Annotated in this window: 57 protein-coding genes (1 of these 57 running past the window's edge); 23 read left to right on the forward strand and 34 right to left on the reverse strand. The window is 35.1% G+C overall.

Translation table 11 applies throughout. The features are described from left to right. Positions 1-134 precede the first annotated feature (134 nt). The 18 genes from ASC72_RS22780 to ASC72_RS22865 form a co-directional block, all read right to left on the reverse strand. Entirely contained in the window at positions 135-2,915 is a 2,781-nt protein-coding gene (locus tag ASC72_RS22780; RefSeq protein WP_056196476.1) for a M4 family metallopeptidase, read from the reverse strand. A 366-nt stretch (positions 2,916-3,281) separates the two neighbouring features. Continuing rightward, positions 3,282-3,935, reverse strand: coding sequence for a CoA transferase subunit B (locus ASC72_RS22785; RefSeq protein WP_056196479.1), 654 nt, complete (start codon positions 3,933-3,935; stop codon positions 3,282-3,284). A 101-nt stretch (positions 3,936-4,036) separates the two neighbouring features. Next, complete coding sequence (bla, locus tag ASC72_RS22790; protein ID WP_056196482.1) at positions 4,037-4,924, reverse strand: class A beta-lactamase, subclass A2; 888 nt, start codon at positions 4,922-4,924, stop codon at positions 4,037-4,039. Positions 4,925-5,145: 221 nt separating this feature from the next. Beyond that, positions 5,146-5,847 carry a CoA transferase subunit A gene (locus tag ASC72_RS22795; protein WP_056196485.1) on the reverse strand — a complete coding sequence of 234 codons (702 nt, stop codon included), beginning with the start codon at positions 5,845-5,847 and terminating at the stop codon, positions 5,146-5,148. Between the two features lie 171 nt (positions 5,848-6,018). Continuing rightward, a complete protein-coding gene (locus ASC72_RS22800; protein WP_056196488.1) occupies positions 6,019-8,325 on the reverse strand; it encodes a penicillin-binding protein 1A in 2,307 nt (768 codons plus the stop codon). 13 nt (positions 8,326-8,338) lie between these two features. After that, on the reverse strand, positions 8,339-8,818 hold the full coding sequence (locus ASC72_RS22805; RefSeq protein ID WP_056196491.1) for a gliding motility lipoprotein GldH: 480 nt from the start codon (positions 8,816-8,818) through the stop codon (positions 8,339-8,341). Continuing rightward, on the reverse strand, positions 8,802-10,142 hold the full coding sequence (locus ASC72_RS22810; RefSeq protein WP_056196493.1) for a regulatory iron-sulfur-containing complex subunit RicT: 1,341 nt from the start codon (positions 10,140-10,142) through the stop codon (positions 8,802-8,804). Before ASC72_RS22810 ends, ASC72_RS22805 begins: the two co-directional genes overlap by 17 nt. A 174-nt stretch (positions 10,143-10,316) precedes the next feature. Then, positions 10,317-10,547, reverse strand: a complete 231-nt coding sequence (locus ASC72_RS22815) for a ferredoxin (RefSeq protein ID WP_056196496.1) — start codon at positions 10,545-10,547, stop codon at positions 10,317-10,319. After that, the gene (locus tag ASC72_RS22820) at positions 10,547-11,788 is read right to left on the reverse strand and encodes a peptidase U32 family protein (RefSeq protein WP_056196498.1); all 1,242 of its coding nucleotides are present in this window, start codon (positions 11,786-11,788) and stop codon (positions 10,547-10,549) included. Before ASC72_RS22820 ends, ASC72_RS22815 begins: the two co-directional genes overlap by 1 nt. A 357-nt stretch (positions 11,789-12,145) precedes the next feature. Continuing rightward, entirely contained in the window at positions 12,146-12,580 is a 435-nt protein-coding gene (gene tnpA, locus ASC72_RS22825; RefSeq protein ID WP_056196501.1) for an IS200/IS605 family transposase, read from the reverse strand. Positions 12,581-12,603: 23 nt separating this feature from the next. Continuing rightward, positions 12,604-13,989 carry a rhodanese-related sulfurtransferase gene (locus tag ASC72_RS22830; RefSeq protein ID WP_056196502.1) on the reverse strand — a complete coding sequence of 462 codons (1,386 nt, stop codon included), beginning with the start codon at positions 13,987-13,989 and terminating at the stop codon, positions 12,604-12,606. A gap of 210 nt (positions 13,990-14,199) precedes the next feature. After that, positions 14,200-14,610, reverse strand: a complete 411-nt coding sequence (locus ASC72_RS22835) for a BrxA/BrxB family bacilliredoxin (RefSeq protein ID WP_026982321.1) — start codon at positions 14,608-14,610, stop codon at positions 14,200-14,202. 138 nt (positions 14,611-14,748) lie between these two features. Continuing rightward, on the reverse strand, positions 14,749-15,549 hold the full coding sequence (locus tag ASC72_RS22840) for a tetratricopeptide repeat protein (RefSeq protein WP_056196505.1): 801 nt from the start codon (positions 15,547-15,549) through the stop codon (positions 14,749-14,751). A gap of 20 nt (positions 15,550-15,569) precedes the next feature. Further along, complete coding sequence (locus ASC72_RS22845) at positions 15,570-16,739, reverse strand: lycopene cyclase family protein (RefSeq protein ID WP_056196509.1); 1,170 nt, start codon at positions 16,737-16,739, stop codon at positions 15,570-15,572. A gap of 18 nt (positions 16,740-16,757) precedes the next feature. Continuing rightward, entirely contained in the window at positions 16,758-17,222 is a 465-nt protein-coding gene (locus ASC72_RS22850; RefSeq protein WP_056196511.1) for a thioredoxin family protein, read from the reverse strand. A gap of 126 nt (positions 17,223-17,348) precedes the next feature. Beyond that, positions 17,349-19,610 carry a TonB-dependent receptor gene (locus ASC72_RS22855; protein ID WP_056196514.1) on the reverse strand — a complete coding sequence of 754 codons (2,262 nt, stop codon included), beginning with the start codon at positions 19,608-19,610 and terminating at the stop codon, positions 17,349-17,351. A 252-nt stretch (positions 19,611-19,862) separates the two neighbouring features. After that, positions 19,863-20,771, reverse strand: a complete 909-nt coding sequence (locus tag ASC72_RS22860) for an NAD(P)/FAD-dependent oxidoreductase (protein WP_056196516.1) — start codon at positions 20,769-20,771, stop codon at positions 19,863-19,865. A 12-nt stretch (positions 20,772-20,783) separates the two neighbouring features. Beyond that, positions 20,784-21,137 (reverse strand): MerC family mercury resistance protein, encoded by a 354-nt coding sequence (locus ASC72_RS22865; protein ID WP_056196518.1) that lies wholly within the window; start codon positions 21,135-21,137, stop codon positions 20,784-20,786. 94 nt (positions 21,138-21,231) lie between these two features. Here ASC72_RS22865 and ASC72_RS23825 point away from each other — a divergent pair, with 94 nt between their 5' ends. From ASC72_RS23825 to ASC72_RS22875, 3 genes are all read left to right on the forward strand, one after another. After that, complete coding sequence (locus ASC72_RS23825; RefSeq protein ID WP_082564384.1) at positions 21,232-21,624, forward strand: Fur family transcriptional regulator; 393 nt, start codon at positions 21,232-21,234, stop codon at positions 21,622-21,624. Positions 21,625-21,697: 73 nt separating this feature from the next. Continuing rightward, complete coding sequence (locus ASC72_RS22870; protein ID WP_056196520.1) at positions 21,698-23,566, forward strand: Nramp family divalent metal transporter; 1,869 nt, start codon at positions 21,698-21,700, stop codon at positions 23,564-23,566. A gap of 93 nt (positions 23,567-23,659) precedes the next feature. Further along, on the forward strand, positions 23,660-24,313 hold the full coding sequence (locus ASC72_RS22875) for a metal-dependent transcriptional regulator (protein WP_056196524.1): 654 nt from the start codon (positions 23,660-23,662) through the stop codon (positions 24,311-24,313). 220 nt (positions 24,314-24,533) lie between these two features. Here the strand turns inward: ASC72_RS22875 and ASC72_RS22885 are convergent, their stop codons facing one another. The 7 genes from ASC72_RS22885 to ASC72_RS22915 all read right to left on the reverse strand — a co-directional run bounded on the left by ASC72_RS22885 (position 24,534) and on the right by ASC72_RS22915 (position 30,457). Then, positions 24,534-24,932 (reverse strand): hypothetical protein, encoded by a 399-nt coding sequence (locus ASC72_RS22885; protein ID WP_056196530.1) that lies wholly within the window; start codon positions 24,930-24,932, stop codon positions 24,534-24,536. Positions 24,933-25,098: 166 nt separating this feature from the next. Continuing rightward, entirely contained in the window at positions 25,099-25,881 is a 783-nt protein-coding gene (locus ASC72_RS22890) for an enoyl-CoA hydratase/isomerase family protein (RefSeq protein ID WP_056196534.1), read from the reverse strand. A gap of 10 nt (positions 25,882-25,891) precedes the next feature. Further along, entirely contained in the window at positions 25,892-27,307 is a 1,416-nt protein-coding gene (locus ASC72_RS22895) for a PAS domain-containing sensor histidine kinase (protein ID WP_082564385.1), read from the reverse strand. 129 nt (positions 27,308-27,436) lie between these two features. Continuing rightward, positions 27,437-27,985 carry a CopD family protein gene (locus ASC72_RS22900; protein ID WP_056196540.1) on the reverse strand — a complete coding sequence of 183 codons (549 nt, stop codon included), beginning with the start codon at positions 27,983-27,985 and terminating at the stop codon, positions 27,437-27,439. A gap of 86 nt (positions 27,986-28,071) precedes the next feature. Continuing rightward, positions 28,072-29,088: a ferrochelatase gene (gene hemH / locus ASC72_RS22905; protein WP_056196543.1), complete on the reverse strand. Its 1,017-nt coding sequence runs from the start codon at positions 29,086-29,088 to the stop codon at positions 28,072-28,074. Positions 29,089-29,170: 82 nt separating this feature from the next. Next, complete coding sequence (locus ASC72_RS22910) at positions 29,171-29,581, reverse strand: hypothetical protein (RefSeq protein ID WP_056196545.1); 411 nt, start codon at positions 29,579-29,581, stop codon at positions 29,171-29,173. A 3-nt stretch (positions 29,582-29,584) separates the two neighbouring features. Next, positions 29,585-30,457, reverse strand: coding sequence for an AraC family transcriptional regulator (locus tag ASC72_RS22915; RefSeq protein WP_042563598.1), 873 nt, complete (start codon positions 30,455-30,457; stop codon positions 29,585-29,587). A 227-nt stretch (positions 30,458-30,684) separates the two neighbouring features. Here ASC72_RS22915 and hemA point away from each other — a divergent pair, with 227 nt between their 5' ends. From hemA to ASC72_RS22975, 11 genes are all read left to right on the forward strand, one after another. After that, complete coding sequence (gene hemA / locus ASC72_RS22920; RefSeq protein WP_056196848.1) at positions 30,685-31,935, forward strand: glutamyl-tRNA reductase; 1,251 nt, start codon at positions 30,685-30,687, stop codon at positions 31,933-31,935. Between the two features lie 107 nt (positions 31,936-32,042). After that, a complete protein-coding gene (gene hemC / locus ASC72_RS22925; protein WP_056196548.1) occupies positions 32,043-32,966 on the forward strand; it encodes a hydroxymethylbilane synthase in 924 nt (307 codons plus the stop codon). Beyond that, positions 32,966-33,640, forward strand: a complete 675-nt coding sequence (locus tag ASC72_RS22930) for a uroporphyrinogen-III synthase (protein ID WP_056196551.1) — start codon at positions 32,966-32,968, stop codon at positions 33,638-33,640. Before hemC ends, ASC72_RS22930 begins: the two co-directional genes overlap by 1 nt. Positions 33,641-33,762: 122 nt before the next feature. Next, positions 33,763-34,791, forward strand: a complete 1,029-nt coding sequence (gene hemE / locus ASC72_RS22935) for a uroporphyrinogen decarboxylase (RefSeq protein WP_056196554.1) — start codon at positions 33,763-33,765, stop codon at positions 34,789-34,791. A gap of 77 nt (positions 34,792-34,868) precedes the next feature. Beyond that, positions 34,869-35,246, forward strand: coding sequence for a hypothetical protein (locus ASC72_RS22940; RefSeq protein WP_056196556.1), 378 nt, complete (start codon positions 34,869-34,871; stop codon positions 35,244-35,246). Between the two features lies 1 nt (position 35,247). Next, positions 35,248-35,799 (forward strand): GNAT family N-acetyltransferase, encoded by a 552-nt coding sequence (locus ASC72_RS22945; RefSeq protein WP_056196851.1) that lies wholly within the window; start codon positions 35,248-35,250, stop codon positions 35,797-35,799. After that, complete coding sequence (hemF, locus tag ASC72_RS22950) at positions 35,789-36,691, forward strand: oxygen-dependent coproporphyrinogen oxidase (protein ID WP_056196559.1); 903 nt, start codon at positions 35,789-35,791, stop codon at positions 36,689-36,691. Before ASC72_RS22945 ends, hemF begins: the two co-directional genes overlap by 11 nt. A 107-nt stretch (positions 36,692-36,798) precedes the next feature. Beyond that, positions 36,799-37,686, forward strand: coding sequence for a fructose bisphosphate aldolase (locus ASC72_RS22955; RefSeq protein WP_056196854.1), 888 nt, complete (start codon positions 36,799-36,801; stop codon positions 37,684-37,686). A gap of 114 nt (positions 37,687-37,800) precedes the next feature. After that, positions 37,801-38,799, forward strand: coding sequence for a porphobilinogen synthase (gene hemB, locus ASC72_RS22960; protein ID WP_056196561.1), 999 nt, complete (start codon positions 37,801-37,803; stop codon positions 38,797-38,799). Between the two features lie 4 nt (positions 38,800-38,803). After that, positions 38,804-39,205 (forward strand): c-type cytochrome, encoded by a 402-nt coding sequence (locus ASC72_RS22965; RefSeq protein WP_056196565.1) that lies wholly within the window; start codon positions 38,804-38,806, stop codon positions 39,203-39,205. Between the two features lie 257 nt (positions 39,206-39,462). Then, on the forward strand, positions 39,463-39,912 hold the full coding sequence (locus ASC72_RS22975; protein ID WP_056196572.1) for a GyrI-like domain-containing protein: 450 nt from the start codon (positions 39,463-39,465) through the stop codon (positions 39,910-39,912). A gap of 52 nt (positions 39,913-39,964) precedes the next feature. On the opposite strand, the gene ASC72_RS22980 is transcribed toward ASC72_RS22975, so the two are convergent. Further along, the gene (locus ASC72_RS22980; RefSeq protein WP_056196574.1) at positions 39,965-42,025 is read right to left on the reverse strand and encodes a M13 family metallopeptidase; all 2,061 of its coding nucleotides are present in this window, start codon (positions 42,023-42,025) and stop codon (positions 39,965-39,967) included. Positions 42,026-42,226: 201 nt separating this feature from the next. On the opposite strand from ASC72_RS22980, the gene ASC72_RS22985 reads away from it, so the two are divergent. The 5 genes from ASC72_RS22985 to ASC72_RS23995 all read left to right on the forward strand — a co-directional run bounded on the left by ASC72_RS22985 (position 42,227) and on the right by ASC72_RS23995 (position 46,526). Beyond that, entirely contained in the window at positions 42,227-43,156 is a 930-nt protein-coding gene (locus ASC72_RS22985; RefSeq protein ID WP_056196857.1) for a DMT family transporter, read from the forward strand. Positions 43,157-43,291: 135 nt separating this feature from the next. After that, entirely contained in the window at positions 43,292-43,957 is a 666-nt protein-coding gene (locus tag ASC72_RS22990) for an SCO family protein (protein ID WP_056196577.1), read from the forward strand. 104 nt (positions 43,958-44,061) lie between these two features. Further along, on the forward strand, positions 44,062-44,301 hold the full coding sequence (locus ASC72_RS22995) for a FeoA family protein (RefSeq protein WP_056196581.1): 240 nt from the start codon (positions 44,062-44,064) through the stop codon (positions 44,299-44,301). Beyond that, positions 44,301-46,400: a ferrous iron transport protein B gene (feoB, locus tag ASC72_RS23000; RefSeq protein ID WP_056196583.1), complete on the forward strand. Its 2,100-nt coding sequence runs from the start codon at positions 44,301-44,303 to the stop codon at positions 46,398-46,400. The genes ASC72_RS22995 and feoB overlap by 1 nt, the downstream gene beginning before the upstream one ends. A gap of 6 nt (positions 46,401-46,406) precedes the next feature. Then, entirely contained in the window at positions 46,407-46,526 is a 120-nt protein-coding gene (locus tag ASC72_RS23995; protein WP_117595828.1) for a FeoB-associated Cys-rich membrane protein, read from the forward strand. Between the two features lie 155 nt (positions 46,527-46,681). On the opposite strand, the gene ASC72_RS23005 is transcribed toward ASC72_RS23995, so the two are convergent. The 3 genes from ASC72_RS23005 to ASC72_RS23015 form a co-directional block, all read right to left on the reverse strand. Then, the gene (locus tag ASC72_RS23005; RefSeq protein WP_056196587.1) at positions 46,682-47,335 is read right to left on the reverse strand and encodes an HD domain-containing protein; all 654 of its coding nucleotides are present in this window, start codon (positions 47,333-47,335) and stop codon (positions 46,682-46,684) included. A gap of 164 nt (positions 47,336-47,499) precedes the next feature. Continuing rightward, a complete protein-coding gene (locus tag ASC72_RS23010) occupies positions 47,500-48,492 on the reverse strand; it encodes an acyl-ACP desaturase (protein WP_056196589.1) in 993 nt (330 codons plus the stop codon). A gap of 54 nt (positions 48,493-48,546) precedes the next feature. Beyond that, positions 48,547-49,287, reverse strand: coding sequence for a 1-acyl-sn-glycerol-3-phosphate acyltransferase (locus ASC72_RS23015; RefSeq protein WP_056196591.1), 741 nt, complete (start codon positions 49,285-49,287; stop codon positions 48,547-48,549). A gap of 126 nt (positions 49,288-49,413) precedes the next feature. Here ASC72_RS23015 and rnpA point away from each other — a divergent pair, with 126 nt between their 5' ends. From rnpA to ASC72_RS23035, 4 genes are all read left to right on the forward strand, one after another. Next, positions 49,414-49,818 carry a ribonuclease P protein component gene (rnpA, locus tag ASC72_RS23020; RefSeq protein ID WP_056196593.1) on the forward strand — a complete coding sequence of 135 codons (405 nt, stop codon included), beginning with the start codon at positions 49,414-49,416 and terminating at the stop codon, positions 49,816-49,818. An 82-nt stretch (positions 49,819-49,900) separates the two neighbouring features. Next, complete coding sequence (locus ASC72_RS23025) at positions 49,901-50,731, forward strand: DUF4349 domain-containing protein (RefSeq protein ID WP_056196596.1); 831 nt, start codon at positions 49,901-49,903, stop codon at positions 50,729-50,731. A gap of 2 nt (positions 50,732-50,733) precedes the next feature. Further along, positions 50,734-52,371, forward strand: a complete 1,638-nt coding sequence (locus ASC72_RS23030) for a S41 family peptidase (RefSeq protein ID WP_056196599.1) — start codon at positions 50,734-50,736, stop codon at positions 52,369-52,371. Between the two features lie 7 nt (positions 52,372-52,378). Next, entirely contained in the window at positions 52,379-53,182 is an 804-nt protein-coding gene (locus ASC72_RS23035) for an OmpA family protein (protein WP_056196604.1), read from the forward strand. A gap of 164 nt (positions 53,183-53,346) precedes the next feature. Here ASC72_RS23035 and ASC72_RS23040 read toward each other — a convergent pair whose 3' ends face one another. The 5 genes from ASC72_RS23040 to pgk form a co-directional block, all read right to left on the reverse strand. Further along, a complete protein-coding gene (locus ASC72_RS23040) occupies positions 53,347-53,793 on the reverse strand; it encodes a GNAT family N-acetyltransferase (RefSeq protein ID WP_056196605.1) in 447 nt (148 codons plus the stop codon). A gap of 143 nt (positions 53,794-53,936) precedes the next feature. Beyond that, entirely contained in the window at positions 53,937-54,578 is a 642-nt protein-coding gene (locus ASC72_RS23045; protein ID WP_056196608.1) for a DUF1579 domain-containing protein, read from the reverse strand. A 51-nt stretch (positions 54,579-54,629) separates the two neighbouring features. Continuing rightward, the gene (locus tag ASC72_RS23050; RefSeq protein ID WP_056196611.1) at positions 54,630-55,598 is read right to left on the reverse strand and encodes a DUF4837 family protein; all 969 of its coding nucleotides are present in this window, start codon (positions 55,596-55,598) and stop codon (positions 54,630-54,632) included. Between the two features lie 46 nt (positions 55,599-55,644). Continuing rightward, a complete protein-coding gene (locus ASC72_RS23055) occupies positions 55,645-57,480 on the reverse strand; it encodes a LysM peptidoglycan-binding domain-containing protein (RefSeq protein WP_056196614.1) in 1,836 nt (611 codons plus the stop codon). 110 nt (positions 57,481-57,590) lie between these two features. After that, positions 57,591-57,671, reverse strand: the 3' portion of a protein-coding gene (gene pgk / locus ASC72_RS23060) for a phosphoglycerate kinase (RefSeq protein WP_056196615.1). The gene runs 1,107 nt beyond the window's last position; the window shows 81 of its 1,188 coding nt (coding positions 1,108-1,188); the start codon falls outside the window, past its right edge; its stop codon occupies positions 57,591-57,593.

A 57,671-nucleotide genomic window follows, 5' to 3' on the forward strand; every position in this document is an offset into this window, starting at 1 on the left:
CCTCATTTACACAATGAAGTTTAAATTCAATACTGTATTTTACTTTTCTTTCCATAAAAATGCCCCCAAATTGTGTCTAACATTTTGGGGGCAGTTCATTTGCGAGGCTTTTCATTTTTACTAAATTACAATTTTTATCTCTTAACGAATTTCTTAACAATTCTTTTTTCACCATTATTTAATTCAATAATATAAAATCCTGTAGTCAATTTACTTACATCGATAGCATTCCCTGAAATTTCTCCTGAAATAACTTGCTGACCTATTGTATTTGAAATTTTATAAGAATATCCGTTGCTATTTGAAAAAGAAACATTTAATTCATTTTCAACCGGATTAGGATATAAGGCAAAACTTGAAGTTTCAATAGTTTCAACTAGTCCTGCTGCAATTTCTTCGACAGCAACTGCACCAGAAGCCGTTATGTTTATAGAATAATCTTCTACTTGCCCATAAGAAAAAGATTCACAAGATGTTGGAATTCCGTTGTACTTCATAGAAACCCTTACTTTTGTTGTTCCAAGTGTTGCAGTTGATGGAATTGTAATGGAACCCGTTACCGGAGTTGTTGTTGATGAAGCTTTTGTCCAGGCTGTCTCTCCAGAATCTGCAAAATCACCATCCTGGTTGTAATCTATAAAAACAGCATATCCCTCGCTGTAAACAGAAGAAGTCCAGGTTGGCGTAATTGTAATTGTATACGCTGTTCCTCTTGTTGCATTTGTAGAAATAGCACTATAATTTTCATAACCCGTTGTTCCTGTAGAAGTATTATTGATTGTACCAAAAACTACTTTGCCAATTCTTTCATCTGCCGAGCTATTTCCTTTAGATGTACAATATGTTACCGTAGTTGCGGTGGTCGTAACATTTACAGCATTGCTTGCTGCTGAAACATTTCCTGCTGCATCTTTAGCTTTTACTGTAAAAGTATAGGCAGTCGAAGCACTTAGTCCGGTAACTGTATAAGTTGTCGTTGTAGACGAGCCTTTTAAAGTTGCCCCCTGATAAATATCGTATCCTGTTACTGCTACATTATCTGTAGAAGCAGTCCAAGATAAATTGGTAGTTGTACCTGTCGTGCCTGAAGCAGCAAGGGCTGTTGGAGCTGTAGGCGCAACAGTATCTGTAGATCCCGAGTAAGCTGCTCCAACACCAACGGCATAAAATGCATTTGTTGTAGCAATAACTTCAGCAGAACCAGCACCGTATAAATCAATAGCAGACTGTATGCCTGAAGTTCTGGCATTTGCGTAAGTCGAATTTGCAGTTAAATAAACGCTTTCAAGACGATAAGCGATTTTTGCTGCTTTATCAATTGTAATTCCAGTCACATTATACGCACTTCCGATGTCGTTGGTTCCTGATTTTCCAACAGATAGTATGTAAAACCAGTGGTTTAATACACCAGAATTTGTATGAACACCACAATAGTCATTATTGTTAGTTGGTGTACAGCTCACATTAACCCAATAAGTTCCTCCGTAAGTATCTGGCTGACCTTCAGAGTTTGGATCACTCATAGAGCGTAAAGCTAAATGCCCCGTTCTTCTTTCAATATCCTCACCAATCAACCAAGTTGATTTTGTAGGCGTTGCGCGATATTCGATACAAGCTCCCCAAATATCTGAGAAAGCTTCGTTCATCGCTCCAGACTCTTTTTGGTAAGCTAAATTAGCGGTATACGTACATACTGCATGACCTATTTCATGTCCCGCAACATCCATTGCAGTTAAAATATCAAAACCTCCGGTTCCGGTTCCGTCGCCGTAGGTCATAACACTTCCGTTCCAAAACGCATTGTTATTATTTGGGTATCCGGCGGCAACTAAATTATAGTGCACATAACTTTTGATTTTTGCTCCGGCATTGTCATAACTATTTCTGCCATGGACTGCTGACCAGTAATCATAAGTCATTTCAGCTCCCCAATGTGCATCGAGTGCACCATTGTCTTTATTTGTATTATTATATTCAGCAGCTGTCCAGTTATTATCTGCATCGGTAAAGTTTGTTGTTGGATATGTTGCCGTTCTTGCAGAATTGTAAGTTTGAACACCATTCCCACGGGTAACATCTGATAAAATATAAGAGGAACCGCTTAAACTTGTCTGAATAGTTTGAGTACCACTATAACGAGTTGCTGCGTTGGCCGCAACAACCGCAATTTTTGAAGCTGTATTTTTTTGTTCTTTAGCTCCTGAAACATTTGATCTTCCATGACTATGTTCACCAAGATGTTTAATTGTTGCATTATAAAATAATGCTTTTCCGGTTTCAGCATCGATATAAAGATCGCCACGGCTTAAAGGATTTGTTGCATAAATATCAAATTTATAAGCCAGTCGTACTTTATCGCTTTTTCTCAATTGTCCCTGATCTTCCATAGATGGCAATAAAACCAGTTCTCCAATTGGTTTTTCATAATCCATTGCAGCTGCATCTTCTGGGGTTTCCCATAAATATTGTTTTGCGCCTGTGTAAGCGATAGCTTTATCAAAAGCTGCCTGGTTTGATAATTTTGGGGTTGTATTTACATTTTCAAAAGCATAAAATTCCCCGTTCATCGAAACTAATTTTCCGCCTTTTGAATGTAAAGTATAGTTAGCAAACTCCACTTTAATTCCTTGTTCATATAATTGAAATTTTTCATGCGTAAAACCTTCTTTATCAGATTCTATTCTAATCTTTGAAAAAGACTGACTGTCTTTTAAACCCAATTGCTCTTTAAAAACCTTTTGCGAATCAGAACCTTTATAGGTTGATTTGTCATTAAAAGTAATTGAACTAGGCAGACCGTTTTCAGATAAATCTTTTTTACTAACTCTTTTGTCGGTTTGCTGTGCGGAAACAGTGAGCGAAAACGCAAGAAAAACAGTAGTTAATGCTAAAATTTTAGGTAATTTTCTTTCCATAATAAGTTTGGTTAAAGTTTGGTTAAATGGATTACAAATAAAATACTTAACGTAAGTAAATACTTTAATTTTTGTTAAAAGTATTTCAAATTTGTTATATAATCGATTAATTTTACCTTTAATCGATAAAATACAACATTTTTTATTTGAAATTCACTTTTATTTAACAAATTATAAGAATCTTACAATAAAATAGACTAAAAAACAATTATATCATTGACTAACATCCCTTTAACCAAAAAAAATACTTACAAATCCCATTTCGATTAAAAAGCCACCAATACTCTAGTCTCACCATTTATTAAAACAAAAAAGGCTAGCCTTTAAAAGCTAGCCTTCTATTTTTATTAATCTAAAAAAAATAAGCTAAATATTCATTTCAGGAATTTCTCCTTCAATTATCAAATCAGCCTCAGTTGAGGCAATGATATGTTCAACAGAAATACCTGGCGCGCGTTCTAAGAGCTTAAAACCTTTTTCTGTTACTTCGAGAACTGCCAATTCTGTTACAACCTTTTTAACGCAACCTACACCCGTTAATGGCAAAGTACATTTTTTAAGTATTTTTGATTCTCCTGCCTTATTAACGTGCATCATCGCAACGATGATATTTTCGGCGGAAGCCACCAAATCCATTGCACCTCCCATTCCTTTTACCATTTTACCCGGAATTTTCCAGTTGGCAATATCTCCGTTTTCTGAAACTTCCATCGCACCCAAAATCGTTAAATCCACTTTTTGACTGCGGATCATTCCGAAACTAAAAGCCGAATCAAAGAAACTAGCTCCCGGAAGTGTCGTAATGGTTTGTTTTCCTGCATTGATAATATCAGCATCTTCTTCTCCGGCAAACGGAAAAGGTCCCATTCCAAGAACTCCATTTTCACTTTGAAATTCAACCGCGATATCTTCCCTAACATAATTCGCCACCAAAGTTGGAATCCCGATTCCAAGATTAACGAAATAGCGGTCTTTTACCTCTTTTGCAATACGTTTTGCAATATCTTCTTTTGTTAACATAAGTTCAATGTGTCAATTTTATTAAATGTGCCAATTAGTCAATTTGATAATTAGATAATGCCGCTACCCGCTTACATAAATTATCTAATTTTCTCAATTATCTAATTCTTCTTGGTAAAATAATCCCAGGTTGCTTTTGCTATATCTGCAATTATTTTCTCTGTATCTTCTTTGGTTTCAGTAATCTCTTTTAAATAAACCGAAAGAATAAAATGTTTTCCATTTGGAAGTTTTACGATTCCAATGTCATTCATGGCAACTCTCAGGTTATTATCGTTTGTTCCTGATATTCCGGTTCTGTGTGCCAGTTCAGTTCCTTCGGGAAGTCCGGCCTTCATCCAGGTAAGTCCTCTTGAAGTTTCTACCATTATTTCATATAAATATTTGGTTGTTTCTTCTTTTAGAACTTCTCCTTTATAGAATTTTTCCAGCAATTCTGTTGTTGTCAATGGAGTTGTTGTATTTACATAAAGGTTTTTCCAGGTTTCCATTTGCTGTTCGTTGACCTTAATAACGAAATCCTTAATTCCTTGTTTATTTATGAATTTCTGAATGACTTTTGTACCTCCAACTAAATTGATCAATAAATCGCAACCGTTATTATCACTGTGAGAAACCGTATATCGCAACAATTTATCTAGCGTCAAGTCCATATTTCCTTCCGGATAATCCTCCCTCATTGGACTCCAGGTATTTTCATGTAAATCCTTCTTCTTAATAAAGATTTTTTGATCCAATGAAAGCTTTCCTTCATCAACTTGATTTAAAACAGTTAAAGCAATATGGAATTTAAAAACACTCATCATTGGTGCTTTCAAATTTCCATTAATACTTAGAGTATCTTTATCTTCAATACTTTTAATAGAAATTCCGACTGTTGCGTTCTTACTAGCAATAATCTGATTTAATTGTTGTCGCAGATCATTTGTCGTTTGCGAAAAGGCCTGAAACGAAAGAAAAGAAATTAGAATTACAGCAATTCGATTCATTATTTTATTTTTTACAAAGCCTTTTCTAAATGTGCCAATTAGAAAATTTGATAATTAGATAATGCTTGTTTTTTGCGCAATCTAATTCATTATCTAATTGACTAATTCTCTCAATTATCTAATTTATTAAATGTGCCAATTAGAAAATTTGATAATTAGATAATACGTCTTTTTACACAATCAAGGTAATTGTCTAATTGACAAATTCTCTCATTATCTAATTATGCTCTCTGTCTCACAGTTCGTTGTTCAATTCTTTTCTCAAATTTCTCTCCCTGAAAGATACGTTGTACCATAATTCCCGGAATGTGAATTTGATTTGGATCTAAAGTCCCAACCGGAACCAATTCTTCAACCTCGGCAATAGTGATTTTTGCAGCACCGGCCATACACGCATTGAAGTTTCTGGCAGTTCCTTTGAAGATAAGATTTCCGGCTTCGTCACCTTTCCATGCTTTTACAATGGCAAAGTCCGCTTTGAAAGCTTGTTCCATAATATGCCTTTTTCCGTTGAATTCCCGAACTTCCTTTCCTTCGGCAACTTCGGTTCCATAACCCGCAGGTGTAAAGAAAGCGGGGATTCCGGCTTGTGCTGCGCGACAACGTTCTGCCAAAGTTCCTTGGGGAGTCAGTTCCACTTCCAATTCTCCTGAAAGCATTTGGCGTTCGAACTCAGCATTTTCACCCACATAAGATGAAATCATTTTTTTTATTTGTTTCTTCTGCAAAAGCAATCCTAAACCAAAATCATCAACTCCTGCATTATTTGAAATACAAGTTAAGTCTGAAATTGTTGTGTTTACTAATGCTGCAATCGTATTTTCAGGAATTCCGCATAATCCGAAACCTCCAAACATGATGGTCATGCTATTTTCTATTCCTTTTATGGCTTCCTGAACGTTATTTACTTTTTTTGTTATCATAACAAACTGTCTTTATTGCTATATATTTTTGATAAAAATAAGATTTTTAGATTAAATTATAACGATTTCGTAAAAAATAAAACATACCCATTTCAAAAAAATATCCTTTTGTATCCTTCCGAATTTCAGAAGCTACAAAAGGATATTTTTTATTTAAAGAGAGAATCTAAACTATAGTTCGAATTCGTCTGTATTTTGCTCTGTTTGAGTAGTATCTTTCACAACTGCAGGTCTGCTGTAACAATCTACTTTTATTGAAAGATTAGCCGGACGTTCAAATTCAGATTTAGAAATCTGAAGGTTTTCATCTTTATAGCAAAGTTTCATAAAATAAGCCCAAACCGGCAATGCCGCTGTAGCTCCCTGACCATAAGTCAGACTTTTGAAACGTGCTGAACGATCTTCGCAACCCACCCAAACTCCGGTTACTAAGTTCGGAACCATTCCCATAAACCAACCGTCTGATTGATTTTGCGTTGTTCCTGTTTTACCGGCAATAGGGTTTCTGAACATATAGGGATATCCTGTCCAACGATTATCTCCGCTTCCTCCGCCTTCAGTGCGCAAACGTGCACCAGAACCGGTTTCAGTAACTCCTTCTAATAATTTAATAACTGCAAAGGCAATATCTTTGTTTAAAACATCATGAGATTCAGGAATTGGTTCGTAAATAACCTCTCCGCTTTTGTTTTCAATACGGCTTAAAAATTGAGGTTTTACATAAACTCCCTGATTTGCAAATGTACTGTAAGCGGCAACCATATCTTCAACCGTAATATCAACAGCGCCAAGAGCAATTGACGGCTGTACCGGAATTTCGGTTTTAACTCCTAATTTTTGTGTCAATTCAACAACAGCTTCAGGACCTGTTCTGTCAATTAATTTAGCCGAAACCGTATTGATAGAATTCGCCAAACCTTGTTTCAAAGTTACCATTCCACGGTATCTGTTATCTGAGTTTCTTGGCTCCCAATCTTCTGTTACGTGATGACGTCCTTTATGAATCATAAATGGACCATCTAAAATTGAATCACAAGGAGACATATTTAATTGTTCGATTGCTGTTGCATAAACGAATGGCTTGAAAGTCGAACCAACTTGTCTTGCTCCCTGCCCAACGTGATCGTATTGGAAATATTTGTAATTAATTCCACCAACCCACGCTTTGATATTTCCGGTTTGAGGCTCCATTGCCATTAAACCAGATTGTAAAAAGTGTTTGTAATAACGAATAGAATCCAGCGGAGTCATAATAGTATCGCGTTCCCCTTTCCACGTAAAAATGCGCATTTGTGTTTTTACTTTAAATGAGGCAATGATATCATCTTCACTTTTATCCATATCTTTCATGATGGCCCAACGTGTAGAATTTTTCATCGCCTGCATCATAAGCTTATCAGTTTCTGCCTGAGTAATATTTACGAAAGGTGCATTTTTATTGTTTTTCTGGTCGATGAAAAATTGTTGTTGTAAATTTTTCATATGTTCAGTAACCGCTTCTTCTGCATAAGACTGCATTCTTGAATCGATTGTTGTATAAATTTTCAAACCATCTTTGTAGATGTCATAATCAGAACCGTCTGGTTTTTTGTTCTCCGCTACCCATTTTTTCATGTAATCACGAAGATATTCCCTGAAATAAGTTGCAGTTCCTTCGCGGTGACTTTCCAATTTGAATTTTAAAGTAATTGGTAAAGCCTGTAATCTTAACTTCTCAGCAGTAGTGATCATTTTGGCTTTTTCCATTTGTCCAAGAACCACATTTCGACGATTTTTTACGCCTTGTGGATTACGAACCGGATTGTATAATCCCGAATTTTTAAACATTCCGACTAAAATAGCCGATTCGTCCATCGTTAGATCTTTTGGTTCTTTAGAGAAATAAGTTTGTGCAGCAGAACTAACTCCAACTGAATAATTTCCGAAATCATAAACGTTGCAATACATTGCCAGGATTTCATTTTTGGTATATTGTCTTTCCAGACGAATGGCAATAATCCATTCTTTTATTTTTTGTACAATCCTGAACGGAAGGAATTTAGATCCCTCTCCGTGGAATAATTGTTTTGCTAACTGTTGTGTTAATGTACTCGCTCCACCATTAGTTCCTAAAGTAAAAACAGCTCTTAGAGTACCGCGTCCGTCAATTCCTGAATGTTCATAAAAACGGGCATCTTCAGTAGCTACCAAGGCTTCAACCAAATTTTTTGGCAAATCTGAATATTTAAGTTGTGATCTATTGGTTTTAAAGTACTTACCAAGCACAACTCCATCAGAAGAAATGATTTCGGTAGCTAAGTTAGAATCCGGATTCTCCAAATCTTCAAAAGAAGGCATGGAACCGAATAATCCCCAAGAGGCAAATAAAAAGAAAGCTAAAATTCCAAGCAAAGTATAAGCAAAAACTCTCCAGAATTTCTTTTTATAATAGTTAATATCTTTATTACTATTAGGTTGATTGTTTTTTTTGGTGGCCATAAATAACTATTTTCTAATCTTTTTGTTCTATTCTAAAACCTACATCTGTAATACCATCTAACTCCTGAACCCCTGGAATTTTACCAGATTGTCTCACCGCTTGTTTGATGTGTACTTTATATTTTCCTCTAAACTTAACGCCTTCTTTATAATACAGTTTACTTTCTTTAATATCTGTAAAACCGTTTCCTAATAAAGTCCCGTCCGGATTTGCCATTTGATATTCTAACGTATCAACTTTTGTGAAACCATTCGGCATTTCAAGAGCAACTATTAAAAACAAATTATTGAACGGATAATCGTTATTGTCTCTCAAATTTACAAATAAATTGTATTTTTTGGTGGAATCTAAAACAGGTAAATCAAAAGTAACAACGCTGTCTTTGTGCCAGGCACTTCCAACAGATTTGTACTCGTCAAATACTCTTTTTTTATCACAAGAAAAAAGAAATATTGCTGTCAAAAGGAGAATTCCGCTATTTTTTATTCTCATTTTTAGTAATAATTATGGGTTTTCTAGGCTCAGCCAACTTGTTTTCATTCGAATTATTAGGCTTATTCGATTGATTTTGTTTGTTGTGCGGCTTATTCGATTTATTCGGATTTCCGCCAGTCGGTTTATTATTATTATTATTTCCTTGTTGCGGTTTATTTGGTGCTGGAGCAGCTACAACCGCGCCTTCCGCATTTGGTTTGCGTTTGCGATTTGGTTTTTTCTTTTTCTTCGGCTGATCAAAACGAGTTAAACTCTCCTGACCCATTGCATTGTTAAAGTCTTTTTCAGGCTCTAAAACAATTTCGATTGCAAAATCTTCTAATGAAGAGACTTTGTTTTTTTGTTTGTTTTCGGCAATAATTTCTTTTACCTGATCAATTTTCAGAACATGCCAGTTTGCAAAATTATTAGTGTAAGCAAACCACATTAATCCTTTAAAAATATCTTGTTTTTGACAGATTGCATCTCCTTTTTCGGTTACTAATTTAGTATCATAATCCGGGAAATCTTTCAAGGCATCCATGTAAGTGTCAAGCTCATAATTTAAGCAACACTTTAATTTACCGCATTGTCCGGCTAATTTTTGAGGATTCAGCGAAAGCTGTTGGTAACGTGCTGCCGAAGTATTTACACTTCTAAAATCAGTTAACCACGTCGAACAGCAAAGTTCACGTCCGCAAGAACCAATTCCGCCTAAACGTGCTGCTTCCTGACGGAAACCCACTTGTTTCATTTCGACTCTTGTACTGAATTCTTTAGCAAAATCTTTAATCAAAAGTCTAAAATCGACTCTGTCATTTGCGGTGTAATAAAACGTCGCTTTCGATCCGTCTCCCTGAAATTCAATATCAGAAATTTTCATTTCCAGTTTATGCTGAATCGCTAATTCACGCGCTCGAACCTTCATTGGCTCCTCGCGATCACGCGCAACAGACCAAATATCGATGTCTTTTTGAGATGCTTTTCTGTAAATTTTTGGAACTTCGTTACTTTCATGGTTTACACCCTTTTTCTTCATTTGAATTTTTACCAATTCGCCTGTCAAAGTAACGATCCCAATATCATGTCCTGGTGATGCAACAGTTGCTACAATATCACCAATACTTAAAGTTAATTTCTCTGAATTTCTAAAAAATTCCTTGCGGCCGTTTTTAAAACGAACCTCAACACAATCAAAAATACCCTCTCCATTAGACGGGCTCATGTTCGCGAGCCAGTCAAAAACCGTTAATTTATTGCAGCTATCGGTGCCGCAAGTCCCATTATTTTTACAACCCTTTGGTGCACCACCATCTGAGGTTGAACAACTTGTACATGCCATAATTATATATGTAGTGTTGCAAAAAGCAACTTAAGTTCATAAACGTTTAATCGGTAAAGATAGTATTTTTTTTAGTTTGCTTTTTATGCATTAAAACTAAATGCTTGTTAAATAAAAAATCCTATTTCACAGACTGCAAAATAGGATTATTAAAAACATTTTAAATCAAAAATTTTAAGTTTCCTTAACCGTAATAATCTTAACCGGACATGCCTTTGCCGCCAACTCACAGCTTTCGACAATAGTATGATTAAGAGATTTTAAAGTAAAAAATCCTTTTGCATTCTGCGAATGAAGCAAAACTGATTTTCCGTCTTTTTTTGACATTTGAAAATGTATCGGATCCATTTCGACACAATAATTACATCCGATGCATTTGTCTCTTTGTAATGTTATAATGACCATTATGCCTCAACAATTTTATATAATTTATCAGACATCCTGATTCGGAATGGCAATTTGAATGTACAATCATCTCCTTTTGTTGCTTTTTCAGCAGCAATATCATCCACAAACATTTCATCAATAATCATTTCCTGGGCTCCTGTACTTGGTCCGGTTACTAAAATTTTATCTCCAATTTTGATATCATACGCTTCAATTTTGAATTGCCCGACTTCTGCTTTTGGAAAATAATGCGTTCCTTTCCCTACATAAACTTTCTTTTGAGTCGCTGCAGATCCGGGAATAGCACTCCATTCTCCCAATTCCTGACCCAGATAATAGCCAGACCAAAAGCCACGATTGTAAACCGTATACAAAGCTTCCATCCAAACCTTGATTTTTTCTTTGGAGAAAGTTTGATCGTAATATGCATCAATAGCTTCTCTATATGTTTTGATTACAGTCGCCACATATTCAGGCGCACGGCCGCGGCCTTCAATTTTTAGCACCTGAATTCCGGAATCGATAACCTGATCCAGAAAATCTATCGTGCATAAATCTTTTGGCGACATCATATATTCATTGTCCAATTCAATTTCAAAACCTGTTTCCTGGTCGATAACGGTATATTTTTTTCGGCAATTTTGCTTACACGCTCCTCGATTTGCAGATGAATTATGCGAATGCAGACTCAAATAACATTTTCCGGAAACGGCCATACACAAAGCACCGTGGCCGAAAATTTCAATTTCAACTAAATTTCCACTAGGACCTTTAATCTGCTCTTTCTCTATTTGATCTGTGATTTTCTTTACCTGACGCAAACTCAATTCCCTGCTCAAAACCATGGTATCAGCAAACAAACTATAGAATTTTATGGTTTCGATATTCGTTACATTCAACTGCGTCGAAATATGAACTTCCATCGAAATGCTTCTTGCCATAGCAATAACGGCCTGATCAGAAGCAATTACTGCAGTAATATTAGCCTGTTTGGCTTTAGTCAAAAGTGTTTTTACGACAGATAAATCGTGATCGTAAATAATTGTGTTCAACGTAAGATAGCTTCGAACTTTTTTTACTTCACAGCGATTCGCAATTTCCTTCAAACCATCCATCGTGAAGTTTACCGTCGAACGCGCACGCATGTTGAGTTGTTCTACGCCAAAGTAGATAGAATCTGCGCCATTATCGAGCGCAGCCTGAAGTGACTCAAAGCTCCCTGCGGGAGCCATGAGTTCAATTTTATTTGTATGTGTCATTTTTGTAGATATTGTTTAAAATAGCCGAAACCGTTGGCAATGTTTTTTTATGTGTTTTTTTAAAATATAGCCCGTGGTTTAAACCGCGGTGAGCGTATTATTGTGGCGGATATCCATTGCGTCCCTGCGGTTGAAACCGCAGGCTATATTTTTCCCCTTGTGCATGGTTTTCAATATAGCCCGTGGTTTCAACCACGGGGAGCATATCAATGCCAAATCAACCTTTCAGAATGTACTATCCGTTGTAAATATCCATTGCGTCCCTACGGTTGAAACCGCAGGCTATGTTTTGACTTTTGTGTATGGTATTTCAATATAGCACGTGGTTTCAACCACGGGAGATGTATTAATGAGCAATCATTTTTTATCCAATCCATGCAATTTTACAAAATCATCAAATTCATCTTGCCCATTTTTCTTGAGATGATGTTCTTTTTGATTTTTAATATAATTGTAAGCGGCATCTAACTGGGACTCGCTGACTGAATAAGCTGCAAAGCCTTCTTGCCACGCAAATTTTTCAAGGATAAGTTCTTCTCTATTTATAAAATGAGAAGAACTTCCTTTTATTTGCTTTACAATGTCTGAAATAGTTTTTTGTGGATTTTGTAAAAATAAAACATGTACGTGATCAGGCATTCCATTAATGATTCTGACAGGACATCCAAGTTCTGTTAACTCTTGCCAAATGAAATCGTACATTTTTTTCTCAATTGAGAAATCAATTAATTCCTGACAAGATTTAGTTGCCCAAATGGCATGAATCCATAATTTGGTAAACGATTGTGACATAAATAAATTAGCATAAATTTTCGCTAATTTACAATTTTATACAATTTATCTGACAAACGAATACGAAATGGAACTTCAAAAGTAACAATATCACCAATTTTGGCAGTGGTGGTTTCGGCACCATTAACAACCATTTTTTCTAAAGTCAATTCCTGATTTCCTGTAGTGGGTCCGGAAATTAAGATTTTATCACCAATATTTAGTTCTAGATTTTCGATAGTAAATTGACCTACTTGTGCTTTCACGTAGTAGTGTTCCGCTTTTCCAAGAAGTACTTTCTTTACTTTGATTTTTTGACGAATATCTGCTGGCTTTTGTTTCGCCTGTTCGCTAACGCTCGAGTCACTTGCATCTAAAGCTACATTTGATAATTCTCCGGAATGTTTGAATTTTAGATTCTCCGATTTTCCTTTTCTGAAAACTTTATTTCCAACTTGTTTTCCAGTTCTCAAACGAACCTGATCGACCAAAGGCATGTGGATAATGTCAAGACATTCTGTCGAACAGCAGTTTTCCATTGCGGCTTTACATTCATCACATTGAATAAATAACAAATGGCAACCATCATTTTCACAATTGGTGTGATTATCACAAGGTTTTCCGCATTGGTGACATTGTGAGATAATATCATCCGTAATTCTTTCGCCCAGACGATTGTCAAATACAAAGTTTTTACCAATGAATTTACTTTCCAAACCTTCAGCTTCAATTTGTTTGGCGTAATTAATAATTCCGCCTTCTAATTGATAAACATTTTTAAAACCCTGATGTTTGAAATAAGCACTTGCTTTTTCACAACGAATTCCACCGGTGCAATACATTACCAGTTTTTTATCTTCCTTGTGATTTTGAAGCTGTTCGTTGATTATGGGTAAACTCTCTCTAAACGTTTCAACATCTGGAGTAATGGCCCCTTTGAAATGTCCTACTTCACTTTCGTAGTGATTTCTAAAATCAACCACAATAGTATTTGGGTCGTCAAGAATTTCATTGAATTCTTTGGCTTTCAAGTGAATGCCTATATTGGTTACATCAAAAGTCTCGTCATTCAAACCGTCAGCAACGATTTTATCACGAACTTTAATGGTCAATTTTAAAAACGAATGATCATCATGCTCTACAGCTTCATTCAATCGTATGCCTTTCATGAAATCGTAAACTTCAAGAGTTGCTCTAAAAGCCTCCAAATTTTCTTCAGGAATACTCATTTGAGCATTTATTCCTTCATTGGCAACATAAATTCGGCCTAAAGCATCAAGCTTATTCCAGGCTAAAAATAAATCGTCGCGAAATTTTTTGGGATCTTGAATTTTGGCGTACGCATAGAAAGACAACGTAAGTCGTTGTTTACCGGCATCATCGATCATGATGGCTCTTTCTTCTGCGCTTAAAGTGTTGTACAGTTGCATGCTATAAACAGTTATAAGTTTAGAAATTATTTTTGAGCTGCAAAAATAGGGAAAAAGGTTCAAAGTTGCAAAGGCTCAAAGAAGCAAAGGTTCTAAGCGAACTTAGTAAAAACAAAAAAGCACTAAATTAATAGTGCTTTTTAAAATCTTTGTACCTCTGAACCTAAAATCTTAGACCCTTAGCAACTTAGTACTTCAGCCTCTTAAAAATTAACAGAATTCGTTAAACGCATCTTGCAAATTCTCAGCGATTAATTCAGCTGGACGGCCTTCGATGTGGTGACGCTCTAACATGTGAACCAATTCTCCGTTTTTGAACAAAGCCATAGAAGGCGATGATGGAGGAAAAGGAAACATATGTTGTCTTGCAGCATCAACAGCTTCTTTGTCAACACCAGCGAAAACTGTAATTAAGTGATCTGGTTTTTTAGCACCTTCTAAACTCATTTTTGCTCCCGGACGTGCGTTTCTAGCAGCACAACCACAAACAGAGTTTACAACAACTAAAGTGGTACCTTCAGCTTTGATAGCATTATCTACAGCGTCAGCACTATGTAAATCTTGAAAACCTGCAGCAGTCAATTCAGCTTGCATTGGTTTTACCATTTCTTCTGGATACATATTTTTTATTTTTAAATTTTACTTTTGAACTGCAAAGTTACAAAGTTTACGCGCAACTACTTAATTTGAAGTATAAAGTTTTGTTATAGTTGAATTGATATAATAATTAGGAGCGGGATTGTACACAGATTTTACAGATTACTTTTTACTAAACTTCTTTTGATACGGATATGTTTCATAAATCGTATTGTCTTCGTTAATAGAAAATCCTTTTGCAGCGTCTTCCTTTGCAATGCCAATCAAAGCCCCAATTTCTTCTTTTGGCTTTCCTTGTTTAAACCAGCAAATTGCCTTATAATATTTTACATCCGAAAATTCTGGATAGATTTTGAGTGCTTTATCAAAAATGGCAATTGCTTCATCCCATTTTTTCAGTTCATACTTGGCAATTCCCTGATAAAAATAAGCTGTCGGATGTTCTAATTGCTGTCTGTTTTTATAAATATCGGATACATAATCATCAAAAAGTTTCTCCGCCTTTTCGTATTCATTCAATTGCAAATAACAGATTCCTATGTAAAAGCTAAAAGAATGATCCATTACATAGCTGTCTCCATAAAGTTTAATGCATTCTTCAAAGTCTTTAATGGCGTCTTTGTAAGTATGTGCAAAAATACATTTTATAAAAGCTCTGTAAGACAGCCAACGCTCTTTGTTATAAAATACCGCTTTGTCTAAATATTGCATTCCAGCTTCATACTTTTTACATTTAAAGTAAGGCATTGCTTTTTGTTGCCATAAATAGGCAACAGTACTGTCTTTTTTTAATCCCTGATCAAGACAAGCTTGCCATTCCGACATTTCAAATGCATAATTATGTTTCTCGGCACAATTGGTCAAAAATTCTTCAACAATTGCATCATGTGCTTTGTTTGTGGATACTTGCGCAAAAGAAAAAAGAGTAAAAAAGAGACTAATTCCTAAAGTAATATTTTTCAAAGGCTTTGTTTTTGGTTAATTCATTTTGAAAGAAAAATCACTCTAAATAACGCTTTTAAAAACGGAATAGTAGGGCACTTTAAAATAACTTTAACATCTTCAAACAAATTGGTTTCTTCATCTAAAAACTTAAAAACCAATTTGGGATTTCCTTTTCGGAATAAAGAAGAAAAAATGGCACTTCCCAATTCATTGTGACGATGCAAAATATCCAAAAGCAGTAAATCATAAAACCAGAATCGGTTTTTTTTATGGAATGTTGTCATCCTGAATGAAGTCGAAGTGTGAAGAAATCCCACTAAGTCTGAAGATTTTTTATCCGAATCTCTAAACGTATAACCCGTACTTGCTTTGGTCCATCCACCGGCAGTTCCAATATTCAACACTCTTTTGGTATTCTTCTTCCAAAAAGGATAAGAAGTCATCGGGATACTTCCCTGCTCCTTTTCTATAATTTGAAATTTATCTGTTCCGAGTTTCTCCAAATACAACTGAATCTCATTTTCATATTCTTCTTTTGGCAGAACCTTTTCAGAAAACAATGTATATTCAACTAAAGCTTCGTTTTTAGAAGTCGGCAAAACATACATAAATCTTGTATTTCCTTTTTGTTCCACCGAAAAGTCCATGAAAGTAGCTTGTTCCGGATTGAAAACGACAGCTTCAGTTTTTACGAACCAACCTACAAAATGCTGTTGCAAAACCGGATATTTCGTTTGCCTTTCGGCGAAAGCCTTAGTATAAATACTATTGAATAAATAATCACAAGTATATCTGTCTTCTTCGGTACCTACAAAAACATGAGTTTCGAGTTCATTGATATCTGTTACTTTTTCATTTAAAAAAGTAATATTTTGATGTTTTGAAAGTTCTACAAAAACAAAATTATAAAAATCAATTCCCCGAATTTGATTGTACTGATAAGGATTCAAGTCCAAATCTCTCTTAAAATCTTCATTGGCAAACAAAGCCGAATCCCATTTTTTGGCGATGATAGAATCCCAAACTGTTTCTTCCTTTGCCCAAAAACACCAGGTTCTGTCATTGGTTTTCTTTTGATTTTCATCTAAAAGCAAAATAGATTTATCAGCAAATCTCTCAGATAAAACCATTTTATAAACTGTCATAAAAGCTGATAAACCCGTTCCGGTAAAAATGTAGTTGAAATGTTTGATTTGTGAAGAATTCATTCTCAAAAATAAGAAATTTTATTCTTTCAATTTTTCTAAAAGTAGTTTAAAATCTTTTGGACTGAGGGAATTGTTGTATTGCAGAATGATTTCATTTTTATCATTCAAAACACATAAAACCGGATATACAATTTGGCTGTTCATTGTTCCGAGTTGCAACGCTAATTCATGAACGCCAACATTATTTCCGGTTGGCTGATATTTAAACAGCTGATTATTAAAAGAAATATCGCGTTTTTCCTCGGCATTAAAATCAATAAAATAGAAATCCGAATTTAAACTCTGAATAATTTCCTGATTTTTGAAAGTGGTAGCTTTCATTTTTTGGCAATACTGACACCAATCGGTATGAATAAAAACGATTATTTTCTTCTTTTGAATTTGCTGTAAACTATCAATTGCTTCAAAAGATCTGCTTTGAAGTTGACAGAATCCAGTTGAAGTAATTCCAAAAAAGAAGATCATTATCGCTAGCTTTTTCATTTGGTTAGTTTTTTGCCACAGATTTCACAGATTAAAAGGATTATTTAAAAAAGGTTTGCCGCTAATTACACCAATTTTCACGAATTTAATTTGTGCTAATTCGGGCAATTCGTGGCAAAAACATTTTTATTTCAAAGTATAACGCAATCCAAAAAAACCGCGAATCGATTGATTTTGCCCGTAAACATAAGTCGTATCAAAAGTCAAACCGTACGGATTATCTGGTGTTACCAATACTTTTCCAGCCGAATCGTATTGTACATTTTTATCAAAAGGATCATTCGTTCTCGAAATCAAAAACGGATTTTTCTGCATCGGCGTAAAATTCAATAGATTCTTAATACCACCATAAAGCTCAAAATTCTTCCATCCAAAATAGGTAAATTGAATATTCTGAATACTAAACCAAGGTGATTTCGGACTTCTCGGGTCATATTTGCTCAACAAAGGCAAGTTCATCGGACTGTAAACATTTCCCGTATAATCCAACAATAAATTTAAGGATTCTATTTTATAAGAAATGCTCCAGGTTGCGGTAAAATTTTCCGTTAAAAATGGTCTTTCTGAAATTCCGTTTTCTACATTTTTATTATCTAAAACCGTAGCTCCCAAAATCATTTTTAATCCCGAAGGAAAGTTAACATCTACATTCGTACTAATTCCCTGACTGATTGCGTAACCATTGATATTATCGTAAATGATTTTATTCGGATCCGTTTCATAATCAGAAATGATTTTATTGCTGAAACGGGTATAAAAAGCCGTGGTTTCAATTCCGATAAAAGTGCCGTTCGTGAAATTTATTTTTTGAATGTAATTCAGATTCGCGTTTACAGATTGCTCTGGTTTCAAATCATTCTTAATTACAACATCGCGTGAGCCGGTAAGCGCCGCGTGATCTTCGGTAAATAAATTCACAACACGAAATCCGGTTCCGGCATTCAATCTGAAAATAGTGTTTTCATTTTTCTTCCAACGATACGCTACTCTCGGCGTATAAATTGAACCATGAATCGAGTTGTAATCGTAACGCATTCCCAACAAAACCTGACTTTTCGGCGAAAGCGTAATTTCATCCTGAACAAAAATTCCCGGCAGCCAGGTATTTTCGGCTTCTTTTGTTGCGGTTGTATTGTCGTCGTAATAAGAATAACGATTGGCAATTCCGGCAAGCAAATCGTTTCTTCCCAACTTTTTATCCCACGTTAATTGTAAAAACCCAATTTTCTGATTTGCGATATAGGATGTTGTTCCATAACGACTATCCTGATAATGAACGTTTCCGGAAAACGAAAGCATTAATTTTTCTTCAAAAGGCAATTGATAACTTCCAATTAATTCGCCTCTTTTTGTGTATATGCTTTCCCCATAAATTTCGTCACCGCCACGGTATTTTTTCTCCCAGCGTACATCTCCGCCCCAACGATCTTCATACATACCGCGTGCTGCGATCGTAAAAAGCCGATTATTATTTCGCAGAAAATTCCATTTATTGAAAACTGAAATTCTCTCAGACAAAGTCACATCAGTAAAACCGTCTTTGTCTTTATCAATAACCTGATTATAATCGAAATAGTTGATTCCCAAAAGTGTAGTCGATTTTTTGGTTGGATTGAATTTCATGCCTAAATCGACATTGGTTTCTAAATAAGTTGTCGTAAAAACATCGGCAGCAAAAACCGGAGCATTCGTTGGGTTTTTAGTGATAATGTTGATTAGGCCACCAACTGCCTCACTTCCGTACAATGATGAAGCCGGACCTTTGACGATTTCAATTCGTTCCACCAAAGAATTCGGAATTCCGGATAAACCGTAAACCGTCGAAAGACTACTGACAATTGGCATTCCATCAATTAAAACCAAAGTATACGGCCCTTCCAAACCATTAATATGAATATCACCCGTATTACAAACACCACAATTTAGCTGTGGCCGAACACCATTGATGTTTTGAAGTGCTTCGTAAATACTTGGCGTTGGATTTTTCCTGAAGAAAACAGGCGAATAAACCTCAACCGGAACAGCACTTTCCAATCGTTTTACCGCCTTTAAAGTTCCTGAAACCACAACTTCATTAAGTTGATTTTCGTTATCTTCCAACTCAAAATCTTGATTAATATTTTGTCCTTCAACAACTGAGATTTTAAAGGTCATTGGTTTGAATCCAGTCGAGGTCACTTGAATCTTATAATTTCCAGTACCAAGGTTTCCAATAACATAATATCCCAAACTATCTGTAACTGTTTTTTGATTTGTACCCAATAAATGCACATTTGCGGCTTTTATTTTTTTTCCTTCGCCAGAAACAAAACCAGAAATACTGGAGGTTTCCTGGGCATAAGAAAGTTGTAAAGTAAACAGAATCAATATCACTATTGAATTTTTCATCGTTATAAAATTAAATTTAGGCAAAACTAAAAATTAAATTTGACAAACAATGATTTAAAAACTAAAAATTTTAATTCTATTTAAATCAATATGTTAGATTTTTGGTTAGTCACATAGAAACATAGTTTTTTACTTTGAGTTTAAAGATCAATTTAAAAAGCTAGCTTTCACACATAGCTATGTGTTTTAATGTAAGTGAAACGCCTTTTAACGTCTACAAAAGCTATGTTTCTATGTGTTTAAAGATATTTGTCAAACAAACGACTCTTCAATAAGTTCTTTATTAATTGAAGCACCCGCAAATGATCCCGAAGAAACCGCCATTGCCACAGATCTTGCCTGAATAACACAGTCCCCGCTTGCATAAACTCCCGGAATAGTTGTTTTCTGCATCATGTCAACTTTGATCAAGCCTTGTTCTGTCAATTCACAATCTAAAGATTCCGGCAAAGAACAATGTTGTTCAAACGGAGGCCTGAAATAAATGGCTTTAATGGCAGTTTTTGATTGGTTTTTAAAGACTACTTGTTTAATACTTCCGTTTTCATGTTCTAAAGATTCGATCTCCTCTTCAATGATTTCAATTTGATGTTTCTTTAAAATTTCCATTTGTTCGGATGTTAAAGTTGATTTTCCATTGGTCAATAATCTTAAATCTTTTGTCCAGTTTGAGATTAGTTTTGCATATTCAAAACCCATATCGCCGTTAGCAATAATTGCAGTCTTCTCCTTTTTTACTTCATAACCGTGGCAATATGGACAATGCAACACCGAAATTCCCCAACATCCAGCCAAACCTTTAATTTCCGGAAGCAGATCTTTTACCCCTGTTGCGAATAACACTTTTTTAGAAGTAAAAGCTTCTCCTGAATCTGTTTTGATTTCGAAACCTTCTTTTATTTTGATAGCCTGGACAGCGAGTCCGTTAAAAAACTGAACTGTTTTATAAAAGTCGACTTGTAGTTTGGCTTTCGCCGAAATGATGGCGGGAACTTCACCGTCTTGCGTAATGAAATTATGCGAATGCGACGTTTGTCTGTTGCATGGCAAACCACTGTCAATTACTAATACCTGACGCAAAGACCGCCCTAGACTCATCGCGGCCGAAAGTCCACTGTAACTTCCTCCGACAATAATCACTTCAAAATGTTTTTGTTCCATAACTTTATGTTTTTAATGATTCCTATTTTTATGCAACTTATAATTTAGCAAATGTCCAATGATCATCCCAATTCCACCAATGAAAATGAGATCAAGATGAATGTCCAGAATAATTTCACTTAAAACGCTGATCCAAATCAGGGCCATTGAAACAACAAGAATTGATGTTATCAATAGTCTCGATTTTTTTATAATTTTAATGATTACAAAAAGTCCTATAGTCGCGAAAAGCAAATCAATAAACGGATTGTGACTTAATCCCAAAGGGAGGATTGTTAAAAACGGAAAAACCAAACAATGAACCAAACAAATTGTCGCGCTTGAAATTCCTAAAATATCATAAAAAGGTGTTGTGGTTTTCTTCATTTGACGTACATTTGCTTAATGCAATTTTGTTGCAAATATATACATAATAAATTAAGCGCAACAATGTTGCGTTATTATTTTTTTATTTTAAAAAATGAAAACAACGAGAAACACCACAGCAAAGACGGCCGTTTTAGAGATTTTTGGAAAAACCAAAACCGCACTATCACACACCGAAATTTACAAACAAATAGAAAGCTTATGCGATCGCGTAACCGTTTACCGAATTTTAGATCGTCTAGTTAACGACGATATCGTCCACAAAATTGTTGATTTGGATGGCACTATAAAATACGCCAAATGCCATCATCATGCCCAGCGAGTGCATATTCATAATCATGCGCATTTCAGTTGTGAAAAATGTCTTGAGATCACTTGCCTTGAAAATGTGAAACCGAGCTACATTATTCCGCACAATTACAAGGTGAATGACATAAACTTTACATTGTCAGGAATATGCCCAAATTGTTTTAATTCTAACATATAAGATTTAGGCTCGTCTAAAAATATTGTTGCGCGAATGTAATTTTTATATACATTTGTTAAAACAACATTTTAAAATGACCAAATCTTTAGAAGAAGTTAACCAATCGGTTGCAACAGAACATAAAAAGACAGGATTCCGTAAAATATTGGCCTTTTTAGGTCCCGCATATCTGGTAAGCGTTGGTTATATGGATCCCGGAAACTGGGCGACAGATATTGCCGGCGGAAGTCAGTTTGGCTATTCTTTACTTTGGGTTTTGCTAATGAGTAACTTAATGGCTTTACTTCTTCAAAGTTTAAGTGCAAGACTCGGAATCGTAACACAACGAGATCTGGCTCAGGCTTCACGTGAAACTTACTCCAGATTCATCAATTATATATTATATTTTTTAGCCGAAATTGCCATTGCTGCCTGTGATTTAGCCGAAGTTTTAGGAATGGCAATCGGAATCAATCTTCTTTTTGATATTCCGTTAATTGAAGGTGTTTTAATCACGGTTCTCGATACTTTTTTACTGCTTTTCCTAATTAATAAAGGCATCCGAAAAATGGAAGCTTTTATTATTGTTTTAGTTGCTATTATTGGCTTTTCTTTCATTTTCGAGATGATTTTCGCTGAACCGGAACTTGACAAGGTGATTTATGGACTAGTTCCTTCAATTCCAAGTTCTGCCGCTTTATATATTGCAATCGGTATTATTGGTGCAACTGTAATGCCTCACAATTTATATTTACATTCATCTCTTGTACAAACGCGTAAATTCGACAGAACTCCAGCCGGAATCAAACAAGCGTTGAAGTATAATTTCATCGATTCTACAATCGCCTTAAATCTTGCCTTTTTTGTAAACGCCGCCATTTTAATTTTGGCTGCAGCTACATTTTATAAAAACGGAATGTTTGAAGTCGCAGAAATTCAGGACGCACACCAATTTTTAGAACCATTATTAGGAACCAAATGGGCACCTATTTTATTTGCAGTCGCCCTGATTGCTGCCGGACAAAGTTCAACAGTAACGGGAACTTTAGCAGGGCAAATTGTGATGGAAGGTTATTTGAATTTACGTATACAGCCATGGGTTCGCCGTATTATTACCCGTTTGATTGCCATTGTTCCGGCAGTAATTGTAATTTTAATTTATGGCGAAAGCGTAACCGGAAAACTTTTAATTTTAAGTCAGGTTATTTTGAGCTTGCAATTGGGTTTTGCGATTATTCCGCTGATTCATTTTGTGAGCGATAAAACCAAAATGAAAGGTTTTCATATTTCTAAAACCACTCAAGTTGCAGCTTGGTTAATTGCTTTAATTATTGTTTCATTGAATGCCAAATTGGTTTATGATGAGATCACTTCCTGGCTTGAAAATTCTAATAACCCAGTGTTTCTTTGGTTTACGGTTGTACCACTAGCCTTTGGATTCTTAGGATTGCTTCTTTATATTGTATTTAAACCATTTATTGCAAGAGCGAAATCTAATATTGAGAATCATTCTCCACATCATTTAAAATTGCAATACCAACCAAAAGAAACCTATACCAAGAAAAACATAGCAATTTCAGTCGATTTTTCTAAAGCCGACGAGGCTGCCCTAAACAATGCATTTGAATTGGGCGGCATAAATGCCCAATATACCTTAATTCACATTGTAGAAACTGTTGGGGCATTAGTCTACGGAGATAATATTGAAGACCATGAAACTACAATCGACGAAGAATTATTATTAGAATATAAAGAGATGCTTTCGCAGAAGGGATTCAAGATAGAAACAGAACTTGGTTTTGGAAAACCTAACAGCGTGATTCCGAAGATTATCAACCAAGGAAATTTTGATATTTTAGTTATGGGAACCCACGGTCACACCGGATTAAAAGACATTTTATTTGGCACCACCGTAGACAAATTGAGACATAAAATTTCGATACCTTTGTTGATTGTTAAATAAATTAGGTACAAAGGTCCAGAGTTACAAAGGAACAAAGGTTTTCTGCTTTGAACCTCTGTTCCTTTGAACCTTTGTCCCTCAAAAAGAAAAAAAATGACTTTTTCAGAAGAAAACTACCTAAAATCAATATATCATCTTACTGCTTCAAATGATACTGAAGTCAGCACTAACGCTATTGCTGAAATGATGGAAACCAAAGCTTCATCCGTTACGGATATGCTTAAAAAGCTGGCAGATAAAGATTTAGTAAATTATAAAAAATACCAGGGCGTTTCTTTAACCGAAAACGGAAAACTAGCTGCTAAAATGATTGTTCGCAAACATCGTTTATGGGAAGTTTTTTTAGTGGAAAAACTGAATTTTAGTTGGGATGAGGTTCACGATATTGCAGAACAATTAGAACATATCAAATCGGAGCAATTGATTAATCGTTTGGATGATTTCCTTGGAAATCCAACGGAAGATCCGCACGGCGATCCTATTCCGGATGCGAATGGCCGAATTGTGAAGATCGAAAAACAACTGCTTGCTGAATTAACAGAACACCAAATTGGTGTTTGTGTGGGTGTAAAAGATACCTCTTCAGAATTTTTGAAATATCTGGACAAACAAGAAATCGCTTTGGGTTCAAAAATCGAATTTCTTTCTAAAGAATCTTTCGATTTATCGGTTAAAATTAAGATTGATCGAAGGGAATTATCTATCTCGAATAAAATTGCTTCTAATTTGTTTGTGAAGCTTATTTAGGAGTTGTTATACCACAGAGATACACAGAGGTACGCGAAGATTTTTTTTGATTTGCAAGGATTAATCCGCCCTAAAAAACACAATATTGACAGAAATGGCAAACTAGCCGCTAAACTTTTTTTTGAAAACGGGATTCCTAGCCCCGATAGAAGTGGAAATCCTTTTGTGGCGGGGTTCGCCACAAAAGATTGGAACGGATAGCGGGATTAGCTCCTAAAAACTAAACAATCCCTTTTTCAATCATCTCCAACATTACTGGCGATGCATTCTTGAATGTTGGTTCCTGCTCGATAATACTTCCAGCATTCTTTTTGTTTACTTTGAATGTTACATCGTTATCTGTCGTAAACAAAAGCGCTGTCAAAAATGGGTTTTTAATATACGTTCCCAATACCATTAAAGCTTCATCTAAAGTGTGAATACTTTCAATTTCTTCAGTTTTATAGCGCGTAGTCAAAGAGATTGAATACGTGTTGTCTTCATTCAAAACCAATCGGAAGTAAATGTTTTTGATCTCGGTATCACCGATCGTTTTGGCAAGAGTAAGTTTGGCAAAAGTGCCGCTTTGAATGCTTTCTTTGACGCGTTCACAAAAAAGAGCAAATATTGGTTCGTACATTTTTTTTAAGCTTGTAAGGTTCTGAGATGCTAAGGTTCTAAGTTTTTAAAACCTTTGTCTATTATTTAACCGCAAAGTTCGCTAAGATTTACGCAAAGGACACAAGGAAATTTAAAAACTTTGCGAACCTTGCGTAAATCTTAGCGAACTTTGCGGTTAAGAAAAATTATTTGCCTGTAAATTCAGCCTTTCTTTTCTCTAAAAACGCTGTGGTTCCTTCTTTAAAATCCTGAGTTCCGAAACATTTTCCGAATGATTTTATTTCGGTTTCAAAACCATCTTTTCCCTCTTTAAAATTCGCATTGATGGCTTTTATTGCCTTTCCGATAGCAAATGGTGCATTTTTAATGATTTTTTGAGCAATTCCGTTTGTAAATTCAAGAAGTTCCGCCTGAGGCACTACGTGATTTACCAAACCATATTCTTTGGCTTCTTCTGCATTAACCATAGCTGCAGTCATAATCATTTCCATTGCACGGCCTTTCCCTACTAATTGGGGCAAACGCTGCGTTCCTCCATAACCCGGGATCAATCCTAAAGTTACTTCCGGCAATCCCATTTTTGCATTGTCTGATGCTACTCTAAAATGACACGCCATTGCCAATTCTAATCCGCCACCAAGAGCAAAACCATTTACGGCAGCAATTACCGGTTTCTTTAAATTTTCTATATAATCGAAAAGTGATTCTTGTCCTTCAGCAGCTAATTGTGCTCCTTCAACAACAGTATAATTGGCAAATTCTGAAATATCGGCTCCGGCCACAAAAGCTTTTTCTCCACTTCCGGTTAAAATAATAACACGAACCTCATCATTTTTACCCAATAATTTGATTGCTTTATTCAGATCACTAATGGTTGCTTTGTTCAACGCATTGAGCTTTGTGGGTCTGTTTATGGTTACGGTAGCAATTTTTTCCTCAATAGAAATTAAAAGATTTTCGTAGTTCATGGTCGTGGTTTTATGAGTTTGTGATAGGCAAAGAAACGGTAAATGTGGTTCCTTTTCCAAAAGTTGATTCAAAGGTAATTGTTCCTTTGTAATTTTCGATAATGTTTTTTATAATTCCGAGTCCAAGACCCATTCCACTGGTTTTAGTAGTAAATTTTGGTTCGAAAATTCGGTCAGCATCTTGCTTCTGAATTCCGATTCCGTTGTCTTTTACCGCAATTTCAACATTATTATTTCGGCGTTTTACCGTAACCAAAATAGATTTATGAAACTGACTTTCCGGAATTGCCTGCGTTGCATTTTTAACCAAATTGGTAATGACACGAATTAATTGTGTACGGTCCATTTTGGAAACGATTTCCTCTTCTTCACTTTCAAAAACAATATAATCTTCGTTGAAAATATCTAACGCCAATTCCACAACTTCCACCACATTTAAGGTTTCATTTTGCTGAGCCGGCATCGAAGCAAAATTCGAAAAGGCGGAAGCAACGGCCGTCATCGTATCAATTTGCTGAATTAAGGTTTCAGAATAATCGTTTAATTTCTGCTTTACATCAGGCGCTGTCGGATCAAACTTGCGTTGAAAGCTTTGCACGGTCAAACGCATCGGCGTAAGCGGATTTTTAATTTCGTGTGCCACTTGTTTTGCCATTTCGCGCCACGCTTCTTCACGTTCACTTTGGGCTAGTTTTATGGCACTGGTTTCCAATTTATCGACCATTCCGTTATATGCCCGGATCAGGAAATTAACTTCTTTGCTATTCGCCTCTAAAACAATCTTCTCATTTTTCTGATCCAGATTCGTTTCTTCCAGTTTATCAGAAATCGTTTTAAGGGATTTGGTAATATAAGTTGAAAGAAAATAAGCCAAGGCAAATGCGACAATCAGCATAAAAGAATATACCTGACTTAAACGAATCAGGAAAGTATTCAACTCATTGTCATAATAACCGTCGTCTTCTAAATAAGGAAGATTTAGAATTCCGAGTGGTTTGAATTTCTCATCTTTTATCAAACTATATGATGATCTGTTTTTGACTCCATCAATAGTTTTAATGTCTACAAATCGCTTTTCAATAGAAGACCGAACCAATTTCAGGATATAATCGGGAACTGGAGGTGCTACTTTATCAACCGCAAAAGATTCTTTGGAGGATTTCAGCAATTTTCCGTCAAGGCTGTAAATATTGATTTCGATTTTGTGAATTTGGGCCAATTCATGGATTTTATCTTTAAAAATCAAATCTAAATTGGCAGTTTTTAAAGGATAAGTGGTAGTCGAAAGCACGTAGTTGATATGTTCTTTTACGGCATTTTCTTTACGCTCCAAACGTTCCTGATGGTATTCTTTGGCTTCATTCTTAAACTGAATAATCGAAATGGAAGCCAATAAAAAAGATGCCACAACAATCAATACAATCATCGAAAGGAAAATCCTTACACGAAGAGAAAGCATTGACATTTTGAAGTTGTTAAACATATTTTTTGTTTTGTTTGTTTCAGGTTTCAGGTTGTGTCGCGGATGGCAACTTGAAACCTGAAACTAAAAAAACTATTTTCTTTCTCGAATTCTTTTGTAAAAACGGAAGCCCAGCATGATTAAAACGGAGAATAAAACAATTCCTATTACGCCGAAAATCCAGTTGACGGCACTTTTTAAAACTACTAAAAACACTACGGCAAATAGTATGATTGTAGCACCTTCATTCCATAAACGCATGAAATTGTTGGAATATTTTACCTCATCATTTTGCAATTGTTTGAAAATTTGATGGCATTTTGCGTGATATAAATATAAAAGAAAAACAAAACACAATTTTACATACATCCACGGCATTTTAAGCCAGGCGTTTCCTAAATCAGTAAAAAATAACATCCAAAAAGCAAAAATACTAGCCAAAATTGCTGATGGCCACGTGATAATGTACCACAAACGGTAGGCCATTATTTTGTACTGTGCCTGCAAAATTTCCTTTTCAGGAGATGGTTTTTCGTTGGCTTCAATTTGATATACAAACAAACGCACAATATAAAACAATCCTGCAAACCATGTGATTACAAAAATAAGATGCAGCGATTTTAGATAATTATAATATTCCATGCTTTTTGTTTCAGGTTTGAGGTTTCAGGTTTTTTAAAGTTGATTTTCACGCAACAATCTTTGTTCTTTACTCTTTACTCTATTTTCTATTTTTTAGCCCAATCGTTAATCCAGTTACTCACGGTCTGGCACCACTCATCATCATCATTCAAACACGGAATCGCCAAGAATTCTTCTCCTCCTTTTGCTTCAAAATCTTCTTTGGCACGCATTGCGATTTCTTCAAGGGTTTCTAAACAATCCGAAACAAAAGCTGGTGTTACAACTGCCAATTTCTTGATTCCTTTTGCTGGCATTTTATCAATTTCAACATCCGTGTAAGGTTCTAACCATTTGTCTCCGGCTAAACGCGATTGGAAAGTCAAACTGTATTTATCAGCTGGAATTCCTAATAATTTTACGACCTGTCTTGTTGTTTCATAACATTGATGGCGGTAACAGAAATCGTGTGCCGGTGAAGGCGTATTGCAACATGATCCATCTATCTTACAATGTGATTTTGTTACATCGGTTTTGCGAATATGACGCTCCGGAATTCCGTGATACGAGAATAACAAATGATCATAATCAAAACCAACTAAATGTTTCTGAATCGAATCGGCTAAATTCCTGATGTAATCTGGTTTGTTATAAAAGGCAGGAACATCAGTAAAAGTCATATGAGGAAATTTCTTCTTGCGGATTTCTTCTGCTTTAACTAAAATTGTCAAAGTCGATGCCATCGCATATTGCGGATACAACGGAAAAAGCATTACTTCAGTTACTCCTTTTTCGTGCAATTCCTGCAGTCCTTTTTCGATAGTCATAGTACCATAACGCATGGCAAGCGAAACAGGAACGTTCACTAAAGGCTGTACTTTTTTCTGCATTCTTTCAGAAAGGACTACTAACGGAGAACCTTCTTCCCACCAGATTTTCTTGTAAGCATGCGCTGATTCTTCCGGTCTTTTTCTTAAAATGATTCCACGAACCAAGAATGCTCTTAACAAATACGGAACATCGATCACGTATTTATCCATTAAAAATTCGTCTAAATACGGTTTTACATCTTTTGGTTCCGGACTTTCTGGAGATCCTAAGTTTACTAATAATACGCCTTTCATTTATTCTTTTGCTTTAAGCTTTGTTTTTGTTTTAATTTTCGGCAAAAGTAGAACTTGCTACTTTTTAGAAATATGATATTTATTACTTTTTGATTATACTCTGATTTGTAAAATCGATATAATCCTTATCTTGATCTTTTCTTTTATTTTTCTTTTCTGCCAAACATTCGATTTCTCCATTTTTTATATTAACAAAAGCAATACGGTTTTTACCAAAAGAAACTTTTAATTTTCCACTTCCTATAAAAACAGAATTAATTTCAACTTTCCTTTTTCCGCAGTTTTTAATAACATCTGCTTTCCATTTAATAGTGTCATTTTGAACTGCTATCAAGATTTTATCTTTCTTTTCTATATAAAAAGTTATTCCGCCTAGACATTCCATTCCCTCTAATTTCGACAACTTATTGTAATCAATTTTAGAAATCTCCTGAGCTTTTATATTTTGAAATCCCAATACAAAGAACATTAAAAGTAAAAATGCCTTTTTCATTAATTAAACATTCGTATTAATCGACATCAAATACTTTTTCGGAGTTGTGGCAAATTTCTTTTTGAACGCCGCGATGAAATGACTTCCCGTGCTATAACCTATTTTCAATCCAACTTCGTTTACATTATAAGAACCACTATCTAATAGTTTTCGGGCGAAATCCATTTTGTAATCGAAAAGAAAACCGTAAACTGTATCGCCGTAAATTTGTTTGAAACCCATTTTTAGTTTCTTCAAATTCAAACCAATTTCATCGGCCAATTCTTGTAAACCAGGAGGTTCAGCCATATTGGCGATGATGATTTCTTTGGCTTTTCGAATTTTCAAAACGTTATCTTCATCAATCAAAAACGGACATTGCTCTGCGTTTGGATCTTCTGTTCGATTAAAATACAGACTCAACAATTCGTATCCTTTTCCTTTATAATAAAGGTTTTTTATCGACGGATGAAGGTTATAATGAAACAACTGACTCAACACAATAGCCATAGAAGGACTGATATTTCCTTCGTTATAATATTTTTTGTCCTTATTATCAGGACTTAAAAAAGTAATATAATCTGCTTCCGCAGAAAACAACGCGTGAAATTTCTTGATCGATACAATAACTGAAATTACCCAGGAATTTGGAGCCAACTCTAAATTCAGCGGTAATTCTTTCTGTGGATTGTACAAAAGCAATGATTTTTCTTCCTTCAAATCTAAGGCATAAGTACCCTGATTAAACAAGAATTTAGCATTGCCTTTTATCCCGAAGTGAAACTGTATCAGACCACTACCAACTTCATGCTGTCCAAAAAACGGCTCTGAACTGTCGTTTTGAAAACGGATCAGCGTAAAGTCGTCTTCAATTTTTATAATTTCCTGAGAACTCATAGCGATATTTTTTTGAAACTAAAATCACAGCCAAAGGGAAATGTTATTTAGAATCACTCTAAACAAATCATTTCAAACGACTTGATTTTGCTACAAAAATAATGTTTTTTACACAAAAACAGACGTTTAGAAACAAAAAAACATATAGCGATACAAATAGTACTTTGAGCGTTACTTTTATAACTACTATAATAATAATTTTGTTGCACTTTTATGAAAGTGAATATATGGAAAACAATAATGTACCGAAACACCTCTATTTTTATTCAGTTGGTCTGAGTTATAAAAAAGCTGATGCTGAGGTCAGAGGTCAATTTAGTTTGGATGCAGTTGCGAAGACTCGTTTGCTGGAACAGGCTAAAACAGAAGGAATAGAAAGTTTAATTGTCACTTCGACTTGCAACAGAACCGAAATTTACGGTTTTGCTGAACATCCATTTCAATTAATAAAACTGATTTGCGATAATAGTAACGGATCTGTAGATGCTTTCCAAAAAGTGGGATTCGTTTATAAAAATCAGGAAGCTATAAATCATTTGTTTCGCGTAGGTACTGGTTTAGATAGTCAGATTCTGGGCGATTTCGAGATTATATCTCAAATCAAAACTAGTTTTACCCATTCTAAATCTATGGGTTTAGCCAATACTTTTATGGAAAGATTGGTAAACGCTGTGATTCAGGCGAGCAAAAAAATCAAAAACGAAACAGAAATTAGTTCCGGAGCAACTTCGGTTTCTTTTGCATCGGTTCAATACATTATGAAAAATGTAGAAGATATCGGGAATAAAAACATTTTACTTTTCGGAACAGGAAAAATCGGAAGAAATACTTGTGAAAATCTGGTAAAACACACCAAAAACGAACATATCACTTTAATCAACCGAACTAAAGACAAAGCTGAGAAATTGGCCGGAAAACTAAATTTGATTGTTAAAGATTATTCGGAGCTGCATTTAGAACTTCAAAAAGCAGATGTTGTGGTTGTCGCTACAGGCGCTCAAAACCCAACGGTTGACAAAGCCATCTTAAATCTTAAAAAACCTTTATTGATTTTAGACTTATCGATTCCGAAAAACGTGAATGAAAATGTTGAGGAATTAGAAGGTGTAACTTTGATTCACATGGATTATTTGTCGCAATTGACAGATGAAACATTGGAAAACAGAAAATTACATATTCCGGCGGCTGAAGCTATTATCGAAGAAATCAAAGAAGAATTTGTTGTTTGGATGAAAGGCAGAAAATTTGCCCCAACGATCAATGCTTTAAAAGAAAAACTGAATGCGATTAAAGATTCAGAATTAAACTTTCAAAGCAAAAAAATTACTGATTTCAATGAGGCTCAGGCTGAAATCATCAGTAACAGAATCATTCAAAAAATCACTACACATTTCGCAAACCACTTAAAAGACGACGACACCATGGTCGATGAAAGCATCGAATGGATCGAAAAAGTCTTCAAAATAAAAGCATCTTAAAAACATAAACTTTTCACCATATAAGTCAATAAGTTCATTAAATTACAGCTATTTACGAATTGCTTAAATTTACTTATATAACTTATATGGTGGAAAAACCGTAAAAAATGGCTGAAAAAATTATCAGAATAGGAACTCGCGATAGCGAATTGGCACTTTGGCAAGCACATACTGTCGAGAAAAAACTAAACGATTTGGGTTATAAAACTGAGATTGTTGCGGTAAAATCTACAGGTGATATTATTTTGGACAAACCGCTTTACGAACTTGGCATTACCGGAATTTTTACTAAAACACTGGATGTTGCCATGATTAACGGCGATTGTGATATTGCTGTTCACTCCATGAAAGATGTTCCAACCGCATTGCCAAAAGGTATTGTTCAGGCTGCTGTTTTAGAAAGAGCCAATGTTTTAGATATTTTAGTTTTTAAAGGAATTCCTGATTTTAATCAGCCAAGTACAATTGCAACCGGAAGTTTGCGTCGCCAGGCTTTATGGTTCAATAAATACCCTAATCATACGGTGGTTGACTTACGCGGAAACGTAAACACACGTATGCAAAAATTACAAGACAATAACTGGGATGGAGCTGTTTTTGCTGCTGCAGGTTTGGAACGCATCAACCTTAAACCAGAAAACTATATCAATTTAGACTGGATGATTCCCGCGCCGGCACAAGGAGCAATGCTTGTAGTGGCAATGGAAAATGACAATTATACTTTAGACGCACTTTCTCAGTTAAATCATATTGAAACGGAAATCTGTACGTATATCGAACGTCAGTTTTTGAGAACGCTTGAAGGTGGCTGTACTGCCCCAATTGGAGCTTTGGTCACTTATAATGAAGACGAAGATACTTTACATTTTCAAGGGGTTTTACTTTCTGTTGACGGAAAACAAAAACTGGAAATCGAAAAAACCGTTGACATTTCAGAATGGAAAAAATTAGGTTTCCACTCGGCGCAAGAAATTCTAAACAACGGCGGAACCGAATTGATGCAATCTATTAAAGAATCTTTAAAAAAATAATGGCAAAATCAATTCAAATATTATCCACAAAAAAGCTATCGGGCGAACAAAAACAAGCATTAACTAATGCTAATATAGAAGTTACTGATACCGATTTCATTCAGACTCAAAATAAATCTTTCGAACTAAAAGACCTCAACGAAAATTTGATCTTTACAAGTCAGAATGCTGTTCATAGTATTTTGTCACACCCAAAAGCGGAAGAATTAAAAAGTAAAAATGTTTTTTGCGTTGGCTTAAAAACCAAGATTTTACTTTCTGAAAGTGGCTTTAATGTTGTGGCTTATACCGGTTATGCTTCAGATTTGGCTGAAATCATCACTTTGATTTACAGAAATGAAAGTTTCACGTTTTTTAGTGGAAACCTTCGCAGAGAAACTTTGCCTCAAGCTTTAAAAGATGCCGAGGTAAAATTTAATGAAATCCAGGTTTACGATACATCATTAACACCTCAGAAAATAAAAACAGCTGTTGATGCGATCTTATTTTTCAGTCCGTCTGGCGTTGAAAGTTATTTGAAAGACCATACCATCAAAAAAGAAACCTGCTTTTGTATTGGAGAAACCACTGCAGAAGCTTTACATAAAATTACCAAAAACATCATCATAGCAGATCAGCCAACGGTTGAAGATGTGATTGAGGATGTAATTGTTGAATACAGCAATAAGCTTTAAGCCTTAGGCAATAAGCATAAATTAATACTGCTATAGGCTTTAAGCAATAAGCCATAAGCACAAAAAAATAACACAAACAAACGCTTAAAGCCTAAAGCTTAAAGCCTAAAGCCATAAAAGAAATGTTAAAAAACGACCTATTTTTACGTGCCTTAAAAGGGGAAACTGTTCAACGTCCGCCAGTATGGATGATGCGTCAAGCCGGAAGATATTTACCAGAATTCATCGCTTTGCGTGATAAATACGATTTCTTTACCCGTTGTGAAACCCCTGAATTAGCGGCAGAAATTACGGTTCAGCCAATACGCAGAATTGCTCCGGATGCGGCCATTTTATTCTCAGATATTTTAGTGGTGCCACGCGCAATGGGAATTCACGTGGAATTGAAAGATAATCTAGGGCCAATTATTCCTAACCCAATTCGCACAATGGAACAAGTAAATCAGGTTTTTGTTCCGGATGTAAATGAAACTTTAGGTTATGTTTTTGATGCCATTAAATTGACTAAAGAAATGTTGAACGACGAAGTTCCATTAATTGGTTTCGCAGGTTCACCATGGACAATTTTCTGTTATGCTGTTGAAGGAAAAGGATCTAAAAGCTTTGATACTGCAAAAGGTTTCTGTTTTTCAAACCCAGTTGCAGCACATACTTTATTACAAAAAATCACTGATACAACTATTTTATATTTAAAAGAAAAGGTAAAATCAGGGGTTAATGCCGTTCAGATTTTTGATTCCTGGGGAGGAATGCTTTCTCCGGTTGATTATCAGGAATTCTCATGGAAATACATTAACCAGATCGTTGATGCTTTGGCCGAAGTTACCCCGGTTATTGTTTTCGGAAAAGGATGTTGGTTTGCTCTTGGCGAAATGGGTAAAAGTAAAGCTTCGGCATTGGGTGTAGACTGGACTTGTTCGGCTAGAAATGCACGTTATTTGTCTGGTGGAAACATTACTTTACAAGGAAACTTTGATCCGTCAAGATTGCTTTCTCCAATTCCAACCATCAAAAAAATGGTTCATGAAATGATTGACGAATTCGGAAAAGATAAATATATTGTAAATTTAGGTCACGGAATTTTACCAAATATTCCTGTAGATCATGCAAAAGCGTTTATTGACGCGGTTAAGGAATACGAAGTGAAATAGTTAATAGTTGATGGTTGATAGTTGTTAGAATCTCATAACTATCAACCATCAACTTACAACCATCAACTTACAAGAAAATGCTCAACAAAGGCTTAAGAGACGACGAAGCAATCAGAATCGACAATGTTCTTAAAACATTGCGCTCTCTTGATTTTGTACCTCAGCCTTTGACCGATGATGAAAAATTTGATATTGAAAATCAATTAAAAGAATTTGGTTTAAACATTGAAACCTTAGTAGAATATCAAAATGAAGAATTAATTACATTATTAGTTCGATGTCATTTAGATTTTAATCAATTAGAGCAATTTGCTGACTTTTTAATGCAATTTTCAATAGTTGAAAACTATAATTTTGAAAATAAAGCGCTAGTTCTTTACCAATATATTCAGCAAGAAAGCAAGGTTTTCTCCTTTGGAATAAATGCCAAAATCGCCTCGGCTAAAAACAAATAACATGAGTTTTACGGATTGGAAAATAGATCGACTTCAACATGTTTCTCCCGAAGAGTTTTTCAAACTGATCGATAAGAATAGAAATCATATTGGGAAAACTTTTCCGGTGACGCTGGCCAATTCTGATTCCTTAAAGAAAGCTGAAGATTTTCTGGCAGTTAGTCATAACAAAGAAAAGAACAATGAAGGCTTTTATTTTTTCTCAAGAGACATCAAAACCAATGACTTAATTGGTTATTTATGTGTAAAAACGATAGACTACCGTATTTCAAAATGTGAGTTAGGTTATTTTACCGATGAAGATTATCAGGGAAAAGGAATCACTTCAAAAATGGTTTCAGATGCACTTGAATTTTGTTTCAACGAATTGAAAATGAATAAGGTTTTTATCTGTACATCCGAAATTAATTTTGCAAGTCAGCGAGTTGCATTAAAACACAATTTCAAACAAGAAGGAATTTTACGGGACGAATTTAGAAATGGTGATGGCGAATTGCAGAACACTGTTTATTTCGGGTTGCTTAAATCAGAATACAATACTTATGAAAGATAAATTTTACGCATACTTACAAAATCTACAAGACCAGATCTGTGCCGAATTAGAAGCTGTTGACGGAACTGCAAAATTCCGTGAAGATCTTTGGAAACGTCCCGAAGGCGGCGGCGGAAGAACGCGCGTTATTGAAAACGGAAATGTCTTCGAAAAAGGTGGCGTAAACATTTCAGCCGTTCATGGAAAATTGCCTGAAGCGATGCAGAAAATGTTTGGCGTTGGCGAAGCTGATTTCTTTGCTTGTGGATTAAGCTTGGTTTTACATCCCAAAAATCCCATGACACCAACAGTTCATGCCAATTGGCGTTATTTTGAAATGTATGATGAACACGGAAAAGTAATCGAACAATGGTTTGGCGGTGGACAGGATCTAACACCTTATTATTTGTTTGAAGAAGATGCGACACACTTTCATCAAACGTGTAAAACGGCTTGTGACAAACATAATCCGGAGTTTTATCCGAAATATAAAAAACAATGTGATGCTTATTTTTGGAATGCTCACAGAAACGAAGCCCGCGGAATTGGCGGTTTGTTCTTTGATTATTGCAAAGCAAATGAGCAAATGTCGATGGAAGATTGGTTCAATTTTGTATCCGAAGTTGGAAATAGTTTCTTAGAAGCCTATGTTCCAATTGTGGAGAAAAGAAAAAATTTAGCCTATACGCCTGAAAACAGGAATTGGCAAGAAATTCGTCGTGGCCGTTATGTCGAATTCAATTTGGTTCATGACAAAGGCACTTTATTCGGTTTAAAAACCAACGGAAGAATTGAGAGTATCTTGATGAGTTTGCCTCCACATGTGCAATGGGTTTACGATCATCACGCAGAAGCAGGAAGCGAAGAAGAAAAATTAGTAAATGTGCTGGAAAATCCGCGGGAATGGATTTAATAAATTGAAGCCAATATTCATTTAACTTCTTGTTAATCATAAATTTAAATTGTAATTTACTTTTAAATCTTCAATCTAAAATCTAAAATATTATGGAAAAGAGAGAAATGAACATTGCACAATTAGATCGCATGCATTCAGGAAAAGGATTTATTGCCGCATTGGATCAAAGTGGTGGAAGTACACCAAAAGCGTTAGCTCAATATGGCATACAAGAAAGTAGTTTCACGAATGACGAAGAAATGTACACTCTTGTACATGAAATGAGAACCCGTATCATTAAAAGTCCTGCATTCAAAAGCGAATATATCCTGGGAGCTATTTTGTTTGAAAATACTATGGATCGCAAAATCGACGGACAATGGACTGCCGATTATTTGTGGGAAAAGAAAAACATCGTTCCGTTTTTAAAAGTCGATAAAGGACTTGCTGATTTGGCCAATGGCGTACAGTTGATGAAACCGATTTCTAATTTAGAGGAACTGTTGACAAGAGCTGTAGAGAAAAACGTTTTTGGAACCAAAATGCGTTCTGTTATTAAAGAAGCAAATGCCGAAGGAATTCGGGAAGTTGTAGAGCAACAATTTGCGGTTGGAAAACAAATATTTACAAAAGGACTTGTGCCGATTATTGAACCAGAAGTTGATATTTACAGCACTGATAAAGAAAAGTCTGAAGAAATTCTAAAAGAAGAAATTAAGAAACAACTTAGCTTGTTGGATAAAGAGGTTAAAGTTATGCTGAAATTATCTATCCCGACTGTAAATGACTTTTACACAGATTTGATGTCTGATCCTCATGTTGTGCGTGTTGTGGCATTGTCGGGAGGATATTCAGAAGAAGAAGCCAATGCTAAACTGACGCAAAATCACGGATTGATTGCCAGTTTTTCAAGAGCATTGTCTGAAGGTCTTTCAGCTGGTCAGTCTAATGATGAATTTAATCAAAAACTTGATAAAACTATAAAAGCGATTTACGCAGCTTCCATTACCTAAAAATTAAAACAGTAAAAATTCTAATAAATGGATCGCTGATTAATGACTTGTTATTTCATCTGAATATTACACAATAAAAAATCTAAAATCAGCAATCAAAAATCTAAAATAGTTATGTTCCCATTACAAAGAGGCAGAAGACTACGAGTAAATGAATCTATCCGTAGTTTAGTTCGCGAAACAACATTGAGTCCGAGTGATTTTATGTTTCCAATGTTTATTGCAGAAGGCGAAAATTATAAAGTTGAAATTCCATCCATGCCGGGAATTTTTCGTCGCTCTATTGATTTGACCGTAGAAGAAGTAAAAGAAATTTTTGCTTTAGGAATTCGCGCTGTCAACATTTACGTAAAAGTAGACGAATCACTCAAAGACAATACCGGAAAAGAAGCCTGGAATCCAAACGGATTAATGCAAAATGCTATTAAAGCCATAAAAGCCGCTTGTCCTGAAATGATTGTAATGCCTGATGTTGCCCTTGATCCCTATTCTATTTATGGTCACGACGGAATCATAGAAAATGGCGATGTTGCCAATGATGCTACTAACGAAGCATTGGTAAAAATGGCCGTTTCACACGCACAAGCCGGAGCGGATTTTGTTGCACCAAGTGATATGATGGACGGACGTATTTTGCGTTTGCGTCAGGGATTGGATGCTGCAGGTTTTCATAATGTTGGTATCATGAGTTATTCGGCTAAATATGCTTCTGCATTTTATGGTCCGTTTCGCGATGCTTTGGATAGTGCTCCAAGAGAAGCTGATGTAGTGGTTCCGAAAGACAAAAAAACATACCAAATGGATTATGCCAATCGTATCGAAGCGATCAGAGAAACACTTATGGATGTTGAAGAAGGTGCAGATATGGTAATGGTAAAACCAGGAATTGCATATTTAGATATTGTACGTGAAGTAAAAAATGCCGTGAATGTTCCGGTAACTGTTTTTCATGTTTCAGGAGAATATGCCATGATTAAAGCTGCAGCTGAAAGAGGCTGGCTGGATAATGACAAGATTATGATGGAGCAACTTTATTGCATTAAGCGTGCTGGAGCCAGTATTATCTCGACTTATTTTGCTAAAGAAGCAGCAATATTATTAAATAAGAAATAAAAGAATGAAAAAAGTATTATTCTTATCTGCCGTTTTAGCTTTTGCATCTTGTAAAAAAGAAACAACTGAAAATCCTGATACAACCGCAACAGAAACCTATTCAGAAGGCGAATCGGCGGAAGCCAAAACACCGGAAGCTTTAGGAAAAGACATTTTTGAAGGAAAAGGAAATTGTGTTTCCTGCCATCAGACAGATCAAAAAATTATTGGCCCAAGTATTCAGGAAATCGGAAAAACGTATAAAGACAAAAAAGGGGATATTGTTACTTTCTTAAAAGGAAATGCGGACCCAATTGTTGATCCGAGCCAGTTTTCGGTTATGAAAACTAATTTTCCGGTAACTCAGGCGATGTCTGATGAAGAATTAAAAGCAATTGAGGCTTATATTTACAGCAATACAAAATAAGCACTATAACAATCAGGATTGTGTGAGATTTACACAACTGCTTGTCATCCTGGAACGAAGTGAGAGACTAAGTTTTGTTTTGGCTTTTAATCACACAGGAGACGCGGAGGCGCAAAATTTTGTTTCACGCAGAATCTGCTTAAATCTGCAGAATCTGCGTGAAACAATAATCCTTTTAATTTTTCAATTTCCTGATGACAGACTGTTGTCACACGACCATCGTAAATTTGAAATCAAACAAAATAATTTAACTAAAAATGGATATTCAAAAATTTAGTATTATTGGGATTTCAGTACGAACGACTAATGAAAATGGTCAATCAGGACAAGATATTCCTGCTCTTTGGAACAAATTTATGACGGAAGGGATTGCTGAAAGAATTCCGAATAAAATCGACAATTCTCTTTATTGTGTTTATACCGAATACGAAAAAGATCACACAAAACCTTACACAACCATTTTAGGGTGTCTGGTAAGCTCTTTAGATTTTATTCCGAAGGAAATGACAGGGAAAACTATTGAAAAAGCAACTTATCAAAAGTTTACTGCAAAAGGAAATCTTCATGAAAACATTGTTTTTAACGAATGGATGAAGATTTGGGATTCAGGTCTGAACAGAAGTTTTACCGCAGATTTTGAAATTTACGGAGAGAAAGCACAAAATCCGAAAAATGCCGAAGTCGATATTTTTATTGCAATTAAATAGATAAAACAAAAACGGCGCTAAAATTAGCGCCGTTTTTTTATGCTTGTCAATATTACCAGATTTTAACTCTTTTTGCTGGTTCTATATACATTTTGTCTCCTGCTTTAATTCCGAAAGCCTGATAGAAAGTATCTAAATTCTGAATTGGCACCACCGCTCTGTACATCCCAGGAGAGTGCGGATCAGTTTTAACCTGACTTTTTATAGCCTCATCTCTTGATTTAGTTCTCCAAACCGTAGCCCATGAAATAAAGAAACGTTGTTCTGGCGTAAATCCGTCAATTAAACCTGGATTTCCATTTGCTTTCAAATACAACTGCAAACCATCATAAGCTGCATTTGTACCTCCTAAATCACCAATGTTTTCTCCTAAAGTAAATTTACCATCTACGTGAATTCCCGGTAATGGCTCTAAAGCACTGTATTGTGCAGCAAGTTCACCTCCAAGAGTTGTAAATTGTTTTAAATCATCAGCAGTCCACCAGTCAACAAGATTTCCGTCTGCATTATAACGTGCACCTGAATCATCAAAACCATGAGAGATTTCGTGACCGATAACAGCTCCAATTCCACCATAATTTACAGCTTCATCAGCTTGGTAATTGTAAAAAGGTGGTTGTAAAATCGCTGCAGGGAAAACAATCTCGTTATAAGATGGATTGAAATAAGCGTTTACCGTTTGTGGTGACATTCCCCACTCTGTTTTATCAACTTGTTTACCTAATTTAGCAAGGTTTTCTGCGTAAGACCATTTTGATAAATTTTTCATGTTATCAAAATAAGTTCCGCCTTCACTAACATTTTTAAGTTCTAAAGCTGAATAATCTTTCCATTTATCAGGATATCCAATTTTAACTGTTAGCTTGTTCAATTTTTCAATAGCTTTTGTCTTAGTTTCAGCCGACATCCAAGGCAATGCATTGATTCTGTTTCTGTATGCCTGCATTACATTTGCAATCATGTTTTTAGCTTTATCCTTCGCTTCAGCAGGGAATAATTTCTCTACATAAAGTTTTCCTAAAGCTTCACCTGTTGCACCGTTGATTACCTGCAAAGCAACTTCCTCACACGGACGTTGTTTTAAAGCTCCTGTCAATGTTTTTCCGTAGAAATCAAAATTTGCATTTTCTATTTCTGTAGTCAACGTTGATGCCGCTCTGTTTAGTAACGACCATTTTAGGTACTCTTTCCACGCTTCTACTTTCTTTTCAGTAAAAGTCTTTTCTAAAGCGATCATATAACGAGGTTGAGCAACATTCACAGTATCTAATTTTGTCATTCCGATTCCGGTGAAATATTTATCCCATTGAATAGAAGGTGTATTCTTTTTCAAATCGGCAACCGCAGTTGGATTGTATTGTTTTCTTCTGTCTCTGCGTTCTACACGATCTAATCTTGGTGCGGACATTTCAACCTCTAAAGCCAAAATTTGTTTTGCACTTTCTTTTGCTTTTGCAGGAGACTCTCCAATAAACTGCATCATTCGAGCCACGTGAACCTCATATTTTTCACGTTTTTCTTTAGAATCTTTATCATCAGAATTGTAATAATCCTTATCCGACAATCCTAAAGTTCCAGGACCTAAGTTAACTGAATTTTTATTACTGTTTTTCGCATCAGCTCCAACATAAACTCCAAAGAAACCAGCACCGCCCTGAGATTGCATTTCAGTAAGATAATTTTGTATATCGGCTACATTTTTAATAGCGTCGATTTTTTTTAAGTAAGGCTGAAGCGGTGTAACTCCTCTTTTATTTCTTCCAACAGTATCCATGATCGTATTAAATAAAGCAATTGCCTTACCCTGATCTGTATTTGATTTATACTTTGGATCTTTTGAAGCTTCTTTTAAGATCGCCAATGAATTTTCGTCTGTTTTCTGACGTAGTTCATTAAAACTTCCCCATGAATTTCTATCACTCGGGATTTCAGTTTTTTCTAACCAGGTTCCGTTTACATAACGAAAAAAGTCGTCACCCGGACTAACTTTAGTATCCATATTCACAATATTGATACCCGGTTCTTTTGGTTTTGCATTTTGGGCCTGAACTGCAGTGAAAGTGAACATTGCAGAAACTACACAAAACATAGGTTTAGTAAGCTGTTTAATCATTTTTCTTTATTGTTTTAGTATATATACAAACGTATTGTTATTATTTTGAATACTATGTTAAAATTTACCAATAATTATTCCCGTAATTTAACATTCAATTTTCGAATAGATTTAAGCGAAAAGTTTCATGAATATTATGTCCGGTTTTTCGGAATATTTGAAATTGTTTTTGGAATATTTGTCAAAAGAAAAAATATAAAAGTGAGAGCAAAAATTCAGAATGCCTTTTCAGGAAAAATTGAAGCAATAGGATTTCCAATTTTGGCTTTATGCTGGGTAAGTTTTTTTTGGGGAACAACCTGGCTGGCATCAAAAGAAGCAGTTAGGCATATGCCTGGTCTTCAGGTAGCAACCATCCGTCAGTTTTTGGGCGGTTTGCTTTATGTTGGTTATTTTCTAATTAAAAAAGAACCCTGGCCAAAAGGCAAACAATGGAAAACGATTATTATTTTGTCTATACTAAATTTTGCCTTAAGCAACGGTTTAAGTACCTGGGGCGTAAAATATATCAGCAGCGGATTGGGTGCTATTATTAGTGCTCTTTTTCCGATTTGGATTATTATTATCAATTTTTTTAATGGCAAAAAAATTGCCAGAGTGGCTTTATTTGGAATTCTGATTAGTTTTGGTGGAATCTGTATTATTTTCATGGATTACTTATCTGATTTTTTAAAACCTGATTTTCAATTCGGAATCATTTTAATGACGGCATCAACAATTACCTGGGCTTTCGGAATTTTGGAAACGAAGAAAAAAGCAGCCAGTTTTAATCCGTATTTCAGTTTAGGCTTGCAAATGTTGATTTCGAGTGTGTTTTTATTTGGAATTACAGAAGTTTCAGGAACCAATATTCCATTGAGTGAAATCTCTATGAATTCCTGGTGGGCGATAATCTATTTAATCATTATTGGTTCAGTCTTAACCTTCATCGCTTTTATTTATACGTTGCAGCATCTTCCAACAGAAATCAGCAGTATCTATGTTTATATAAATCCGATTGTGGCAATGGTTTTAGGATCATTCATTTTTGGAGAAACGCTTACGCAGGCCATCGCCATTGGTGCAGCTGTAACTTTAGTTGGATTGTATCTGGTAAACAAATCTATTAGAAAGACTAAAAATTTAATTTAATCGCCACGAATTCAGGAATTAAAATGATAATAATTCGTGAATTCGTAGCCGTTAAAACCTTTACATCCTGTTAAAAGCAATACAGAATTAGCTTTTTAAAAACTGCTTTTTGTATTTTTGCGCCAAATTTTGTTTATGAAATCTTTACTATACAAATACCGCAAATTCTTTATTGTTTTAATTGTGTTTTCGGTAGTTACTATATCCTTATTTTACTCGGCTTTAAAACCACAAAAAACTTTACCCATTTACAATCCGTCTGACGTAAATCCTGAATTGGTTGACAGCACGATTCAGTACAAAAGTAAATACCATACGATTGCTGATTTTTCTTTTGTCAATCAAAACGGTGATACCATTACCCAGAAAAACTACGAAGGGAAGATTTACGTAGCCGACTTTTTCTTCACAACTTGCGGATCTATCTGTCCAAAAATGTCAACCAATTTATCCGAAGTTCAAAAGGCTGTTCTTAACAATCCCAAAGTATTGTTACTTTCTCATACTGTATTTCCAGAAGTAGACAGCGTTTCCGTTTTAAAAGCTTATGCCGTAAAATACGGAGTTGTAGACAGCAAATGGAATTTAGTTACCGGTGATAAAAAAGAAATTTATACTATGGCCAGAAAATCATATTTAGCTGTGAAATTAGGTCGCCCTGATCAATTGTACGATATGGTTCATACCGAGAATTTTGTTTTGGTAGATCAAAAGCGTCGCGTTCGCGGATTTTATGACGGAACAAATAAAGAAGAAATCAAACGACTTCTGGAAGACATCGAATTCTTATCGAAAGAGTAAATTTTACCTTATTTAAGTAAATTTTGGCACAATCAAAACCGTTAATTGCCTTGAAATAAAGAATTATTGCCTACTTTTGCAATCTAAATTCAATCTAAATAAGCTTGCAAAATACAATTCACACTCTGAAAAAAGGCGAAAAAGCCATTATCAAAGATTTTGATATCGATCTTATTCCTCTAAAGTTATTAGAAATGGGTTGTTTGCCGGGCAACTTAGTCGAATTACTTCAAATCGCTCCTTTTGGAGATCCTTTATATTTAGACATTAATGGCTCACATGTGGCGATTCGTATTGAAACTGCTCGTGAAATTGAAGTTGAACTTATCAAAACCAATTTGTAATGAGCATTCAAAATATAAATGTTGCCCTTATTGGGAATCCAAATACAGGTAAAACCTCTGTTTTTAATCAGCTTACCGGTTTAAATCAGCAAGTTGGAAATTACCCCGGAATTACGGTTGAGAAGAAAATAGGGTTTTGTAAATTACCTCATAACATCAAAGCAAATATTCTTGATTTACCGGGAACATATAGTTTGAATGCCAGTTCGATGGATGAAAGTGTTGTAATTGAACTTTTGCTGAACAAAAATGACAAATTATATCCAGATGTTGCAGTAGTCGTAACAGATGTTGAAAATCTGAAACGAAATTTACTGATTTACACCCAAATAAAAGACCTTGAAATTCCGACGATTTTAGTCATTAATATGTCAGATCGTATGGAAAGCAAAGGAATTACGCTTAATATTCCTTTTTTAGAAGAAAAACTAAAAACTAAAATTGCTTTAGTAAGTTCTCGTAAGGGTCATGGAATCGAGGAATTAAAAGAGCTAATCGTTTCATACAAAACGATTCCACATGAACCTTGTTTAAATGCCTCTGTTATTGACGTTGAATATTTTGAAAAACTGCAACACGCTTTTCCAAACCAATTATTGTACAAATTATGGTTGGTCATTACGCAGGATGTGAATTTTTTGAATTTAGAACGTAATGAAATCAGAAGCACTTTTACCAAATCACATTCAGAATTAAAACGTTTACAACAAAAAGAAACCATCAAAAGATATCAGTTTATCAATGATGTTTTAAAAGAAGGTTTACAGGTTGATGCTACGATGGCAAAAGACATTAGAGCCAAAATTGATCGTGTTTTAACGCACAAATTTTGGGGTTATATCATTTTCTTAGCCATTTTATTTGTGATTTTCCAATCGATATTCAGTTGGTCAACCATTCCAATGGATTTTATTGACAGCACCTTTGCTTCTTTAAGCAGTTGGACAGCAGCCGAACTGCCAAGTGGTATTTTAACCGATTTACTTTCGCAGGGAATTATTCCCGGAATTGGCGGAATTCTGATTTTCATTCCACAAATTGCCTTTTTGTTTCTGTTTATTTCCATTTTGGAAGAAAGCGGTTATATGAGCCGGGTTGTATTTTTGATGGATAAAATAATGCGCAAATTTGGACTTTCAGGAAAAAGTGTCGTGCCTTTAATTTCAGGAACAGCCTGCGCCATTCCGGCGATTATGGCGACCAGAAATATTGAAAACTGGAAAGAACGTTTAATCACTATTTTGGTAACCCCCTTTACAACTTGTTCTGCGAGGCTTCCGGTTTATACCATTATTATTTCCCTGGTTATTCCCGACCAACGTGTTCTGGGAATTCTAAACCTTCAGGGATTATCCTTGATGTTACTATATTTATTAGGATTTGGAACTGCGATTCTATCTGCTCTAATTTTGAATAAAATACTGAAATTCAATACCAAAACGTATTTTGTAGTTGAAATGCCAAGCTATAAAATGCCTCTTTTAAAGAATGTTGGAATTAATGTAGTCGAGAAAACAAAAGCATTTGTTGTTGGTGCGGGTAAAATTATCCTGGCGATATCTGTTATTTTGTGGTTTTTAGCTTCTTTTGGCCCTGGAAGAGATTTTAATGAAGCAGAAAACATCGTAAAAGAAAGATTTTCCAATACAACTTTAAATGAAATTCAGTTTGAAAACGAAGTTGCTTCTCAAAAATTAGAGAACTCCTATATTGGAATTATGGGTAAAGCTATTGAACCGGCAATCGCGCCATTAGGATACGACTGGAAAATCGGAATTGCGATTATCAGTTCGTTTGCCGCTCGTGAAGTTTTTGTTGGAACACTTGCCACAATATATAGTGTTGGAGACAGTGACAATGAAGCAACAATTAAAAGCAAAATGCAAAAAGAAGTAAATCCGAAAACGGGTCAGAAGATTTTCAATTTTGCCTCGGGAATTTCTCTTTTGTTATTTTATGCTTTTGCAATGCAATGCGCCAGTACATTGGCGATTACCAAAAAAGAAACCAATTCCTGGAAATGGCCGGCAATGCAATTATTCTTAATGAGTGGTTTAGCTTATTTTGTTGCACTTCTGGCGTATCAACTTTTAAAATAAACGGCCATGATACAAGAAATTATTGCCTTTGGAATATTACTTATTGCAATCGCCTTTTTGATCAAAAAATTCTTTTGGAAATCTAAGAAAAAAAAGGATTGCGGAGACGGGAATTGTGGATGTTAGAGAAAGGTTCTGAGATGCTGAGGCTCTAAGTTGCTAAGGTTTTAGAAAGGAATTTCGCAAAGATTCACAGAGTAAAAAAGCACAAAGCTTCACAGAGATTTAATTTTCTTTGTGAAGCTTTGTGGTTTCTTGGCGAATCTCTGTGGAATAAAAAACTATTTCACTCCCTCCCACTCCGCATAAAACTGCGCTAAAAAGGTTTCCATAAATTTGTGTCTTTCAGATGCGATTTGTTTTCCGGTTTCCGTATTCATTTTATCTTTTAAGAGCAAAAGCTTCTCGTAAAAATGATTTATCGTTGGTGCGTTATTCTTTTTGTACTCTTCTTTGCTCATGTTAGTTATTGGAGCAATTTCAGGATCATGTAAGGCACGATTTTTAAATCCGCCATAATTGAACGCTCTTGCTACTCCAATTGCCCCTATCGCGTCTAAACGATCAGCGTCCTGAACGATATCCAATTCTATAGACGAGAAATTCTTTTCGAAATTTCCGCCTTTATAAGAGATGTTTTCGATGATGTTTACCACGTGCTGAATTGTATCTTCTCCAACATTCTCAGATTCTAAAAATAAACGTGCTGTTTTTGGTCCGATGGTTTCATCTCCGTTATGAAATTTACTGTCGGCAATATCGTGAAGCAAGGCTCCAAGTTGAACAACAGTCAAATCACAATTGGTGTCTTTTGCAATCAGAAGAGCATTTTTATAAACACGTTCGATATGAAACCAATCGTGTCCGCCTTCGGCATCGTTTAGTTTTTCTTTTACGAACACAATTGTTTTATTTATTAAGTTGGGATTATTCATAGTTATTTTTTCTTGTGATGAAATGGAACACGGGTGACGCGGATTTAAACGGATTAACACAGATTTTATTAATTATATCTTTTAAATAAAAAATGTTGATTGCTTAAGTTTATAAAACCTCAGCAATCAACAATATATTTCAATCTAAAATCAGAAATCTAAAATTAAAGTCTCGCTGGTTCAACCCATTTGAAAATGTGAGATTCCTGAGGAATTACTAATCTTTCAGAAATTCTTGCCATACGAGCTGGCAATTTCATTAAGTAATCACGGGCTTTCTCTGCTTCATCTGTTAAACCAGACATTTTATCAATTTCCCACTTATCCATTAATTTCTGCATAATATCAACATAATCACTTGCGGTGTAAACGCCAATACGCTGTGCAGAATCAGAGAATTGTTCGAAAGCTGAACTGATCTTTTGACCTGATTCTCTTAAGAAGTGCGCCGGCATCACGATTTTTTGTTTCATCATGTATTGAAACGCCAACATCATTTCGCTAGGATCGACTGCAAAAATTCTGGTAACAAATTCGCTATAGGCATGGTGATGACGCATTTCGTCACCAGCAATCATTTTACACATTTTAGACAACTTGTTATCACCGAATTTCTTAGCCATTTGAGCTACTCTATTATGTGATACATAAGTTGCTAATTCCTGGAAACTAGTATATACAAAGTTTTTGTATGGGTCAGATCCAGTTCCGATATCAAAACCGTCGTTGATTAAATGCTGTGTTGTCATTTCGATTTCACGCATGTTCACACGACCAGACAAATACAAGTATTTATTTAGCAAATCACCGTGGCGGTTTTCTTCTCCGGTCCATTGACGGATCCATTTAGACCAACCGTTTCCACCATTTTCTATCTGATTTATTCCTTCAACATCCATCAACCAGGATTCATAAGTTGGTAAAGCCTCTTCAGTGATGGTATCACCAACAAGCGTAACCCAGAAATCATATGGTAATTCTTTGGCAATTTCGCGTAATTCTCTAACCTCTTCAAAGAAATTATCTCCTTCAGAATTAGGAAGAAAATCTGACGGCTGCCAAATTTTTTCTACTGGAATTAAATACTGTTCTACGAAGCTATCCACGTTTTTTTCCAAAAACTGCATTACTTCTAATCTAATGTTTTTTATAGACATTACTTATTTAAGATTGCGATTTCTGTTTCAGCTTTATTTCTGAAAAACAAAAATCTATTTATACTCGTTTACTCCTTCTACAATTGCCTTTTCTGTCAACTTCATTAACTCGGCAAAATCATAATCTTTTACTGCCATGGCTTTATGCGCGGTAAAGGTAAGATGATTTCCTAAACCAACAGGGAAAAACCCATATTTTACCATTTTCCATGAATTGTTGATGCTCACTGGTACAACATACGCTGATGGCGCATATTTGCAAAGGATTTTTAAACCGCTTTGGGCAAATTCTTTGGGTTTTCCTGTTTTACTTCTGGTACCTTCAGGAAAAATTACAGCAGATCTTTTGTTTTTTTCGATATATTCAGACAAGCCTTTGATTACCGGAATCGCTTGTTTTGGGTCTTTACGGTCAATTAGTACTGAACCTCCATGGCGTAAATTATAAGATACACTCGGGATTCCGCTACCTAACTCCTTCTTACTTACAAATTTACAATGAAAACGTCTAAAGTACCAAATCATTGCGACGATATCGTACATACTTTGGTGATTTGATACAAAAATCAAAGGAACTCCCGTGGGAATTGTCTCTCTATTTTTAATAGTATAAGTAGTTCCCACAAGATTGGTGCATCTTAAAAGGAAAAAATTTAAATAATCAACACTAACTTTATGAGCCTGATAGCCAAAAACATTTAGGCAAATCCATTGTATTGGGTGAAAAACAACCAGACACAATCCAAAACATAAATAATAAATTACGGATATGGGATACGAAATTATCTTTTGCATGCTTAAAAAAATTAATTGCCAAAAGTAATAAATAAATTTTTAGCGGTATAAAAATTGAAAACAATAACCGTTTTTATGGTTTAATTGTACCTTTGCCTATAAAATTGCAAATTTTTTCTGAATTAAATGAATTTTACTTACCCAAAAAAGGAACGCTTAAAGAGCAAAACGACAATTGGTTTACTATTTTCTGAAGGAAAATCGGTTTCGAAATACCCATTGCGTTTGGTTTACCGTCAGGCGGAAGCTGATTCAGAAGAAAAAATTAAAATGGGTGTTTCTGTTTCGAAGAAATATTTCAAGAGAGCCGTTGATAGAAATTACTTCAAACGCGTTCTTAGAGAAACCTATCGACTGAACAAACATTTGCTTTGGGATAATGCGGAACAGCCTTATTCTCTTATGTTTTTTTACCAGACCAAAGACAAATTATCTTACAAAGAAATCAATACCAAAACGATTCAGCTGTTTGAGAAATTTATACAACAAATAAACAAAACGACAGATTCTGAAACTAAAACAGAAATCTAAAATTTAGAAAAACAACTTTGTTTATCAAATTAGAGAAAAAATTATAAAAAAATTGTAGTTTTAGCTCTAAATTGGAACTTTTATGAGATATATTTTCTGTTTTTTCTGTTTTGTTTTAATACTTTCTGGCTGTAATAAATCTTACGAGTCCGACGAGAGTGTTATGGCTGTTCAAACGGTAAAACTTCCTCCTAAAATGGAGTCAGCTGCTTACGACAAAAGTCCAGATCCGGCAGTTCCGGCGATTAAACAAAAAATCGAACAGAAAATCATAAAAGAAGCAACTTTAAGATTTGAAACCGATAATCTTGAAACTACTTTCAATCAAATTCAAAAAGCAGCTGTCACTAATAAAGCGAGAATAATAAACGATTCTGAAGGAAAAGATTTTGCAACGGTTTTTAGAAATCTTACGGTGAAAGTACCAAGCCAAAATTTTGATCGTTTTATAAGCGATATTTCAAAAGGCGTTTCTTATTTTGAAGTTAAAAGTATATCTGCCGAAGATGTTACGGAACAATTTATTGATCTGACTTCCAGATTAAAAACGAAGAAAAAACTCGAAGAACGTTATCTTGAAATCTTAAAAAAAGCAAATAAAGTAAGTGAGATCTTAGAGATTGAAGAACAAATTTCGACTATTCGCGAAGAGATCGAAGCCAAAGAAGGCCAGCTGAAATATTTAGAAAGCCGCGTTTCTGAAAGCACCATTACTATTGAATTTTACAAAACAATTGCTGAAAAAGAAGGTGTTAAAATATCTTATGGCTCAAAACTGTGGACTGCGATAAAATCAGGATTCTATAGTTTATCTGATTTATTGATTTCCTTATTAAGCGTTTGGCCGTTTGTTATCTTATTCGTTGTTCTGGTTTATTTTATTAGAAAAAGATTAAAAAGAAAAAAAACATAATCATGTATCCTTATCTCAAAAAGAAGTTTGTTATACCAGCCGTTGCCGCAGGATTTTTATTTATAGGAACCAGTTTCAAAGATGATTTCTTTGAGATTGCCAAACAAATCGAAATCTTCACGACTTTATTCAAAGCTGTCAATACCAATTATGTCGACGAAACCAATCCGGGTGATTTGATGGATAAAGCCATTAAAAGCATGTTAGGAAGTTTAGATCCGTATACCGTTTACTTTAACGAACAAGATGTTGTCAATTTCAAAATCAACAATACCGGAGAATATACCGGGATTGGCGCTTTGATTTCAAGAAAAAAAGATCGTCTAATTGTTCGCGAACCTTATAAAAACTATCCTGCAGATAAAGCCGGATTAAAAGCCGGAGACGAAATTATCCAGATTGGTGATGTTTTAATTGCCGATTTCAAAGACGATGCTTCGCAATTATTAAAAGGAACAAAAAATACCAAAATCCCTATCAGATATCTTCGTCAGGGAAAGACTCTTACAACCGAATTAGTTTTGGATGAAGTTGATATTAAATCGGTTCCTTTTTACGGAAAAATTGATGAGAAAACAGGTTATATTGTTTTGGCCCATTTTAGCAGAAAAGCAGCTGCTGAAGTTAAAGAAGCATTAGAAAAACTAAAAGCTGACGGCGCCACTCAGATTGTTCTTGACTTAAGAGGAAATCCGGGAGGTTTGCTGAATGAAGCAATTGATATTTGTAATTTATTTGTTCCGAAGAATGAAGTAATCGTAACGACAAAATCAAGAATTGAAAAACACAACAACACTTATAAAACGACCAAAGAACCAGTTGATACTCAAATTCCGTTAGCGATTTTAGTGAATGGAAGAAGTGCCTCAGCTTCTGAAATTGTTTCCGGAGCGTTACAGGATTTAGATCGTGCCGTAATTTTAGGAAGCCGCAGTTTTGGTAAAGGTTTGGTGCAGCGTTCTGTTGACCTGACTTACGGAACACAGTTAAAGGTTACTATTTCGCGTTATTACACCCCGTCTGGTCGTTGTATTCAGGCATTAGATTATGCACATAAAGACAAAAATGGCTTCGCTCAAAAAACGGATGCTAAAAATTTCAATGCTTTTAAAACCAGAAAAGGAAGAACCGTTTTCGACGGCGGCGGTGTTTTACCAGATATTGAACTAGACGAAACAAAAATGAGTCCGATCACCACTGCCCTATTGAAAAACGACGGAATCTTTGATTACGCCACAACCTATTATTACAAAAACCCAAATTTAGGAGATAAAATTCCGGTTGTAAGCGATGGCGATTATGCCAGTTTTAAACAATATCTAAAAGTGAACAAAATCAGTTTTGATACTGAAACAGAAGTGGCTTTGAGAAATACTTTGGCAGCAGCCAAAACAGAAAAAATAGACGAGACCATTGCGCCGGAATATCAGCAGTTATTGGCAGCACTTGAAAAAAGCGAAACTACTTTATTGGATAAAAACCAAAAAGAAATCAGAGGTTTAATTCAGGAAGAGCTTATCAAAAGGTACCAATATCAGGAAGGTTTATATCAATTTTATATTAAAAACAATTCAGAAATTAAAAAAGCGGTCAGCGTCTTAAATAATCAAACTGAGTACAAAACGATTCTAAAGATTTAAGAAAAGAATGAAAATTTGTTTAGCCCTATTTCTGTTTATTATTTACAATTTATCGGCACAGCAAAAACCCATTGAAACCATTTATTTTGAGTTTGACAAATATGATCTTACTCCTAACCAAACCGAAATTGTAACTAATTTTATTAAGAGTATTGACACCACAAAAGTAGAATCAATACAAATTTACGGATACTGCGATGATCGCGGTAACGACGACTATAATTTTAAATTGTCAAATAACCGTGCCAATACAATTCAGAACTTAATAGTTTCGGCCGGCTTCAATCAAAGCAAAATAGTTATTTTAGAAGGAAAAGGACGTGTGGTTCTACGACCAGACACTGTCGAGAATCTTCATGAAACGCGATCCAAAAACCGGCGGGTTGATTTGATTGTTGTAAAACGGAATAGTTTTGGAAAAGGGATTAAAACTTCTTTCAAAAACAATTTAAAAATTGGCGACAAAATCTATCTTGACAATATTTTATTTGATATTGGAAGCGCCAAACTCACTTCATCTTCTAAAAAAGAGCTTGACAAAATAGCCGAAACATTCAAAGAAAAGAAAAATCTTCAGTTCGAAATTAGAGGCCATGTTTGCTGCACTCCGGAAATTTATAGTGACGGAATTGACAAAGACACCAAAGAAAGAAGACTTTCGTGGAACCGTGCCAAAACCGTTTTTAATTATCTTTCTGCTAAAAAAGTTTCTAAAAACAGGATGACTTATCAAGGTTGTGGCAATAAATATCCCTTAGGAAGAGGCGATAATCTAGACCGACGTGTGGAATTTTTGATTACTAAGATCTAATGTTATTTGCTACGAAGACACTAAAGCTCAAAGATTTTTTTACTTAAAGTTTCACTCCCAACAAAACTACTATTTTGTTATTTATTAGATCTTTACAAATAAAACAAACTTCAAAATATACAATTGCAACATTTTAGCATTAAATTGAAATATTACTTTATTTCTTATTCACGAATCATTTCAATATGCGGAATATCGTCTTCTAAATACATTTCGCTTGTTTGCACAAAACCATGGCTTTCGTAAAATTTCTTCAAATACAATTGTGCGCCTATTGTAATTTTATCTTTTCCGAAATTTGATTTTATTCCCGCGATAGCTTCACGCATTAAATCGTGACCCCATTTTTTATCACGGTAATTAGCATCAACAACTACCCTTCCGATTGAGGCATTATCAAAACTAATTCCGGCGTCGAATAAACGCGAATACGCTACAATTTTACCGTCATATTCTCCAATTAAGTGTAATGCTTTCTTGTCTTTGCCATCAAGATCTAAATAAACGCAATTTTGCTCTACTACAAAGATCTCACTTCTCACTTTAAGCAAATCATATAACTCATGAACCGTTAATGCCTCAAACGGCTTTATTTTCCATTTTAATTCCATTCCGTTTATAGTTTGTCTTTTTTGGTTTGTTGTTGATTGTTGATCTGTAAAATTACATCAATATTATCAAATAAAAATCCCGATTACAATTTGCAATCGGGACTTCCAGCGTATTTAAGCTGCCTTATTTCTAAGACAAAGATTTATTTTCTTGTCATTGTAATTTCCATGCTTTTATATTCTTCTCCATTTTTTGTGTCATACATTTCCATCTTACGTGTATTGGCATCAATAAAAGTATAAACTTCTCTATACGGTGTTTTCTTACCATTCAGCGGACTGACCATCTCTCCTTTTAAATTCATGCTTTTAGTGGTCTCGTCATATTTTCCAACTGCGACCATCATACCGGTACCCATATTGTCAATAAAAGTTGTGGTGAATTCTTTGCTTGCATTATTGTAAGCCAACGTACTTTTACCTTCAAATGGTTGTCCCATCATGGTTCCGTTATAAATCGCTTCCTGATAACGGCCTCCAAGTATCATCTTAATATTTGCTGTTGAAGCAGCTTTACTTGGCTTTCCGTTAGGTTCTTCCCAAAAGGTCATCTCGCAATTCCATGTTCCTGTTTCATCTGCCATCATTTTATGAGCATTTCCAGGTGTTGCATAGGCTGTCCATAATTTCATTTGCGTTGCAGAATCTAAAGGTGTTTCTGCAATTGGTTCTTCTGTTTTAACGCTATCCGCAACTGTAACGGGTTCCGTTTCTGTTTTTACTTCTTTTTTACAAGAAACAAAACAGACCATTAACATTGATAATCCTAAATAAAAACTTTTCATAATCAACTGATTTAATGTTTGTTAAAACAAAAATATGAAAAATATTGCAAACTATCTTTTATCAATTTTTACTGATTTTATAATCGCTTCCAACTCCAGCATTAAATCTCTTTCCTGATTCGATGGAGAATAACAAAAACCTTCAATAACTAAAATACGTTTGTTTGCCTGATCAATAATAGCATAATTGATAAATGGACCCGTCATAAAATCGTTTTTAAGCTCCCAGGTTCCTTTGGTTTCAAAAGTCTTTTTTCCATCTAAAGAAATAGTCGAGAAATACGGTGCATAGGCTTCGCCGGTAATCATCTGTGTATTGGGTTCACGGCCTTTAATGTAGAGTCCGATTGAATCGCGCATTTTGACAATATTTCCAACAATGTCTGAACTTTTAGTCAGTTGTTTAATGGGAACCTGGTAAATAAGAAGACTGGTGTTGCCGCTGATAATCTCTTTTTTAAGCCAAATAAAATTCTTTTTGTGCAACATATATTCATAGCCTACGGGGATTTGCAGGTCGATTTGAAATTTGTTTTTAAGTACGGCCGGATTTAAAAGTGCTTTACTGTTGTCTTGTTGAATTTTTTCGATTTCGGCATCGCGAATGAGCTTAATGATTTGCGATCCGTTCATCTCGATACTGCAAATAATATCATCTACCGATTTTCCGTATATGCGAAAAGTATTGTGAGGTAAAGCTTTACTTCGAATAATTTCGAATTTATCTGTAGCGGCTTTTTTCACTACAATGATACTTCGGCTATCGGTTACAAAACCTTCGAGTAATCTGGCGGGATATTGATTGATGGTAAAAAGGGGTTCCTCCTGAGTAAGGCCCCATACTGGCGATGCAAATTTATTTCGAATACTGTCGCCCACTTCTCCATACCACAACTGATCATCAATAATGATTGAAATGGTGTTTGGTTTACCAGAAACAGGTTGCGGTTGTTTTTCGGTTTTTAAACACGAAATCAACAGAAACGGGATTAGTACCAATAAAAAATGGGTTTTATTCATTTTATTAATTTATGAAATAAAACCCAAATTTAGGTAAGATTTTTTATTATCCGTTTATTTTGAGCTTCATTCCCGGTTTTAGATCTTCGTTTTTAATGCCATTCCATTTTTTAATATCCGAAATTGTAACTCCTGGATATTTTTTTGAAATGCTATATAATGAATCCCCTTTTTTAACGTAATAATCTTCACTCATGCTTTTAGCAGAAGCTGTTTTCTTTTTGAAAGAATCGATTGAAGCGTTTGAAGCAATAGCTGTATTAACAGTAGTCGTTTCTTCAATTGCCGGAATTTCTTTAGAAATAACTAGAGTTTTCCCTAAACCGATATTGTTTGATGTTAGATTATTAAGTTCTTTTAGGTCAGCAATAGTCGTACCGAATTTTTTAGCAATGCTTCCTAAATTGTCTCCGGCAACAACCACATATTCTTGTGATTGACCAGTCCCTTTTTCTTTATCATCAACAACAGCAATAGCTTCTTCTGATTTTTTCTCTATCGTTGGAATTGCTTTAGGTTCTTTTGAAATTTTAACCGGTTCAATATCCGATTTAATTTTCAATGTTCTTCCCAGTGCAACTGAATTAGATTTCAGATTATTCCATTTCTTTATATCACTGATGTTAACATCATATTTTTCAGCAATAGCACCCAAATTATCTCCTTTTTGAACCTTATACAATTTAACATCTGAATAAATTGTTTTGTCTAATTGTGCTTTTGCCTTAGGCGTCACTTTTAAAGCCAAACGAGATGACATTGTTTTATTTTCTGACTGATGTCTAACGTAGGCATAAATCTTATCTTCGTTTGAAACGAAAGTTGCAATTTTATCTTTTGGCAGACGAATAAAATGAGCTTCTCCCTGATAAAACGGAACCACATTTAATTTATAAGAAGGATTTAAAAGTTGTATTTGAGATTGTGGCATGTCTAACAAATCAGCAATTTGTTTGAATGTCATTTCGCTTTTAACGTTTACTGTATCAGTCTCGAAGTTTTTAACGAGCGCTCTTTCCGGATTAATTCCGTGTTCTTTATGATATTCAAAAAGATACATTGTCGCATAAAATGCTGGTACATAACCCTGTGTTTCTTTTGGAAGATTACTACGGATATCCCAATATTTCGTTTGACCTGCAGAACGACGAATTGCTTTAGTAACATTTCCCGGACCTGAATTATAAGAAGCCAAAACAAGCTCCCAATCGCCGAAAATAGTATACATTTTAGAAAAATAATCTGAGGCAGCAGCAGTCGCTTTCAATGGATCACTGCGTTCATCGATATAAGAATCGATTTTAAGTGCGTATTGTTTTCCGGTTCCGTACATAAATTGCCAGAGACCCGTGGCGCCCATTCTAGAAACTGCTTTAGGATTTAAAGCAGATTCTACAATAGCTAAATATTTAATTTCTAAAGGAATATTATGTCTGGCAAAAGTTTCCTCAAAAATTGGGAAATAATATTCTGATAAAGCCATTAATCGGGAAAACGATTTTTTACGATTCTTAAGAAATGACTTTATTATGTTTTCTAATCCCTGATTGTATTCAATATTAAAAGGAGATTTCTCATTCATTGCCTGCAAACGCTGTTTTAAAAGCTCTGTTGGCAATTCGGCATTTACATCCTGATCTGTATTTACGGTCTGAATATCTTTTGAAAAATCATTGTAGATATCTAAACTTAAACATTCATTCATCCAGAGGCTGTCTACTTTTGTAGCCACTTCATCTTTTTTGAAAGAACTTTTAACAGAATCTAAGTACGACAGCTTTACTTCTGGTTTAATATCCAGCGAAGTTGTTGCAGTTTCCTGTGCCAACATCGTTATCGAAAAAAGAGCTGTAACCGCTAAGGAGATTTTCTTTATAATCATATAACATTTTTTTAAAATCCTATAATTCAAACAATTATAGCAATCGTATTTTTGCAAACTTAAATAGATTACCAATGAAAAATATGCAAAAAAATGTTAATTGTGATTTTTTAGTCTAAAATCGCAGCGATCCCAGGTAAAATTCTTCCTTCTAACATTTCAAGCATTGCCCCACCACCAGTAGAAACATA

The sequence above is a fragment of the Flavobacterium sp. Root420 genome, assembly GCF_001427905.1.
Taxonomy (GTDB): domain Bacteria; phylum Bacteroidota; class Bacteroidia; order Flavobacteriales; family Flavobacteriaceae; genus Flavobacterium.

Coding starts and splice junctions, on each gene's coding strand:
- ASC72_RS22910 (WP_056196545.1), bottom strand. CDS start 29,581: ATGAAAAAGGCATTTTTACTTTTAATGTTCTTTGTATTGGGATTTCAA.
- ASC72_RS23055 (WP_056196614.1), bottom strand. CDS start 57,480: ATGATTATAAAGAAAATCTCCTTAGCGGTTACAGCTCTTTTTTCGATA.
- ASC72_RS23825 (WP_082564384.1), top strand. CDS start 21,232: ATGAAAACAACGAGAAACACCACAGCAAAGACGGCCGTTTTAGAGATT.
- ASC72_RS22835 (WP_026982321.1), bottom strand. CDS start 14,610: ATGTATCCAGAAGAAATGGTAAAACCAATGCAAGCTGAATTGACTGCT.
- ASC72_RS22980 (WP_056196574.1), bottom strand. CDS start 42,025: ATGATTAAACAGCTTACTAAACCTATGTTTTGTGTAGTTTCTGCAATG.
- ASC72_RS22965 (WP_056196565.1), top strand. CDS start 38,804: ATGAAAAAAGTATTATTCTTATCTGCCGTTTTAGCTTTTGCATCTTGT.
- ASC72_RS23015 (WP_056196591.1), bottom strand. CDS start 49,287: ATGCAAAAGATAATTTCGTATCCCATATCCGTAATTTATTATTTATGT.
- ASC72_RS22860 (WP_056196516.1), bottom strand. CDS start 20,771: ATGGAACAAAAACATTTTGAAGTGATTATTGTCGGAGGAAGTTACAGT.
- rnpA (WP_056196593.1), top strand. CDS start 49,414: ATGAATTTTACTTACCCAAAAAAGGAACGCTTAAAGAGCAAAACGACA.
- ASC72_RS22915 (WP_042563598.1), bottom strand. CDS start 30,457: ATGAGTTCTCAGGAAATTATAAAAATTGAAGACGACTTTACGCTGATC.
- ASC72_RS22990 (WP_056196577.1), top strand. CDS start 43,292: ATGAAATCTTTACTATACAAATACCGCAAATTCTTTATTGTTTTAATT.
- ASC72_RS22800 (WP_056196488.1), bottom strand. CDS start 8,325: ATGGCCACCAAAAAAAACAATCAACCTAATAGTAATAAAGATATTAAC.
- ASC72_RS23050 (WP_056196611.1), bottom strand. CDS start 55,598: ATGAATAAAACCCATTTTTTATTGGTACTAATCCCGTTTCTGTTGATT.
- ASC72_RS23995 (WP_117595828.1), top strand. CDS start 46,407: ATGATACAAGAAATTATTGCCTTTGGAATATTACTTATTGCAATCGCC.
- hemB (WP_056196561.1), top strand. CDS start 37,801: ATGTTCCCATTACAAAGAGGCAGAAGACTACGAGTAAATGAATCTATC.
- ASC72_RS22830 (WP_056196502.1), bottom strand. CDS start 13,989: ATGCAACTGTACAACACTTTAAGCGCAGAAGAAAGAGCCATCATGATC.
- ASC72_RS22895 (WP_082564385.1), bottom strand. CDS start 27,307: ATGATTGTATTGATTGTTGTGGCATCTTTTTTATTGGCTTCCATTTCG.
- ASC72_RS22870 (WP_056196520.1), top strand. CDS start 21,698: ATGACCAAATCTTTAGAAGAAGTTAACCAATCGGTTGCAACAGAACAT.
- hemE (WP_056196554.1), top strand. CDS start 33,763: ATGTTAAAAAACGACCTATTTTTACGTGCCTTAAAAGGGGAAACTGTT.
- feoB (WP_056196583.1), top strand. CDS start 44,301: ATGAGCATTCAAAATATAAATGTTGCCCTTATTGGGAATCCAAATACA.
- ASC72_RS22890 (WP_056196534.1), bottom strand. CDS start 25,881: ATGAACTACGAAAATCTTTTAATTTCTATTGAGGAAAAAATTGCTACC.
- ASC72_RS22780 (WP_056196476.1), bottom strand. CDS start 2,915: ATGGAAAGAAAATTACCTAAAATTTTAGCATTAACTACTGTTTTTCTT.
- hemC (WP_056196548.1), top strand. CDS start 32,043: ATGGCTGAAAAAATTATCAGAATAGGAACTCGCGATAGCGAATTGGCA.
- ASC72_RS22795 (WP_056196485.1), bottom strand. CDS start 5,847: ATGATAACAAAAAAAGTAAATAACGTTCAGGAAGCCATAAAAGGAATA.
- ASC72_RS22975 (WP_056196572.1), top strand. CDS start 39,463: ATGGATATTCAAAAATTTAGTATTATTGGGATTTCAGTACGAACGACT.
- hemH (WP_056196543.1), bottom strand. CDS start 29,088: ATGAAAGGCGTATTATTAGTAAACTTAGGATCTCCAGAAAGTCCGGAA.
- ASC72_RS22845 (WP_056196509.1), bottom strand. CDS start 16,739: ATGAATTCTTCACAAATCAAACATTTCAACTACATTTTTACCGGAACG.
- tnpA (WP_056196501.1), bottom strand. CDS start 12,580: ATGTCACAATCGTTTACCAAATTATGGATTCATGCCATTTGGGCAACT.
- ASC72_RS23010 (WP_056196589.1), bottom strand. CDS start 48,492: ATGTCTATAAAAAACATTAGATTAGAAGTAATGCAGTTTTTGGAAAAA.
- ASC72_RS22945 (WP_056196851.1), top strand. CDS start 35,248: ATGAGTTTTACGGATTGGAAAATAGATCGACTTCAACATGTTTCTCCC.
- hemF (WP_056196559.1), top strand. CDS start 35,789: ATGAAAGATAAATTTTACGCATACTTACAAAATCTACAAGACCAGATC.
- ASC72_RS22900 (WP_056196540.1), bottom strand. CDS start 27,985: ATGGAATATTATAATTATCTAAAATCGCTGCATCTTATTTTTGTAATC.
- ASC72_RS22810 (WP_056196493.1), bottom strand. CDS start 10,142: ATGGCATGTACAAGTTGTTCAACCTCAGATGGTGGTGCACCAAAGGGT.
- ASC72_RS23035 (WP_056196604.1), top strand. CDS start 52,379: ATGAAAATTTGTTTAGCCCTATTTCTGTTTATTATTTACAATTTATCG.
- ASC72_RS23040 (WP_056196605.1), bottom strand. CDS start 53,793: ATGGAATTAAAATGGAAAATAAAGCCGTTTGAGGCATTAACGGTTCAT.
- ASC72_RS22855 (WP_056196514.1), bottom strand. CDS start 19,610: ATGAAAAATTCAATAGTGATATTGATTCTGTTTACTTTACAACTTTCT.
- ASC72_RS22785 (WP_056196479.1), bottom strand. CDS start 3,935: ATGTTAACAAAAGAAGATATTGCAAAACGTATTGCAAAAGAGGTAAAA.
- ASC72_RS22850 (WP_056196511.1), bottom strand. CDS start 17,222: ATGAAAAAGCTAGCGATAATGATCTTCTTTTTTGGAATTACTTCAACT.
- ASC72_RS23045 (WP_056196608.1), bottom strand. CDS start 54,578: ATGAAAAGTTTTTATTTAGGATTATCAATGTTAATGGTCTGTTTTGTT.
- hemA (WP_056196848.1), top strand. CDS start 30,685: ATGGAAAACAATAATGTACCGAAACACCTCTATTTTTATTCAGTTGGT.
- ASC72_RS23025 (WP_056196596.1), top strand. CDS start 49,901: ATGAGATATATTTTCTGTTTTTTCTGTTTTGTTTTAATACTTTCTGGC.
- ASC72_RS22930 (WP_056196551.1), top strand. CDS start 32,966: ATGGCAAAATCAATTCAAATATTATCCACAAAAAAGCTATCGGGCGAA.
- ASC72_RS22875 (WP_056196524.1), top strand. CDS start 23,660: ATGACTTTTTCAGAAGAAAACTACCTAAAATCAATATATCATCTTACT.
- ASC72_RS22885 (WP_056196530.1), bottom strand. CDS start 24,932: ATGTACGAACCAATATTTGCTCTTTTTTGTGAACGCGTCAAAGAAAGC.
- ASC72_RS23005 (WP_056196587.1), bottom strand. CDS start 47,335: ATGAATAATCCCAACTTAATAAATAAAACAATTGTGTTCGTAAAAGAA.
- ASC72_RS22865 (WP_056196518.1), bottom strand. CDS start 21,137: ATGAAGAAAACCACAACACCTTTTTATGATATTTTAGGAATTTCAAGC.
- ASC72_RS22820 (WP_056196498.1), bottom strand. CDS start 11,788: ATGACACATACAAATAAAATTGAACTCATGGCTCCCGCAGGGAGCTTT.
- ASC72_RS22940 (WP_056196556.1), top strand. CDS start 34,869: ATGCTCAACAAAGGCTTAAGAGACGACGAAGCAATCAGAATCGACAAT.
- ASC72_RS22955 (WP_056196854.1), top strand. CDS start 36,799: ATGAACATTGCACAATTAGATCGCATGCATTCAGGAAAAGGATTTATT.
- ASC72_RS22805 (WP_056196491.1), bottom strand. CDS start 8,818: ATGAGAATAAAAAATAGCGGAATTCTCCTTTTGACAGCAATATTTCTT.
- ASC72_RS23030 (WP_056196599.1), top strand. CDS start 50,734: ATGTATCCTTATCTCAAAAAGAAGTTTGTTATACCAGCCGTTGCCGCA.
- bla (WP_056196482.1), bottom strand. CDS start 4,924: ATGAATCGAATTGCTGTAATTCTAATTTCTTTTCTTTCGTTTCAGGCC.
- ASC72_RS22815 (WP_056196496.1), bottom strand. CDS start 10,547: ATGGTCATTATAACATTACAAAGAGACAAATGCATCGGATGTAATTAT.